Source organism: Comamonas sp. MYb69, from assembly GCF_037479315.1.
In the GTDB taxonomy this organism is placed as follows: Bacteria; Pseudomonadota; Gammaproteobacteria; order Burkholderiales; family Burkholderiaceae_C; genus Comamonas.
The window spans coordinates 115,343-171,146 of sequence record NZ_JBBGZG010000012.1; the positions used below are offsets into that span (position 1 = coordinate 115,343).

The 55,804-nt window shown below is 65.0% G+C and carries 53 protein-coding genes (1 of these 53 only partly in view); 24 read left to right on the forward strand and 29 right to left on the reverse strand.

Annotated features, from left to right (window positions below):
* Window positions 1–37: 37 nt before the first annotated feature.
* Entirely contained in the window at window positions 38–1,141 is a 1,104-nt protein-coding gene (gene aroC, locus WH303_RS17050; protein WP_339519926.1) for a chorismate synthase, read from the reverse strand.
* A 48-nt stretch (window positions 1,142–1,189) separates the two neighbouring features.
* Window positions 1,190–2,587: a CoA transferase gene (locus WH303_RS17055; RefSeq protein WP_445228306.1), complete on the reverse strand. Its 1,398-nt coding sequence runs from the start codon at window positions 2,585–2,587 to the stop codon at window positions 1,190–1,192.
* A 196-nt stretch (window positions 2,588–2,783) separates the two neighbouring features.
* Here WH303_RS17055 and WH303_RS17060 point away from each other — a divergent pair, with 196 nt between their 5' ends.
* Window positions 2,784–4,127, forward strand: a complete 1,344-nt coding sequence (locus WH303_RS17060) for a citrate synthase family protein (RefSeq protein ID WP_339519928.1) — start codon at window positions 2,784–2,786, stop codon at window positions 4,125–4,127.
* A gap of 115 nt (window positions 4,128–4,242) precedes the next feature.
* On the opposite strand, the gene WH303_RS17065 is transcribed toward WH303_RS17060, so the two are convergent.
* Window positions 4,243–4,695, reverse strand: a complete 453-nt coding sequence (locus tag WH303_RS17065) for a CBS domain-containing protein (RefSeq protein WP_021028721.1) — start codon at window positions 4,693–4,695, stop codon at window positions 4,243–4,245.
* Window positions 4,696–4,833: 138 nt separating this feature from the next.
* Here WH303_RS17065 and WH303_RS17070 point away from each other — a divergent pair, with 138 nt between their 5' ends.
* The 4 genes from WH303_RS17070 to WH303_RS17085 all read left to right on the forward strand — a co-directional run bounded on the left by WH303_RS17070 (window position 4,834) and on the right by WH303_RS17085 (window position 8,501).
* Entirely contained in the window at window positions 4,834–6,132 is a 1,299-nt protein-coding gene (locus WH303_RS17070) for an O-acetylhomoserine aminocarboxypropyltransferase (protein WP_339519929.1), read from the forward strand.
* Window positions 6,132–6,554, forward strand: coding sequence for a GNAT family acetyltransferase (locus WH303_RS17075; RefSeq protein ID WP_339520000.1), 423 nt, complete (start codon window positions 6,132–6,134; stop codon window positions 6,552–6,554). Before WH303_RS17070 ends, WH303_RS17075 begins: the two co-directional genes overlap by 1 nt.
* Window positions 6,555–6,581: 27 nt before the next feature.
* Window positions 6,582–7,418, forward strand: coding sequence for an alpha/beta fold hydrolase (locus tag WH303_RS17080; RefSeq protein ID WP_339519930.1), 837 nt, complete (start codon window positions 6,582–6,584; stop codon window positions 7,416–7,418).
* A gap of 219 nt (window positions 7,419–7,637) precedes the next feature.
* Entirely contained in the window at window positions 7,638–8,501 is an 864-nt protein-coding gene (locus WH303_RS17085; protein ID WP_339519931.1) for a PoNe immunity protein domain-containing protein, read from the forward strand.
* 77 nt (window positions 8,502–8,578) lie between these two features.
* Here the strand turns inward: WH303_RS17085 and WH303_RS17090 are convergent, their stop codons facing one another.
* Window positions 8,579–9,973 carry a YihY family inner membrane protein gene (locus WH303_RS17090; protein ID WP_339519932.1) on the reverse strand — a complete coding sequence of 465 codons (1,395 nt, stop codon included), beginning with the start codon at window positions 9,971–9,973 and terminating at the stop codon, window positions 8,579–8,581.
* Window positions 9,974–9,993: 20 nt separating this feature from the next.
* On the opposite strand from WH303_RS17090, the gene WH303_RS17095 reads away from it, so the two are divergent.
* Both WH303_RS17095 and WH303_RS17100 read left to right on the forward strand, forming a co-directional pair.
* A complete protein-coding gene (locus WH303_RS17095; protein WP_339519934.1) occupies window positions 9,994–10,446 on the forward strand; it encodes a DUF2069 domain-containing protein in 453 nt (150 codons plus the stop codon).
* Window positions 10,447–10,478: 32 nt separating this feature from the next.
* Complete coding sequence (locus WH303_RS17100) at window positions 10,479–11,900, forward strand: FAD-binding oxidoreductase (protein ID WP_339519935.1); 1,422 nt, start codon at window positions 10,479–10,481, stop codon at window positions 11,898–11,900.
* A gap of 193 nt (window positions 11,901–12,093) precedes the next feature.
* Here WH303_RS17100 and WH303_RS17105 read toward each other — a convergent pair whose 3' ends face one another.
* Complete coding sequence (locus WH303_RS17105; protein ID WP_339519937.1) at window positions 12,094–12,567, reverse strand: hypothetical protein; 474 nt, start codon at window positions 12,565–12,567, stop codon at window positions 12,094–12,096.
* A gap of 344 nt (window positions 12,568–12,911) precedes the next feature.
* Between WH303_RS17105 and WH303_RS17110 the strand changes: the two genes are divergently transcribed.
* A complete protein-coding gene (locus tag WH303_RS17110; protein ID WP_339519938.1) occupies window positions 12,912–13,892 on the forward strand; it encodes a thymidylate synthase in 981 nt (326 codons plus the stop codon).
* Window positions 13,893–13,936: 44 nt separating this feature from the next.
* Here WH303_RS17110 and WH303_RS17115 read toward each other — a convergent pair whose 3' ends face one another.
* The 11 genes from WH303_RS17115 to WH303_RS17165 form a co-directional block, all read right to left on the reverse strand.
* The gene (locus tag WH303_RS17115) at window positions 13,937–14,353 is read right to left on the reverse strand and encodes a DUF4124 domain-containing protein (protein WP_339519940.1); all 417 of its coding nucleotides are present in this window, start codon (window positions 14,351–14,353) and stop codon (window positions 13,937–13,939) included.
* 60 nt (window positions 14,354–14,413) lie between these two features.
* Complete coding sequence (locus WH303_RS17120; RefSeq protein ID WP_339519942.1) at window positions 14,414–15,394, reverse strand: tripartite tricarboxylate transporter substrate binding protein; 981 nt, start codon at window positions 15,392–15,394, stop codon at window positions 14,414–14,416.
* A 109-nt stretch (window positions 15,395–15,503) separates the two neighbouring features.
* On the reverse strand, window positions 15,504–16,493 hold the full coding sequence (locus tag WH303_RS17125) for a Bug family tripartite tricarboxylate transporter substrate binding protein (RefSeq protein WP_027011328.1): 990 nt from the start codon (window positions 16,491–16,493) through the stop codon (window positions 15,504–15,506).
* A 114-nt stretch (window positions 16,494–16,607) separates the two neighbouring features.
* The gene (locus tag WH303_RS17130) at window positions 16,608–17,600 is read right to left on the reverse strand and encodes a Bug family tripartite tricarboxylate transporter substrate binding protein (RefSeq protein ID WP_339519943.1); all 993 of its coding nucleotides are present in this window, start codon (window positions 17,598–17,600) and stop codon (window positions 16,608–16,610) included.
* A 23-nt stretch (window positions 17,601–17,623) separates the two neighbouring features.
* Window positions 17,624–18,319: a carboxymuconolactone decarboxylase family protein gene (locus WH303_RS17135; protein WP_339519944.1), complete on the reverse strand. Its 696-nt coding sequence runs from the start codon at window positions 18,317–18,319 to the stop codon at window positions 17,624–17,626.
* On the reverse strand, window positions 18,312–19,586 hold the full coding sequence (locus WH303_RS17140; protein ID WP_339519946.1) for an SDR family NAD(P)-dependent oxidoreductase: 1,275 nt from the start codon (window positions 19,584–19,586) through the stop codon (window positions 18,312–18,314). The genes WH303_RS17135 and WH303_RS17140 overlap by 8 nt, the downstream gene beginning before the upstream one ends.
* 5 nt (window positions 19,587–19,591) lie before the next feature.
* Window positions 19,592–20,362 (reverse strand): SDR family NAD(P)-dependent oxidoreductase, encoded by a 771-nt coding sequence (locus WH303_RS17145; RefSeq protein WP_339519947.1) that lies wholly within the window; start codon window positions 20,360–20,362, stop codon window positions 19,592–19,594.
* Window positions 20,359–21,330, reverse strand: a complete 972-nt coding sequence (locus tag WH303_RS17150) for an acyl-CoA dehydrogenase family protein (RefSeq protein WP_339519948.1) — start codon at window positions 21,328–21,330, stop codon at window positions 20,359–20,361. Before WH303_RS17150 ends, WH303_RS17145 begins: the two co-directional genes overlap by 4 nt.
* A gap of 4 nt (window positions 21,331–21,334) precedes the next feature.
* Complete coding sequence (locus WH303_RS17155) at window positions 21,335–22,534, reverse strand: acyl-CoA dehydrogenase family protein (protein ID WP_339519949.1); 1,200 nt, start codon at window positions 22,532–22,534, stop codon at window positions 21,335–21,337.
* A 37-nt stretch (window positions 22,535–22,571) separates the two neighbouring features.
* Complete coding sequence (locus WH303_RS17160) at window positions 22,572–24,707, reverse strand: acetate--CoA ligase family protein (protein WP_339519951.1); 2,136 nt, start codon at window positions 24,705–24,707, stop codon at window positions 22,572–22,574.
* Window positions 24,708–24,709: 2 nt separating this feature from the next.
* Window positions 24,710–25,480: an enoyl-CoA hydratase/isomerase family protein gene (locus WH303_RS17165; protein ID WP_116924227.1), complete on the reverse strand. Its 771-nt coding sequence runs from the start codon at window positions 25,478–25,480 to the stop codon at window positions 24,710–24,712.
* Between the two features lie 304 nt (window positions 25,481–25,784).
* Between WH303_RS17165 and WH303_RS17170 the strand changes: the two genes are divergently transcribed.
* The gene (locus WH303_RS17170; RefSeq protein ID WP_339519954.1) at window positions 25,785–26,666 is read left to right on the forward strand and encodes an SMP-30/gluconolactonase/LRE family protein; all 882 of its coding nucleotides are present in this window, start codon (window positions 25,785–25,787) and stop codon (window positions 26,664–26,666) included.
* Here the strand turns inward: WH303_RS17170 and WH303_RS17175 are convergent, their stop codons facing one another.
* Window positions 26,667–27,590 carry a LysR family transcriptional regulator gene (locus WH303_RS17175; protein ID WP_339519955.1) on the reverse strand — a complete coding sequence of 308 codons (924 nt, stop codon included), beginning with the start codon at window positions 27,588–27,590 and terminating at the stop codon, window positions 26,667–26,669.
* Window positions 27,591–27,694: 104 nt separating this feature from the next.
* On the opposite strand from WH303_RS17175, the gene WH303_RS17180 reads away from it, so the two are divergent.
* The 3 genes from WH303_RS17180 to WH303_RS17190 are packed head-to-tail and all read left to right on the forward strand — an operon-like array spanning window position 27,695 to window position 30,453.
* Window positions 27,695–28,759, forward strand: coding sequence for an LLM class flavin-dependent oxidoreductase (locus WH303_RS17180; protein WP_021028700.1), 1,065 nt, complete (start codon window positions 27,695–27,697; stop codon window positions 28,757–28,759).
* Window positions 28,760–28,772: 13 nt separating this feature from the next.
* Complete coding sequence (locus WH303_RS17185) at window positions 28,773–29,567, forward strand: flavin reductase family protein (protein WP_339519957.1); 795 nt, start codon at window positions 28,773–28,775, stop codon at window positions 29,565–29,567.
* Between the two features lie 25 nt (window positions 29,568–29,592).
* Window positions 29,593–30,453: an SDR family NAD(P)-dependent oxidoreductase gene (locus WH303_RS17190; RefSeq protein WP_339519959.1), complete on the forward strand. Its 861-nt coding sequence runs from the start codon at window positions 29,593–29,595 to the stop codon at window positions 30,451–30,453.
* A gap of 7 nt (window positions 30,454–30,460) precedes the next feature.
* Here WH303_RS17190 and WH303_RS17195 read toward each other — a convergent pair whose 3' ends face one another.
* The 3 genes from WH303_RS17195 to WH303_RS17205 are packed head-to-tail and all read right to left on the reverse strand — an operon-like array spanning window position 30,461 to window position 33,856.
* Window positions 30,461–31,393, reverse strand: a complete 933-nt coding sequence (locus tag WH303_RS17195) for an N-carbamoyl-D-amino-acid hydrolase (RefSeq protein ID WP_339519961.1) — start codon at window positions 31,391–31,393, stop codon at window positions 30,461–30,463.
* On the reverse strand, window positions 31,390–32,826 hold the full coding sequence (locus tag WH303_RS17200) for an N-acyl-D-amino-acid deacylase family protein (RefSeq protein WP_339520002.1): 1,437 nt from the start codon (window positions 32,824–32,826) through the stop codon (window positions 31,390–31,392). The genes WH303_RS17195 and WH303_RS17200 overlap by 4 nt, the downstream gene beginning before the upstream one ends.
* A gap of 46 nt (window positions 32,827–32,872) precedes the next feature.
* On the reverse strand, window positions 32,873–33,856 hold the full coding sequence (locus tag WH303_RS17205; protein ID WP_445228303.1) for a Bug family tripartite tricarboxylate transporter substrate binding protein: 984 nt from the start codon (window positions 33,854–33,856) through the stop codon (window positions 32,873–32,875).
* 122 nt (window positions 33,857–33,978) lie between these two features.
* Between WH303_RS17205 and WH303_RS17210 the strand changes: the two genes are divergently transcribed.
* A complete protein-coding gene (locus WH303_RS17210) occupies window positions 33,979–34,956 on the forward strand; it encodes a LysR family transcriptional regulator (RefSeq protein WP_339519962.1) in 978 nt (325 codons plus the stop codon).
* Window positions 34,957–35,026: 70 nt separating this feature from the next.
* Here WH303_RS17210 and WH303_RS17215 read toward each other — a convergent pair whose 3' ends face one another.
* Window positions 35,027–35,260 (reverse strand): hypothetical protein, encoded by a 234-nt coding sequence (locus tag WH303_RS17215; protein WP_339520006.1) that lies wholly within the window; start codon window positions 35,258–35,260, stop codon window positions 35,027–35,029.
* Between the two features lie 275 nt (window positions 35,261–35,535).
* Here WH303_RS17215 and WH303_RS17220 point away from each other — a divergent pair, with 275 nt between their 5' ends.
* Both WH303_RS17220 and WH303_RS17225 read left to right on the forward strand, forming a co-directional pair.
* Window positions 35,536–36,927, forward strand: a complete 1,392-nt coding sequence (locus WH303_RS17220; RefSeq protein WP_339519964.1) for an aminotransferase-like domain-containing protein — start codon at window positions 35,536–35,538, stop codon at window positions 36,925–36,927.
* Between the two features lie 26 nt (window positions 36,928–36,953).
* Window positions 36,954–37,601, forward strand: coding sequence for a hypothetical protein (locus WH303_RS17225; protein WP_339519966.1), 648 nt, complete (start codon window positions 36,954–36,956; stop codon window positions 37,599–37,601).
* Between the two features lie 107 nt (window positions 37,602–37,708).
* On the opposite strand, the gene WH303_RS17230 is transcribed toward WH303_RS17225, so the two are convergent.
* On the reverse strand, window positions 37,709–38,818 hold the full coding sequence (locus WH303_RS17230) for an oxidoreductase (protein ID WP_021028690.1): 1,110 nt from the start codon (window positions 38,816–38,818) through the stop codon (window positions 37,709–37,711).
* A gap of 100 nt (window positions 38,819–38,918) precedes the next feature.
* On the opposite strand from WH303_RS17230, the gene WH303_RS17235 reads away from it, so the two are divergent.
* Both WH303_RS17235 and WH303_RS17240 read left to right on the forward strand, forming a co-directional pair.
* Window positions 38,919–39,812 carry a LysR family transcriptional regulator gene (locus tag WH303_RS17235; RefSeq protein ID WP_021028689.1) on the forward strand — a complete coding sequence of 298 codons (894 nt, stop codon included), beginning with the start codon at window positions 38,919–38,921 and terminating at the stop codon, window positions 39,810–39,812.
* A gap of 185 nt (window positions 39,813–39,997) precedes the next feature.
* On the forward strand, window positions 39,998–41,536 hold the full coding sequence (locus WH303_RS17240; protein ID WP_445228304.1) for an FAD-dependent monooxygenase: 1,539 nt from the start codon (window positions 39,998–40,000) through the stop codon (window positions 41,534–41,536).
* A 22-nt stretch (window positions 41,537–41,558) separates the two neighbouring features.
* On the opposite strand, the gene WH303_RS17245 is transcribed toward WH303_RS17240, so the two are convergent.
* The 6 genes from WH303_RS17245 to WH303_RS17270 form a co-directional block, all read right to left on the reverse strand.
* Window positions 41,559–41,957, reverse strand: coding sequence for a hypothetical protein (locus WH303_RS17245; RefSeq protein ID WP_021028687.1), 399 nt, complete (start codon window positions 41,955–41,957; stop codon window positions 41,559–41,561).
* 113 nt (window positions 41,958–42,070) lie between these two features.
* Window positions 42,071–42,787: an arsenical resistance protein ArsH gene (gene arsH, locus WH303_RS17250; protein WP_339519972.1), complete on the reverse strand. Its 717-nt coding sequence runs from the start codon at window positions 42,785–42,787 to the stop codon at window positions 42,071–42,073.
* Window positions 42,787–43,860 (reverse strand): ACR3 family arsenite efflux transporter, encoded by a 1,074-nt coding sequence (arsB, locus tag WH303_RS17255; RefSeq protein ID WP_339519974.1) that lies wholly within the window; start codon window positions 43,858–43,860, stop codon window positions 42,787–42,789. The genes arsH and arsB overlap by 1 nt, the downstream gene beginning before the upstream one ends.
* A gap of 2 nt (window positions 43,861–43,862) precedes the next feature.
* Window positions 43,863–44,351 (reverse strand): arsenate reductase ArsC, encoded by a 489-nt coding sequence (locus WH303_RS17260; protein ID WP_339519976.1) that lies wholly within the window; start codon window positions 44,349–44,351, stop codon window positions 43,863–43,865.
* Between the two features lie 2 nt (window positions 44,352–44,353).
* Window positions 44,354–44,692, reverse strand: coding sequence for an ArsR/SmtB family transcription factor (locus WH303_RS17265; RefSeq protein WP_021028683.1), 339 nt, complete (start codon window positions 44,690–44,692; stop codon window positions 44,354–44,356).
* Between the two features lie 149 nt (window positions 44,693–44,841).
* A complete protein-coding gene (locus WH303_RS17270; protein WP_339519977.1) occupies window positions 44,842–45,360 on the reverse strand; it encodes an O-acetyl-ADP-ribose deacetylase in 519 nt (172 codons plus the stop codon).
* A 654-nt stretch (window positions 45,361–46,014) separates the two neighbouring features.
* Between WH303_RS17270 and cobW the strand changes: the two genes are divergently transcribed.
* The 4 genes from cobW (at window position 46,015) to WH303_RS17290 (ending at window position 52,632) form a co-directional block, all read left to right on the forward strand.
* Window positions 46,015–47,091, forward strand: coding sequence for a cobalamin biosynthesis protein CobW (gene cobW, locus WH303_RS17275; RefSeq protein ID WP_339519979.1), 1,077 nt, complete (start codon window positions 46,015–46,017; stop codon window positions 47,089–47,091).
* Window positions 47,091–50,900, forward strand: coding sequence for a cobaltochelatase subunit CobN (gene cobN / locus WH303_RS17280; RefSeq protein ID WP_339519980.1), 3,810 nt, complete (start codon window positions 47,091–47,093; stop codon window positions 50,898–50,900). The genes cobW and cobN overlap by 1 nt, the downstream gene beginning before the upstream one ends.
* Window positions 50,897–51,994 (forward strand): ATP-binding protein, encoded by a 1,098-nt coding sequence (locus tag WH303_RS17285; protein WP_339519981.1) that lies wholly within the window; start codon window positions 50,897–50,899, stop codon window positions 51,992–51,994. The genes cobN and WH303_RS17285 overlap by 4 nt, the downstream gene beginning before the upstream one ends.
* Window positions 51,995–52,125: 131 nt before the next feature.
* Window positions 52,126–52,632 (forward strand): vWA domain-containing protein, encoded by a 507-nt coding sequence (locus WH303_RS17290; RefSeq protein ID WP_339519983.1) that lies wholly within the window; start codon window positions 52,126–52,128, stop codon window positions 52,630–52,632.
* Window positions 52,633–53,207: 575 nt separating this feature from the next.
* Here the strand turns inward: WH303_RS17290 and WH303_RS17295 are convergent.
* Entirely contained in the window at window positions 53,208–53,342 is a 135-nt protein-coding gene (locus tag WH303_RS17295; RefSeq protein WP_339519985.1) for a hypothetical protein, read from the reverse strand.
* Between the two features lie 210 nt (window positions 53,343–53,552).
* On the opposite strand from WH303_RS17295, the gene WH303_RS17300 reads away from it, so the two are divergent.
* From WH303_RS17300 to WH303_RS17310, 3 genes are all read left to right on the forward strand, one after another.
* Window positions 53,553–54,002, forward strand: a complete 450-nt coding sequence (locus WH303_RS17300) for a DUF7919 family protein (RefSeq protein ID WP_182343896.1) — start codon at window positions 53,553–53,555, stop codon at window positions 54,000–54,002.
* A 340-nt stretch (window positions 54,003–54,342) separates the two neighbouring features.
* Window positions 54,343–54,678, forward strand: coding sequence for a hypothetical protein (locus tag WH303_RS17305; RefSeq protein ID WP_339519988.1), 336 nt, complete (start codon window positions 54,343–54,345; stop codon window positions 54,676–54,678).
* A 369-nt stretch (window positions 54,679–55,047) separates the two neighbouring features.
* Window positions 55,048–55,804, forward strand: the 5' end (the start) of a protein-coding gene (locus tag WH303_RS17310) for a TonB-dependent receptor family protein (RefSeq protein ID WP_339519989.1). Its footprint extends 1,391 nt past the window's final position; only the first 757 of its 2,148 coding nucleotides appear in the window; the start codon lies at window positions 55,048–55,050; its stop codon lies off the right edge, out of view.

Sequence of the window (55,804 nt, forward strand, 5' to 3'; positions counted from 1 at the left end):
GGGGGCCGGCCACCGAGCCTGCCCGGGCTGCGCCTTGTCAGTCTTGCGGCGCCTCGGCGGCAATCGGCCCCACCGCCTGCACCACATCGCTGTTCTGGGCGCGGTGGCGCAACGCATGGTCCATCAGCACCATGGCCAGCAAGGCCTCGGCAATCGGTGCGGCGCGGATGCCCACGCAGGGGTCATGCCGGCCCTTGGTGATGACCTCGGTACTCTTGCCCTCGGTATCGATCGACTCGCGGGGGCTGATGATCGAGCTGGTGGGCTTGATAGCGATGCGGATCTCGATGTCCTGGCCGGTGCTGATGCCGCCCAGAATGCCGCCGGCATTGTTGCTGCGAAAGCCCTGGGGGCTGAGCGAGTCGCCATGCGTGGTGCCGCGCTGGGCCACGCTGTCAAAACCGGCACCAATCTCGACGGCCTTGACGGCATTGAGGCCCATCATTGCGTAGGCGATGTCGGCATCGAGTTTGTCGTACAGCGGCTCGCCCAGGCCGACGGGCACGCCGCTGGCCTGCACGCGGATCAGCGCGCCGCAGGAATCGCCCGACTTGCGCAGCGCATCCATATAGTCTTCATAGCGGCTGACATCAGCCACCGGCGCAAAAAACGGGTTGTTGGGCACATGCGCCCAGTCCTCAAAAGGCAGGGCCACCTCGCCCACCTGCAGCATGCAGGCGCGGAACTCGGTACCGAACTTCTCCTTGAGCCACTTTTTGGCCACGGCGCCAGCGGCCACCGTGGGCGCCGTCAGGCGGGCCGAGGAGCGGCCGCCACCACGCGGGTCGCGGATACCGTACTTGTGCCAGTAGGCATAGTCGGCATGGCCGGGGCGAAAGCTCTGCGCAATATTCGAGTAGTCCTTGCTGCGCTGGTCGGTATTGCGGATCAGCAGCGCAATCGGCGTGCCCGTGGTCTTGCCCTCGTAGACGCCCGAGAGGATCTCCACGCTGTCGGGCTCATTGCGCTGGGTGACAAACTTGCTGGTGCCGGGGCGGCGGCGGTCCAGGTCCTGCTGGATATCTGCCTCGCTCAACGCCATGCCCGGTGGGCAGCCGTCAATCACGCAGCCAATCGCCGGGCCATGGGATTCGCCAAAGTTGGTAACAGTAAATAAGGTGCCGAAGGTATTGCCGCTCATAGCCCGCCATTATCACTGATGCTGGTGCCCCACGCTGCCCTGCAGGGCTCACCAGCGGGGCTGGTCGCCACCAGGCGGCTGGCCGGCGTGGAGCCAGCCGCCGGGCAGGCGCTGCAGCACGGCGCTATGGCGTACCGCACGCAGGCGGCCAAAGCCGCTGTCCAGCGTCTCCAGATAGGCGTCAGGCGGCGCGCCGCTGGGTACCTTAGCCGCCGCAGCGGCTACCGGCCGCTGGCCCATGGACTGCAGCCACTGCGCCACCCGCGCCAGTGATACCTGCACATGCCAGCTGCCGCCCTGCATAGCCTGGCGGTAGAGGGCAGCCTGGATGCCAAAGGCCAGCAAAAAGCCTGCGCTGTAATCCAGAATCTGCAGCGGCAAGGCGCGCAGCCCGGCGCTGCCAAAAGCCTGGCCCTCGGCCCAGTTGATGCCGCAGACGGTCTGCACCAGCGAATCAAAGCCGCGCCGGTCGGCCCAGGGGCCGCTGCGGCCATAGGCCGACAGGCTGGCATAGACGATACCCGGCCGCAGCCGGGCGGCAGACTGCGGGTCCAGCCCCAGCGCGTCCAGCGCGCCCGGCCGGTAGCCTTGGAGCAGCACATGGGCCTGGCCCAGCAACGCGGCCATGGCGCCCTGCCCTGCCGGGGTTTTCAAATCCAGCAAGGCCGAGCGCTTGCCCCGGCTCATATCGGCAATGGCCTCGATATTGGGCAGACCCGGCCCATTGAGCATCAGCACATCAGCCCCTTGCGCCGCCAGGCTGCGGGCCGCCACGGGCCCCGCCAGAATGCGGGTCAGGTCCAGCACACGCAGGCCAGCAAGCGGCCGGTGCTGGGCAGGCGCCGGCCCATCGCGGGGGGCGGCAGGCTGGTCGCTGTCCAGCTGGGTGATGGCCACCAAGGGCTGCGCGGCCACCGCCGCACTTTGGGAATGGGCCTGCCAGGCTTGCGGGCTGCGGGCCGCTGCCACCACCAGGCCGAGCGCGGCAGCGCGCTCCTCCACCGCCTGCGCCGTCCAGCCTTGGAGCGCATCCGCCACCTGCTCCCGCGTGGTGGCCGCGCCCGTGGGCAGGCCCAAGAGCCGCAGCATGCCATCGCGGTGGTGCGCAAAATTGGCATGGATGCGCAGCCAGCCCGGCTCGCCCACATCGGCGCCGCAGGCATAGAGGCCTGAGATGGGCGCCCAGAGATTGGGCTGCTCACCGTCCAAGGTGAAATAGCCACTGCACTCGGCCAGCACATGGCCCACATCCACCTGGACTTGGGGCATGGCCTGCTGCTGGCGGTGCTGGTGGATCAATGCGCTGGCCAGGCCGCTGGCCGCCACGGCCGCGGGCGCTGCCACATCCAGGCAAAAACTCGAGGGGTAGGCAGCGCCATCGCCGCTGAGCGCCAACGCGCCCTGCTGCAAAGCCTGCGCTGGCAGGCCCGCTTGCTGCCACAGCATGTGCACGCTGGCCTGTATGGCCGCATGCAGCGGCTGCTGCGCCAGGGGATGGGTGGTGGCGGTGTGGTTGTTGGTGGTTGGCAAGGCGTTCTCCTGGGTGACGGACTGCCGCCATTGCATACCTGCCGCACCCCGGGGTCAATCTTGATTGGGCCGATACACATGCCATTCATCTCTCACTGCAGTAGCATGGCCCATGGTTTCTGCACGCCCCGCCCAACCTATCCCCGTCCCACCTTCCGACGACGACAGCCCCTGGCTCAGCAGCCAGCAGGCTGCCGCCATGCTGGGGGTGCAGCGCGCCAGCCTCTATGCCTATGTGAGCCGGGGCCTGCTGCAAGCGCACCGCCAACCGGGCCTGCGCGGCCATGTCTATGCCCGTATCGATGTGCAGCGCCTCGCGCGCCAGCGGCAAACCGTGCGCAACCCCGCGCAGCTGGCCCGCTCCACGCTGGACTGGGGCACACCCGTGCTGCGCTCGGCCATCACCCAGGTGGCGCAAGGGCAGCTGTACTACCGGGGGCGCGATGCGCTGCAATGGGCCCAGCACGCCAGCCTGGAAGACACCGCCGCGCTGCTGCTGGGCCAGCCCATCGCGGCAGAACCCGACAGCGCCCGCAGGGCCCCCCCCACGGCAGCCCCCAAGGCAGCCGCAGCACAGTCCCTGCCGCAACCCCGCCCACCCGAGCAGGTACTGCGCGCCTGGCACCGCCTGCCCGCCCACGATCCCAACCTGGCCCAACCCGGCTGGCCCCGGCCGCTGCTGCAGCAGATGCTGGGGGTGCTGACGGGGCTACCGTCCAGCGATAAAGCCCAGCCTGCAGCCGAACGGCTCATCCACCAGCAGCTCGCCGCCCTCTGGCAAGTAGATGCAGTGGGCGAAAACACCTTACGCCAGGCCCTGGTGCTCTGCGCCGACCATGAGCTCAATGCCTCCAGCTTTGCAGCCCGGGTGGTGGCATCGACCGGCGCCAGCCTGCATGCCAGCCTGGGCGCAGGTCTCGCCGCGCTGACCGGCCCACTGCACGGGGGGATGACGGCGGTGATAGACCAGCACTGGGACGACTGGCATGCGGCGCGGCGCAGCAGCGAGGCATTGCCCCCATCGCTCGCCCAGTTGCTGGCGGACACCCGCATCCACGGCAGCCCGCATTACTGCGCGGGCTTTGGCCACCCGCTCTACCCGGCTGGCGACCCGCGCAGCCAGCGCTTGCTCAGTCTGCTGCCGGCCGATACGCAGCGCCATGCCCTGCTGGCCGCCGTACACCACCACACGGGCCTGCACCCCAGCCTGGACTATGCGCTGGTCGCCATCCAGCGCGGCCTGGGCCTGCCCGCAGGCGCGGCCTTTGTGCTGTTTGCGCTGGGCCGCACGGCAGGCTGGCTCGCCCATGCGCTGGAGCAGCGCGACAGCGGCCAGCTGATCCGCCCCCGGGCCCAGTATGTGGGCTTGCCGGCCGAGGCAGATGCGCAGGCGGAGGCTCCAGCCACGACCGACACCAGCGCCGGCCGCATCCCCGGGCGCATCATCCGTTTCTGACCCGTAGCAAGCCGCTGCTCCAAAGCACAGGCGCAAAAAAGCGGCCTCGCGGGCCGCTACTTTGGCAGTTCTGGCAGATGGCCGGTTCAGCCTCTCAGCTGGGCCAGCCGCTGCATCAAGAATCGGTCTCGCCTTCCACCGGCCAGTCGCGGATATAGGCCTTGAGCATCTTGTTCTCGAAATTCTGGCTGTCGACGACGGCCTTGGCCACGTCGTAGAAGCTGATCACACCCATCAGCATCTTCTTGTCCATCACCGGCATGTAGCGGGCATGGCGGTCCAGCATCATGCGGCGCACCTCGTCCATGTCGGTCTCCATCGTGCAGGTCAAAGGCGCGTCATCCATCACGCTGCGCACAAGGATATTGCCTGCAGTGCCGCCATTGTTGACGATGGCAACGATCACCTCGCGGAACGTCAACATGCCCACGACATCGCCGTGCTCCATCACCACCAGCGAGCCAATGTCCTTCTCCGCCATGGTCTGGATCGCGTCGCCCAGAGGGTCGTTGACGCTGGCCGTGTAGAGAGTGTTGCCTTTGAGGCGGAGGATATCGCTGACTTTCATGGGTGTCTCCTTGTACCGTTCTCCGATGCTGGCGGGCCCGCCTGCGTGCACACGCATCGGCGACAGGCCTGCCCGCCCAGGTCTGCTAAATATAGCCGACAATGCCCGTCCAGAACGACAACATCGCGGAGATACGCCATGCCCGGTTACACCGACCCCGGCTTTGACACCCTGAGTCTGCACGCTGGCGCCCAGCCGGACCCGGCCACCGGGGCTCGCGCCGTCCCCATCCACCTGACCACCTCCTTCGTCTTCGAGTCGAGCGACCACGCAGCCAGCCTCTTCAATCTGGAGCGGCCCGGCCATGTCTACAGCCGCATCAGCAACCCCACCAATGCGGTGCTGGAGCAGCGTGTCTCGGCACTCGAAGGCGGTGTGGGCGCGATCGCGGTGGCCAGCGGCCAGGCCGCGCTGCACCTGTCGGTTGCGACCTTGATGGGCGCGGGCAGCCATATCGTTGCCAGCACCGCGCTCTATGGCGGCAGCCAGAACCTGCTGCACTACACCCTGGCCCGCTTTGGCATCGAGACCACCTTTGTCCAACCCGGCGATATCGACGGCTGGCGCGCAGCGGTGCGGCCCAACACCAAGCTGTTCTTTGGCGAGACGGTGGGCAACCCCGGCCTCGATGTGCTGGACATCCCCACCGTCTCGGCCATCGCCCATGAGGTCGGCGTGCCCTTGCTGGTCGACTCCACCCTGACCTCGCCCTGGCTCATCAAGCCCTTTGCGCATGGCGCCGACATCGTCTACCACTCGGCCACCAAGTTTCTCTCCGGCCACGGCACCGTCATTGGCGGCATCGTGGTCGATGGCGGCAGCTTTGACTGGGAAAAGTCGGGCCGCTTCCCCGAGCTGACCGAGCCCTATGACGGCTTTCACAACATGGTGTTCAGCGAGGAATCGACCACCGGCGCCTTCTTGCTGCGCGCGCGGCGTGAAGGCCTGCGCGACTTTGGCGCCTGCATGAGCCCGCACAGCGCCTGGCTGATCTTGCAAGGCATCGAGACCTTGCCGCTGCGCATGGAGCGCCATATGCGCAACACCGAAAAAGTGGTGCAGTTCCTCGCCAGCCACCCGATGGTTAGCCGCGTGGGCCACCCGATGCTGGAGAGCCACAGCTCCTACGCGCTGGCGCAAAAGCTGCTGCCGCGCGGCGCGGGCTCGGTGTTCAGCTTTGACATTGCCGGCAACCGCAACCAGGGCAAGAAGTTCATCGAGACGCTCAAGGTCTTCAGCCACCTGGCCAACGTCGGCGACTGCCGCTCGCTGGTCATCCACCCGGCCAGCACCACGCATTTCCGCATGCATGACGACGCCTTGGCGCAAGCGGGCATCAGCCAGGGCACGATCCGCCTGTCCATTGGCCTGGAAGACGCCGACGACCTGATCGATGACTTGAAGCGCGCGCTCAAGGCCGCAGAGAAGGCCGCATGATGGAAATCCGTGTCTTTGCACTGCAAGATTCCGAAGCCGTTGTGCAGCTGTGGCATGACTGCGGCCTCTACCGCCCCTGGAACGATCCGCACAAGGACATTGCGCGCAAGCAGAGCGTCTCGCCCGAGCTGTTCTGGGTCGGGGTCGATGAACAAGGCGCGGTGATGGCCAGCATCATGGTCGGCTACGACGGCCACCGGGGCTGGATCAACTATCTGGCGGTGCACCCCAGCCAGCAGCGCAAAGGTTATGCCGGGCAGCTGATGCAGCGGGCCGAGGCTGAACTGACGGCACTGGGCTGCCCCAAGCTCAACTTGCAGGTGCGCGCCGGCAACGAGGCGGTGATCGCCTTCTACGAAAGCCTGGGTTATGCCAACGACCACACCATGAGCCTGGGCAAACGCCTGATTGCCGACATCTAGCCTCAGCCACACCATCGGAGCACAGACATGCGAATCCAAGTACAAGGTGCCGACCTGTATGCCTACACCGGCGGCAAGGCGCTGGATGCGAACCAGCCCACTGCCATCTTTATCCACGGCGTGCTGTGCGACCACAGCGTCTGGGCGCTGCAAAGCCGCTACCTGGCCAACCACGGCTGGAACGTGCTGGCCATCGACCTGCCCGGCCACTGCAAAAGTGGCGGCCCGGCGCCGCGCACGGTGGAAGAAGCGGCCGAGACCATCGCGCAGCTGCTCGATGCCGCAGGCCTGCAGCAGGCGGCCCTTATCGGCCACAGCTGGGGCAGCCTGATTGCGATGGAAGCGGCCGCACGCCTGGGCGCGCGCATCAGCCACCTGGTGCTGGTCGGCACGGCCGACCCGATGAAGGTTGCCCCCGCGCTGCTGGAGCAAGCGCTCAGCGCAACCGACCAGGCCATTGCCATGGTGCAGACCTTCTCGCGCGCAACCCTGGCCCCACCCTCGGGTGCTGGCAGCTGGGTGTTTGGTGCCGGCATGGCGCTGGCCCGCCGCGTGCAAGCCAGCAACGGCGACACCAACCTGCTGCACACCGGCTTTGTGGCCTGCGACAGCTACCGCAATGGCCAGGCCGCGATGGCCGCCCTGGCCTGCCCGGTGCTGTTTGTGCTGGGCGAGCAAGACCAGATGACCCCGGCCCGCGCCGCGCGTAGCTTGGTCGATGCCGCCAGGGCCGCTGGCAAGCAGGTGCAGGTCCAGATGGTGCCCAGCGGCCACAACCAGATGACCGAGTCACCCGACGCGACCCTGTTTGCGATCCACCATTTCCTCAGCACCCACGCAGCCGCAGCCCCAACGCCGGCTTAAGAGGCGGTTGCAGCGCAGTACGTGGGCCTATCAGCTTTGGTATTGCGATATTGCTTTTGTTTTTATAGCAGAAGATCACGCATGTATCTGGCGTAAGAAGGCGTAAGCCACCGCAAAAAATGCCGCAATGCCGGCATCAAATGCGTTAGCCTATCTGCCAGGCCGATGGAGGCCCAGACAGCTGCAGCTGAAAAGCTGCAGACCCGATACATACGACTTATGCAATACAAGGCCCTTCCCTGTTTGCTGCAACACTGCCAGGCGCAACCCTGGCATCTGCTGCGGCCGCGCGTGGACATGGACCTGGAGCGATGGGCAGAGACCTGGGCAGACCAGTTGTCAAGCCTGCATGAATTCTCCAGCCATGGCTACTATGGTCTGGATGTGCAAGATCTGGACGCCGACAGCCAACGTGCTGCCCGGGCTGGCTGGTGCCGCGCCGCGCTGCAATCGCTGGCACTGTTAGATCTGGCCTACAGCCGGGGCCTGCCGCCTCGCGCGATTGAAACCCTGTTCGAGCATGTGCTGCACTGGTGCAATGAGTATGCGGTCTTTATGCGCAGCGATGCCGCAGCGCCGGCGCAAGCGCGCCAACCGATCAACCCCGCCTCCAACAGCTACCCGGCTGCCGTGCAACTGCTGGCGCTGCCCGTATTGCTGGAGCGCCAGGAGCTGATTCCCGGCATTGTCGAGCGCCTGCTGGGCAACCGCTGCGACTGCCTGCTCGACTACCTGAGCGCCGTCGCCTGCGAAAAGGACGAAGCCTCGGCCCAGGTCTTCTGCCCCAAGCCCTATGCCGATCTGATGGCTTTCTTCGAGCAGTCCGAGCTGGGCACCGAGCCCTTGCAAGCCTACCTGGACGAGAACTACAGCAGCCAGCTGCACCCTGCGCTGGCCGCCATCGGCCGGCTCATTGGCATGGGGGAGCACCACCCGCGCTGGGCCTGGGAAGTCGCCGCGCTGGTGGTGCTGTACGAGCTGGATGACAGCCCGTTGACCGCCTACAGCAGCTACCCCGCCGACATGGTGGCGCTGGCCCGCCAGCGCCTGGCCTTCAATGAGGCCAGCTTCGCCGCGCACTGAGCGGCTTCAGCTATCTCGGCGGATAGCCACTACACAAGTCGCCTGATAGGCTGCACCCCTAACCGATCAAACTGCGCTCAACCCTTGACTGGGTCCGCCTGCACCGCATCAGCCAACGCGGGTTCCAGCACTTGCGCTGCTGCCTCCCCCTCATCCGCAGGCACCTCACCGGGCAGCCAATGGCGGCGCTCGAGCAGCGCAATCAGCGCGATCTGGTCGAGGCCGCTGTGCCACCACAAAGGCTCGGTCGCCTCGTTGCGGTCCAGCATCAGCGCGCTGACCAGCGGTGCAGCCAGGGTCTGCGCCGGCTCGATCAGCAGCACATAGCGCATGTCATGCTGGCTCTCGGGCGCGCCCGCGCTGGTGCGGCGCTCGTCCACATCGACGACGGCGCCCACCCAGTCGAGCTGGCACAGCACATCGAGCGCGCGGTGCAGCTGCACATCTTCCACCTGCAAGCGGGTGGCAAGCTGGTGCAGGTAGAGGCCTTTTTCCGGCTGGTAGCGCATCAGGTTGAGCGCGCGCAGGCATTCGAGCGCCAGCTGAAAATCCCAGCTCTGCGCCAGCGGCAGGCGCGCCACACCGGCCAGCAGGCTGGGCAGGTAGGCAGCGACCACAGCGCCCAACAGCACAATCACCCAGGCCACATAGATCCAGATCAGCAGGATCGGCAAGGTGGCAAAGGTGCCGTAGATGGTGGAATAGGTTGGCACATGCACGAGGTACAGGGTCAGCACCTTCTTGGCCACCTCGATGCCCACGGCGACAAACAGCCCGCCGGCCAGCGCATCGCGCCAGCGCACATGGGTGTTGGGCACATAGCGGTACATGGCGGTCACGCCAGATGCCAGCAGCACAAACTCCAGCGAATCAAAGGCCAGGCGGATGAGGTAGGGCAGCTCGCCCATCGCGCTGCGCGAAGCGGCCACCACCGACGAGGTCAGCACCAGGCTGGAGGCCAGCACCAGCGGTCCCAGCGACATGGCCGCCCAGTAGATCAGCACCCGCTGGCCCAGCGGACGCAGCTGGCGCACGCGCCAGATGTTGTTCAGGGTGCGGTCCATCGTCAATATCAGCGCCAGCGCCGTCACCAGCAAAAAACTCAGGCCCGCCAGGCCCAGGCGGCTTGCTTTGGACGCAAACTGCGTGATATAGCCCAGCACCTGGCTGGCGATGGTGCTGGGGATCAGGCTCTCGATCAGCCAGCGCTGCAGCTGCGCCTCGACCGTCGCGAACATCGGAAAGGCGGTGAGCAAGGCCAGCGCCACCGTGAAGAAAGGCACCAGTGCCAGCATGGTGGTAAAGGTCAGGCTGCTGGCCGTCAGGCCCAGGCGGTCCTCGCCAAAGCGCGTGCGCAAGGTATTGACGGTGTTGCGCCAGGGAAAAGCCGCGAATTGCTGCCACCACAAAGCCCATCCCTGGCGCGGTTGCACCTGCAAAGATGCCGCGTTTTTCTCATCACTGACGTACATACCGATATGATGCCATTTCCATGCCTGCATCCACCCCTGAACCCGCCGCAAATCTGCCTGATTTGGTAACGCCTGCCGCTGCGGGTGCAACTGCGGGTGCCGCTGCGCAGTTTTCGCGCTGGCTGGCCGTGGCGGCCCTGCTGGGCCTGGTGCTACTGTGCCTGGCCTGGGAGCTGTGGCTGGCCCCGTTGCGGCCGGGCGGCTCCTGGCTGGTGCTCAAGGCCTTGCCGCTGTGCATTCCACTGGCCGGCCTGCTCAAGCGCCGCATGTATACCTACCGCTGGCTGAGCCTGCTGGTGTGGCTGTATTTTATTGAGGGCGTGGTGCGCGCCTGGGGCGATGCGCCGCCCAGCCGCTGGTGCGCGCTGGCCGAGATCGCGCTGTGCCTGCTGCTGTTTGCCGCCTGCGTGCTGCATATCCGGGGCCGCCAACGCGCCGCATCCCCGGCCACCCAGCGCGCAGCCGCTTCCTAGAACCGTTTTCTTTTTATTTGCTGAGACTTCCGATGACCGACCTGATTGCGAGCTTGCGCCAGATTGTGGGCGATGCCCATGTGCTTACCGAGGGCGACCTGACGGCCTATGAGCAGGACTGGCGCCGCCGCGTCCACGGCAAGGCGCTGGCGGTGGTGCGCCCCGCCACGACCGAGCAGGTAGCCGCCGTCGTCAAGGCCTGCGCGGCCAATGGCACCTCCATCGTGCCCCAGGGCGGCAACACCGGCCTGGTCGTGGGCTCCACGCCTGATACCTCGGGCCAGCAGGTGGTGCTGAACCTGGGCCGCATGCAGGCCATCCGCGCGATCGACAAGGACAACCTGACCGTCACCGTCGAGGCCGGCTGCATCCTGCAGACCCTGCAGGAGCGCTGCGAAGGCCAGGGCTATCTGTTCCCGCTGTCGCTGGCGGCCGAAGGCAGCTGCACCATTGGCGGCAACCTGGGCACCAATGCCGGCGGCACCCAGGTGGTGCGCTATGGCAATACGCGCGAGTTGTGCCTGGGCCTCGAAGTGGTCAACGCCCAGGGCGAGATCTGGAACGGCCTCAAGGGCCTGCGCAAGGACAACACCGGCTACGACCTGCGCAACCTCTTCATCGGCAGCGAAGGCACCCTGGGCGTGATCACCGCAGCAACGATGAAGATCTACCCCATGCCCGCGAGCCAGCTCACCGCCTGGGCGGCCTTGCCGTCGTTCGATGCTGCCGTGCGCCTGCTGGCGCTGGCGCACCAGTACCTGGGCGCGGGCCTGACCGGCTTTGAGGTGATGAACCGCTTTGCGCTGACCCTCGTCGACAAGCACATGCCCCAGTTGCGCGTGCCCTTTATCGACAACCCTGCCTTCCCCTATGCCGTGGTGCTGGAGAACTCCGACAGCGAATCGGAAGAGCATGCCCGCAGCCGCTTTGAAGCCTTGATGGAAGCCGCATTCGAGCAGGAAATCGTGCTCGATGCCGTGGTCGCCGAGAACCTGGGCCAGGCCCACAACCTCTGGCATATCCGCGAGAGCATTCCCCTCGCCCAGGTCGAGGAAGGCCTCAACATCAAGCACGACATCTCCGTGCCCATCTCGCGCATTCCGGAGTTTGTCGAGCATGCCACCCAGGTGCTGAACGACAAGGTGCCGGGCATGCGCCTGGTCAACTTCGGCCACCTGGGCGACGGCAATCTGCACTTCAATGTGCAGGCGCCCGAGGGCGGGGACGCCAAGCAGTTTCTCGACGAGCGCGAGCACGAGGTCAACCACATCGTCTATGACGCGGTGGCCGCCTTTGGCGGCTCGATCTCGGCCGAGCACGGCATCGGCACGCTCAAGGTCGACACCTTGCCGCAGTACCAGTCGCCGGTGGCCCTGTCGATGATGCGGGCGGTCAAGGCCGCGCTGGATCCGCAGAACATCATGAACCCGCATGCAATGATCACACGCGCTTAGAGCCACTAGCACAACCCTTGATACGTCGTTGCCAAGCCTTGTCGTACTACTGTACTGCCTGCAGCTTGACGCCTCGTCTCAACCGCAAACCTTCGGTTTGCTGGGTCGTGTTAGCAGCTCTTAAAACCCAGCGCCAAAACAAAACAGGGCGGCCCTCCATGAGGTGCCGCCCTGTTTTTTATTCATTGAAGGATCAGGATGCCGGCGTGCCCACCGCGTTGCTGATCATCTGGTTCACATCCTTGGGCCAGGAAAACGCTGCGCCCGGATCCTGCACCACGCGCGGCTGGCCGTCCTGCAGCCACCAGATGCGCATGGTGTTGCTCTTGGCATCCAGCGCCACGGCGGCGGCATTCTGGCCACCATCGTGCTGGCGGTTGCCGGTGATGTAGTAGACGGAGCCCTGTTTGCTGAGCGGCCCGGTCACCTGCAGGTTCTGCATAAAGGCCGCGCGGTGCTCGCCCAGCAAATGCTGCATGCGCGCAGCCATCACGCCTTGCTGCAAGAAAGCGGCATCCTGCGGGTACTGGCCCACCTGCGCCTGCAGCTGGTTCCAGGCCTGTTGGGCGCTGGGGTTGCCGCCAGCGGGCGTGGTCTGGCAGCCGGCCAGTGCCAGCGCCGCAGCAGCGCCCAGGGCCAGGCCCCATTTTTTCGTCATCATCCACATAGTTAGCTGTCCTTGTAGCGTTTGCCGCGCCCTCTCCTGCGCCAGGCAAACTGTCGATGTCCCGCTGCCCACCTGTGCTTGCCACGGCCATGCACCGCCGGCCCCGGTGGGCCCGGGCGCCAAAGCCGACACCCTACACCAATTTATGGCTGCTCAGGGCGGCCGCAGACATCTCCCACACTGGCTTATCCTTACGGCCTACGCGACAAGCGCAGCCGTCGTACAGTAGGCCCTTTGGGCCTCGCCCCCTGCCCCGCCCTCGCAGTGCACCCATCGCACCGGGCCAGGCAATGCCTTAGCACCAGCGAGGCGGCAAGGCCCCGTCTCGATCAGGCCAGAAGAACATGAAGCAATACCTCCAACTCGTCCAGAACATCCTGGACCAAGGCTCCTGGCAGTCCAACCGCACAGGCATCCGCACGCTCAGCATGCCCGGCGCCATGCTCAAGTTTGATCTGCAGCAAGGCTTTCCGGCTGTCACCACGAAGAAGCTGGCCTTCAAATCCGCCATCGGCGAGATGGTGGGCTTTCTGCGTGCCGCACGCAGCGCCGCCGATTTCCGCGCGCTGGGCTGCAAGGTCTGGGACCAGAACGCCAATGAAAACCAGGCCTGGCTGGCCAACCCCTACCGCCTGGAGGCCGACGACCTGGGCCCCGTCTACGGCGTGCAATGGCGCCAATGGCCGGCCTACAAGCTGATCGACCAGGCCCTGCCCCAAGGCGCCGCCCAGGTGGCCGACGCGCTGGCCAAGGGCTACACCCAGATCGGCGAAGTGGCCGAAGACGGCAAGCGCCAGACCGTGCTCTACAAGGCCATCGACCAGCTGCGCCAGTGCCTGGACACCATCATGACGGACCCGGGCAGCCGCCGCATTCTCTTCCACGGCTGGAACTGGGCCCAGCTCGAAGAAATGGCCCTGCCCCCTTGCCATCTGCTCTACCAGTTCCTGGTTGACCAGAGCAAGCGCGAGATCTCGCTGTGCCTGTATATCCGCAGCAATGATGTCGGCCTGGGCACCCCTTTCAACCTCACCGAAGGCGCTGCGCTGCTGCACCTGATGGGGCGCCTGAGTGGCTACACCCCGCGCTGGTTCACCTACTTCATCGGTGATGCCCACATCTACGAGAACCACCTCGACATGCTGCAAGAGCAGCTCAAGCGCGAGCCCTTTGAGTCGCCGAAGCTGGTGCTGTCCGACCGCATCCCCGACTATGCGGTGACCGGCCAATACGAGCCGGAGTGGCTGGAGAAGGTGGAGCCCTCGGACTTCTGGCTGGAAGGCTACCAGCACCATGCACCGCTGACGGCGCCGATGGCTGTGTAAACAACAACGCCCGCAATCGCGGGCGTTTTGCTGAGGGCGGTGCCTTAGCCCCCGCAGCGCTCTTTCAGCGCTTCAAACGACGCCCGCTTTTGCTTGCGGATCGGCAGCGGCAGCGCAATCGACTCGGCCTCGATCTGCATGCTCTTCATGCGCTCCGGGTCGGGGCAATCGGCCGGGCGGGGTTCTGGCTCATCGGCGGGTGCGGTTGCCGGTGGTGCGGACGGCGGCGGGTTATCCGTTGGGCGGCTGGTGGCCGGGCGGTCATGCTCGCGCGGGTTGATGCCCTGGCTGGAGGGCGTCACGGTGATCGCCTCGGCCTTCTGCCCGGCTGCACAGGGCTCATCCTGAAAGCTGGTGCGGCCCTGGGCATCGACGCATTTGTTGATGGCCCAGGCCGGTGCGCTCAGCAAAGACGCTGCCGCGAGCAATCCGGCAGCGAGGGTATGGCGGGCGTAGGGCATGGGCAATCCAGACAGGTGGCAAAAAGCCCATTATGCGGCAGGCCCCCCACCCGCCCCGGCTCAATCCAGATCAATGCGCACGCCGCTCTGGAGGAGCGCCTGCAGCTTGCGGGTTTCGGCCTGCAGAAACTGGCCAAAGACCTCGGGTGTGGACAGCGACACCAGCAAACCGGTCTTGGCAATCTGGGCGCGCACGGCAGGGTCTTCAAGGGCACGGTGCAGGTCGGCATTGATCTGCCGCACCACCGCATCGGGCGTTGCAGCCGGCGCCAGCATGCCAAACCAGCTGCCGCTGACAAAGTCCATGCCCAGTTCCTTGAAAGTCGGAATCTCGGGCGCGCCCGGGTGGCGCTGCTCGGCAGCGATGGCCACGGCTGCCACCTTGCCCGACTTGACCAGCGCGTACGACGACATACCGTCAAACATGCCATCGACCACGCCCGCCATCAGATCGGTCATCGACGGCCCCTGGCCCTTGTAGGGCACATGGGTAAAGCGGATGCCCGCCTTGGTCGAAAACAGCTCGGCCGCCAGGTGCGGGCTCGACCCTGGTCCGGACGAGGCCAGCTTGAAGCTGCCCGGCTCGGCCTTGGCGCGGTCGATCAGGTTTTGCAGCGACTGGCCACGCAAGCGGTTGGTGACCAGCAGCACATTGTGGCTGGAGCCCAGCAGGCCCACGGGCCGGAACGCATCGGGCCCATAGGGCAACTGCCGGCGCAGCACCGGGTTGGAGGTGTAGGCATAGCTGGTGAACAGCAGCGTGTAGCCATCGGCTGGCGTACGGGCCACGGCGCTCGTGCCGATGATGGTGCCTGCGCCATCGCGGTTCTCCACCACCACCGGCTGGCCCCAGAGCAGCGCCAGCTTGGCCGCCAGCGAGCGGGCCAGCGTATCGGTCAGCCCGCCGGCAGAATAAGGCACCACGATGGTTACGCGCTTGTTGGGGAAAGCGGCCTGCGCCTCAGCAGCCGGGGCAGTGGCCACGCAGCAAGCCAAGCCCAGCCCCAGGGCTGTCACGCGCCAAGAAATCCTGATCGACATAAGACCTCCTTAGGGATCCTCTGCAAGAGTTGGCTGTGCCAATACGGCACAGAGGGTCCCTGGGCAGGGCTACAGAGCCTTCAGCCCCGCTGCCTGCCCGGGGCTTCGCTCAATCAACCTTGAGCTTGGCCACCTTGGCCAGCTGCTGCCACAGCGCCATATCGCTCTTGACAACCTGGCTGAACTCCGCGGCCGACTTGTGCGCAGGGATCAGCATGTTCTGCTCGGCAAACTTGGCCTTCATCTCGGGGCTGCCCAGCGCCTGGCCCAGATCGGCATTGAGGCGGTCGATGATCTTGGGGTCCGTCTTGGCGGGGGCGAACACGCCGTACCAGCCGTCGGCATCGAAGGTGTAGCCCTGCTCGGTCAGGGTCGGCACCTCCTGCAGCGCCGGGCCGCGCGCCGATCCGGTGGCGCCCAGTGCACGCAGCTTGCCGCTGCGCACATGGGGAATCGGCGAGGCGATATCCATAAAGCCCACGCCAATCGTGTTGGCCAGCAGATCGCCCAGCTCCACGGCGGTGCCCTTGTAAGGCACATGGGGCATGTCCAGGCCGTAATGGGCCTTGATGCCTTCCATCACCAAGTGGCCGGTCGAGCCACTGCCCCAGGAACCATAGGCCAGGCGGCCCGGGTGGGCCTTGGCGTACTGCACCATGTCGGCCAGGTTCTTGAAGCCGGTCGCAGGGTTGGCCACCAGCAGCACGCCCGCTGCACCCACCTGCGCCACCGGTGCCAGGTCGCGCATGGCGTCATAGGGCATCTTGGGCTGGATGATGGGGTTGATCGCAATCGACGACGACGGCGAGAACAGCAAGGTATAGCCATCGGCCTGGGCCTTGGCCACATGGTCATTGCCGATAATGCCGTTGGCGCCGGCCTTGTTCTCGACGTAGAGGCTCTCCTTCAGCGAGCTCTGCAGCGGCGGCAGCAGCATGCGCGCAAAGATGTCGCCGCCCGAGCCCGCCGGCCCCGGCACAATCATCCGGATCGCCTTGTTGGGCCAGGCCGTATTGGCCCAGGCCGTGCCGGTGCCCGCTGCGGCCAGCAGGCCCAGCAGCATCTGCCGGCGGTTGAAGCTTGCGCATAAATCGGTCATTTTTGTCTCCTGTGGATTGCCGGTGGCCGGCCTTGCGGCGGCCACCTGGTTCTTGGGTTTGCTGTGAGCAGCGGCCCAGGCTTGTGGCGCCCGGTGCAGCCGCCAGCGCACTCGTTACGACATCTTCAGATCGGCCAGTTTGGCCAGCCCACCCCAGATCTTCATATCGGACTGGATGGAGCGGGCAAACTCTGCCGCCGGTTTGACGGCAGGCAGGGCCATGTTCTGGTCTTCAAACTTTTTGCGGATATCGGCGCTTTGCGCCACCTGCACCAGGGCCTGGTTCAGCCGCTCCACCATCTCGGGGTTGGAAGTGCCAGCGGGCAAAAACATGCCATACCAGCCGTCCGCATCAAACTTGAAGCCCTGATCGGTAAAGGTGGGCACCTGCGGCGTGGCCGGTGCGCGCTGCGTGCCCGTCACCCCCACGGCCAGCAGCTTGCCATTGCGGATATGCGGCACGGGCGACGCGATGTCCATAAAGCCCATCGGAATGTTGTTGCCGATGATGTCCGACAGCTCGGTGGACAGCGCCTTGTAGGGCACATGGTGGATGTCGATGCCGTAATGGGCCTTGAGGCCCTCCAGCGCCAGATGGCCTGACGAGCCATTGCCCCAGGAGCCGCAGGACAGCTTGCCCGGATTGGCCTTGGCATAGCGCACCAGGTCGGCCAAGGAGGCAATGCCGGTCTCCGGATTGGCGACCAGAAAAATGCCCGACAGCCCAATCTGGCCCACCGGCAGCAGATCGCGCTGCGTGTCATAGGGCAGCTTGGGCTGGATAAAGGGGTTGATCACGATGGCCGACGACGGCGCAAACAACACCGTATGCGCATCATTGCTTTTGACGGCAAAGTCATTGGCGATGATGCCGTTGGCACCCACCTTGTTTTCGACATAGAAGGGTTGGCCCAGCGCTGCCTGCAGGCCAGGCGCCAGCAGGCGGGCAAACACATCGCCGCCCGATCCGGGCGAGCTGGTCACCACCAGGCGCACCGGCTTGCTGGGCCAGGGCGCGGCCGCCCGTGCGAGGGGAAGGGTGGCTGGCAGTGCGGCGGCCACGGCCGCCATCAGCAAGGTGCGGCGTTCAATGCGCAGCGGGTTCATGTTTGTCTCCTTGTAGTTCGATGTCATGCGGTGTCCAGCTCAGCCAGCACCGTGATGCCCAGCGCTGTGCCATGCACCGCCAGGTGCGCGCCCATCTGGATGACCTGCAGCACCGCTTCGCGCGCGACGCCCAGGCCCTTGGCCTGCTGCAGCGCGGCGCGCAAGGCCTCGGGCTGGCTGGCGGTAAAGCAGGCATGCAGCGCAATCGTGATCAGGCAGCGCTCGCCCGCACTCAGGCCCTGGCCGCTTTCTGCGGTGCTGGCCAGCGCCTGCAGATGGCCAAAGTAGGCCGGGTCGATGGCCTGCAGCCGCGCCCACAGGTCTGGCTGCTGGCCTTCCGTGGGTTCTGCCTTGGGTGGCAGACCATACACCTGGGCTACCTCGTCCAACGCCGCCGCTGTCGCGCCTGCGCCTTGCAGGCAAACCAAGGTCAGCACATCGAGCAAGTCGTCATCGCTGGCGCCGCAGGCCAGCGCTTTTTGCATATGCAGCTTCAAGCCGCTGGCAAACAAATGGCTGGCCGATGCGTCGAGCGCCACATAGACGAGCTCCACCATGCGCTCGCTCAAGGCCCCATTGCGCGCCGGGTAGCCGGCATAGTGGGCATAGGCCTGCAAAAACGCCGGGCGGCGGGCCAGCAGTTGCGCATTCCAAGGCCGCCAGTAGCCACGCTCCTGGCGGTACAGCGCCTCGACGGCATCGGTGTCCAGTTCAGCCATACTGGCTCTCCTTGGTGCCTGAGATATCGAGGCACTGCCCGGTGACAAACTGCGCCTGCGCCCCGGTCAGAAAACGGACCAGCGGCAGCAGTTGCGCCACTGCCGCCCCCGTGGTCTGTTCTGGCGACAGCAGCAGCGCATTGATACGCAGGCCCTGCGTGGCCCATTCGCAGGCCAGGGTTGCCACCAGCATGCGCGCTGCAGCCAGCGCCGTCTGGTGCTGCCAGGCAGGCACATCATCGGGAGCGCTAGCCGGCAGCAAGAGCAGCAGGCTGGCATCGCGCACATGGGCGGCTGCAAACTGCTGGCCGGCGTTCAGCACGGCTTCCAGCAGATCGCCGCCAGCCAGCACCTGCGTGCTGATCAGACCTTGGCATGGAGCGGCTGTTGTCGCCACCTGCGCGCCGTCCTCCGCCTGCAGCGCTTGCAACCAGGCGCCATCACAAGCGGCATCGCTGCCCGCTTGCAGCTGCAGATGCAGCGGCGTCTGCAGCGGTGCGGGCGCGGCGGTGCTCAGCGCGCAGCGGCTGCTGCCGCCGTAAATACCCGATCCGCCATCGACCGATAGGACCTGGCCCGACAGCACGCGGGCCTGGGGCTGCGCCAAAAACACCAGCGCAGCGGCCATTTCTTCGGGCTCGGCCAGGCGGCCCAGGGGGATCTTGGCAACGGCATCGGCCAGTGCCAGGCGGCCGGCATCCATCAGGCCCTGCACCAGCTCGGTACGCACAAAGCCGGGGCACAAGGTGCTCACACTCAGCTGGGGGTAGCGCTGTGCCAGGCTTTGCGACCAGGCGATCAGCCCGGCCTTGCTGGGGCTGTAGAGCCCGCGCCAGGGAATGGCCTTGTGCCCCGCGCCGGAGGATACATTGACAATGCGCGCATCCGGCTTCAAGCGCAGCAGGCAGGTCTCGAACAAGGCCTGCGGCGCCTGCAGGTTCAGCCGCAGCAGGCGCTGCCACTGCGCGCGCGCCTGCTCGGCCAGCGGGCGGCCGCTGCTGTCCGAGATACCGGCGTTGTTGACCAGGGCATCGAGCGCTGGCAACTCTGCCAGCTGGCGGCCGAGCTGGGCCAGCGCCTGCGCATCGGTCAGGTCCAACGCAAAGGCCTGCGCGCTGACCGCCCCTTGCGCGAGGCACTGCTGGGGCAGCTCGGCAATCGCGGGGCTGATGTCGGCCAGCAGGCAGTCCCAGCCCTGCTGCGCAAACTGCAGCGCGGCAGCACGGCCAATGCCGGAGGCCGCACCGGTGATCAAGACAGCGGGCATAGGCTTTAGATGTTGGTGAAGGTGATGCCGCCATCCACCACCAGCGCCTGCGCGGTGGTGAACTGCGCAGCATCGCTGGCGAGGAAGCAGATGGTGCCGGCAATGTCGTCCACCGTGCCCAGACGCCCCATTGGCGTCTTGGCCACGCGGCCGGCATCGCGCTCGGCATTGCGGTTGCGTTGCGTGCCCTCGGTCGGCACGGCCGAGGGACAGACCGCATTGACGCGGATATGGCGCTCGCCCAGCTCCGCCGCCGCAGCGCGGGTAATGCCCAGCACGCCCGCCTTGATGCCCGAATACACCATCGAACTACCGGCCGAGCGCAGCGCCGCCACCGAGGCCACATTGATGATGGCGCCACCGCGCTCCGCATCCATGCGGGCAGCGGCGGCCTGGATGCCCCAGAGCACGGCCTTGAAGCCGATGTCCAGCATGCGGTCCACCGTCTCGGGCATGATCTCGCTGACCGATTGGTAGCGCACCCAGGCGGCGTTGTTGACCAGGATGTCCAGCCGCTGGTGGCGGGCATAGGCCTCGTCCACGGCGGCGGTCATCTCTTCGCGCGTGGCCACGTTCTTCACCACGCCAAAGGCCTGGCCGCCCTGGGCGGTGATGGCAGCCACGGTTTCTTCAACCAGCGCCTCCTTCAGGTCATTGACCGCCACCACGGCGCCGCGCGCAGCCAGCTGCAGCGCGGTGGCGCGGCCAATACCAGCAGCAGCGCCGGTGACCAGGGCCACGCGGCCTTCCATATCTCTTGCTATTGCGCCTGTCATTGCGTCACCTCACAACGGTCGATAAAGTCAGCGCCGACGGCGCGCATCACAGCCCCCGCCCCCATGCAGGCGTCAAGTTTCTTGAGCTCGCGCAGGCTGCGGTGCAGCCCCAGCTCCCAGGTAAAGCCCATGCCGCCATGCAGGTGGATGGCCTTTTCCAGCACCCAGGCGCCCTGGTTCAAGGCAGCGGCCAAGGCGCTATCTGCTTGGCGCGGATTGCCCCACTCATCGGTGCGCAGCGCGCGCCAGGCCTGGGCGCTCGATGCCTCCAGCAGCAGGCGCATGCGCGCCAGGTGGTGGCGCACTGCCTGCTTGGCCGACAGCGGCCGGCCAAACTGCACGCGCGCCTGCAGGTAATCAGTGGTGCGTTCCAGCGCGCCGGCACACATCCCGTTCACATACTCGGCCCAGAGCAGCTTGGTATCGGCGCAAAAGGCCTGCGACTGCTGCGCGTCCAGGCTCAAGAGCGGCGTGGCACCGGCGGTCGATACCCACAGCTGGGGCACCTCGGGGTCCAGCATTTCTTCGGCCTGGCAGCGCAAGGCCGCCTTGTCGTAGAGCGCAAAACCAGCATCGGTCTGCACCAGCACATAGTCGGCCTGCAGGCCATTGCGCGCCACCCCGCTCCAGTCGCCAGCGGCCTGCGCGGCCATCACCACGCACAGCGATTTCTCACCGCGCAGCAGCTGGCCACCGGCCTCCGTGCCTTGCAGTGCCTTGCTCGCGGCAATCTGCTCAGGCAAGGGGTAAGACAGTTGCATCTGCCCTGCTACCCGCACCACCGGCATCGCAAAGGCCAGCGGCAGGCCCAGGCCGCCCTGCGCTTCATCGGCGCAGATGCCAAACAGGCCGGCATCGGCCATGGCCACAGCCGCCTCGGCCGGGCCTTGCCCTTGCAGCGCCGCGATGACCGCCTGCGCCGCCTGCCCAAACTCCTCGGGCTGCAGCTCTTCAGTTTGCATCGTCATCCCTTTAGTCCTTGGTCAGCTGTTGAATGCGCTGGGCAATGACATCCAGCTGCACTTCGGTGGTCCCGGCATAGATGCTCTCGGCGCGCGAGAACAGATAGGCCTGCGTGAAATGGGCCTTGGCGCGCCGTGCCAGCGCGCTGTGGCCAGGGTGGATATCGGCCACCATCGCCAGCGCCAGCGAGGCAAAGGCCTGGTGGCATTCCGACCAGTACAGTTTGGTGAGCGAGCCGCGCGCACCAATCGGCTCACCGGCCTGCAACTGCTCCACGCTGCGCTCGACCAGGCCCTTGAGGCCATCGATCTGGCTGACCACCTGGCCGATGGCCTGGCGCAGGCCCGGCTCTTGCAGGCGGCCACGCAGCGCGGGCTCGGACTGGTAGGCACGCACCAGCTGGCGCAGCTCGCATTCAAAACGCCAGGCCCGGTACATGCGGTTGGTGGCGCGCTCGATCGACAGCACGCGGATAGCCGCACTCCAGCCTTCGTCGGCAGCGCCCAGGCGGGCCGAATCGGGCACGCGCACCTGGTCAAAAAACACCTCGGCGAACGACTGCTTGTTGTCGATGGAGCGGATTGGCACCACGCGGATGCCGGGCGTGTCCATCGGCACCGCAAACATCAGCAGGCCCCGGTGCTTGTCGGCCACGGTGCCGGTGCGGGTCAGCAGCAGGCAGTAATGGGCCTTGGCCGCGCCGCTGGTCCAGATCTTCTGGCCCTGGATGAGCCAGTCATCGCCATCGGGCGTGGCGTTGGTGCGCAGCCGCGCCAGGTCCGACCCGGCCTCGGGCTCGGAAAAGCCCTGGCACCAGTACTCGCGCATCTCCAGAATCGCGGGCAGAAAGGCCTGTTTTTGCGCCTCGGTGCCCACGGCCATGATGATGGGGCCGGCCAGCTCCTTACCAATTGAGCTGACGCTCTCGGGCATGGCCAGTGCGCCCACTTCCTTGTTCACCGCCAGGTGCTCGCGCAGGCTCAGGCCATGGCCGCCATAGGCGGTCGGCCAGGTCATGCCGGCCAGGCCCGCCTGGTACATGCGCGCTTCCCAGTCGCGGCACTCGTCCAGGCTGGGCGTGCGGTAGTCCACGCTGTCGGCGCGCACAGGGGCCGGCAAATGACTGTGCAGCCAGTCACGCGCATATTGCCGGTAGGCACCCGGGCCCGATGCGGCATCGGGGCGGGCGAAATTCTCTTCCTGTTTCATCGCATAGTTCCGATCAAAGTCTGCATGGCGCTGCACATCAGGCCTGCGGCGGGGCCGCCACCATCAGTGCATCGACCGCAATCACGCCCTCGCCGGCAGGCTGGACCAGCACCGGGTTCAGGTCGATCTCGGCGATCTCGCCGGCATAGGCCAGCGCCAGCTCCGACAGGCGCGCCACCGTGGCGGCCATGGCCTGCACATCGGCAGCGGGCTGGCCGCGCACCCCTTGCAGCAGCGGGTAGAGCTTGAGCGAGGCGATCATCTGCAGCGCCTCGGCCTGCGTCACCGGTGCCACCTGCACCGCCACGTCTTTCAGCACCTCGGCATAGATGCCGCCCATGCCCACCATCACCACCGGGCCAAAGGCCGCGTCGTGTGAAACGCCGGTGATCATCTCCACACCCCCGCCCACCATCGGCGCGACCAGCACGCCATCGATCTGCGCCTGCGCTGCGCGCTCTGCGACCCGGGCCAGCAGCTGTGCATAGGCCGTGCGGGCCTGCGCGGCGCTGCGGATGTTGAGCTCGACGCCACCGACCTCGGTCTTGTGGGCAATGTCGGGCGAGACAATCTTGAACACCACCGGGAAGCCGATCTGCTCGGCCGCAGCCACCGCTGCATCGGCGGACTGCACCACCTGCTCCTGCGTCACCGGCACACCGGCCCGCGCCAAAAAGGCCTTGGCATGGAACTCGTTGCGGAAGACCTGGGCATCCAGCGCCTCCCAGTGCTGCGCGGCAGCGGGCGCGGTTGGGGGCTGGCCCAGTGTCTGGCCCAGGCGCACCAGTCCGGCCAGCCCACGGGCTGCCGCATCAATGGTCGGGAAGATCGCAATGCCCGCATTGGCAATGCGCTCGGTCACATCGGCAGGGCCCTGGCCAATCAGCACGATCAGGCGATCGGGGTAGTCACGCCGGATCTGGGCCAAGGCCTCCTGGTACACACCGCTCAAACGCGGGTTGTGCAAGGACAGCGACAGCAGCAGCACCAGGGTGCTGCGCGATGCGTCTTCCAGCAAGGCCGTGAGCAGCTTGTACAAGATATCGGGCCGGCTGGACATCTGCGCCGTCGCATCGACCGGGTTGCGGGTGCCGGCCACCGGCACCGCTTCCTGGATACGGGCACGCGTCGCATCCGACAGCTCGGGCAGATCCAGGCCGGCCTGCACCATCGCATCGGCCATCATCACGCCAAAGCCGCCCGATGCTGCCACCAGGGTCACACCCCGGTTGCGCGGCATCAGCGCCTGCGGCAGCACCGACAGCGCAGCCGTCAGCTCCACCATGTCTTCGATGGACTGCACCGTCAGCGCCCCCGCCCGGGTCAGCGCCGCTTCGATCACGGCGTTCGACCCGGTCAGCGCACCGGTGTGCGAGGCCGCAGCCGCCTGGCCCTGCTCGGTCGCGCCAATCTTGAGCACCACCACCACCTTGCCAGCAGCGCGGGCCGCTTCCAATGCCTGCAGCAGCTTGCTGCCATCGCGGCAGGTTTCCATGCAGCACAGGATGATGCGGGTCTGGCTGTCGCCGGCCAGCGCGGCAATGCCGTCGGCAATGTCCACATCGGCCTCATTGCCGGTCGCCATAAAGCGGCTGATGCCCAAGCCCCGGCGCACCACCGATTGCATCGTGAAACTGCCCAGGTTGCCCGACTGCGAGACGATGCCCACATGGCCGGCGGCCGGCAGCTTGTCTTCGAGCGCCACCGAGAACGAGCCAATCACCCGCTCCTCGATGCCCACCGCGCCCAGGCAGTTGGGGCCCAGCACGCGGATCTGGCGCTCCCGCGCAATCTGGCTCAGCTGCCGCTGTAGCGCAGCGCCTTCCTCCCCTGCTTCTACGAATCCGGACGACAGCACAATCGCCGCCTGCACGCCCTTGTCAGCGCAGTCGCGCAGCGCTGCGGGCGCCATCGCTGCCGGCACCGCGATGATGGCCAGCTCAGGCACCTGCGGCACATCGCGCACGCTGGTGTAAGCGGGCAGCGACTGGATGCTGCCGCCCTTGGGGTTGATGGGGTACACCGCGCCGGCAAACCCATGCTTTTGGAGCAGATGCACGGGCCGCCCACCAATCTTGGTGGGGTCGTCGGAGGCACCGATGATGGCAATCGCGCGTGCATTGAAAAACGGATCAAGACCTGCACCGGGCTGCAGGCGGGTGGTTTGCAGCATGCTCAGCGTCCTTTGAAAACAGGGGCGCGCTTTTCCAGGAAGGCCATGCGCGCTTCCTTGGCGTCTTCGGTCTTGGCCAGCGCCATCGTGAACTCCTGCTCAAAGCGGTAGGCATCACGCTGGGGCATCAGGTCCACCATGTTGGCGGCGCGCTTGGCGTAGATCACGGCCAGCGGTGCCTTGGATGCAATCTCGCGCGCCATCTCCATCGCCTTGGGCAGCAGGGCCTCAGGCGCCAGCACTTCTTCGACCACATTGCGCTGCAGCATCTCCTGGGCCGTCAGGCGCTGGCCGGTAAAGAACATGCGGCGCATGGTCGAGCGCCCCAGCAAGGTCTTGAGCATCGAGGCCCCGCCTGCCAGGCCCACATTGATCTCGGGCATGCCAAAGCTCGCGTTCGACGAGGCATAGAGAATGTCGCAGGCCGCAGCCAGGCCCATGCCTGCCCCCAGCGCCGTGCCGTTCACCGCAGCAATCACCGGCTTGGCGCATTCCTTGATCGCATTGCCGGTTTCGCGGGTGACGCGGTTGTGCTCCAGAAAATCCCCGGCCACCTCGGCATTGGGCCGGTCCTTCAGATCGGCGCCGGCGCAGAACACCGAGCCGGAACCCGTCAGCACCGCGCAGCGCACATCGTCGCGTTCGGAGATCGCATCAAAAATCGCCACCAGCTCGCGCCGCATCGCACGGTTAAGGGCATTGACGGGTGGGCGGTTCAAGGTCACCAGGGCCACGCCATCGGCGACTTCCAGCAAAACGGAGGGCTCAGACATGGCGGCCTCCCCGGACATTCGTTACAGCGGCGGTAACCGTTGGCTGGAAGGCGGCGCAGGGCGCAGCCTGCGCAATAGGCGCTATCACTTGCATGTTGTCTCCTTGGATCTTGGCCGCTCATGGCGAGCGCCTGTTTCGAATCTGTGTTTGATTCTAGGAAGGAACCCTGCAAATGATTTCCCCCCGATTGGTTGAATCTGTTCTGCGTTCCCCGGGGTAGTGGCGCCCTGGGGCAACCCTATGATGGACAGCAACCTACGTGCAGCGCGGCTCCACCCCAGGAGCCCCAACCTCAAGCCCCCCATGCATATCGAGCCCCTGATCCCGCAACGCCTGGCCCTGGGTGAATGCCCCCACTGGGATGCCGCCACCGGCCAGCTCTGGGCCATGGACTGCCGGCGCGGCCATTTGCTGCGCATCGACCCGGAAAGCGGCCACACCGAGCAGCACCTGCTGCCAGCACCCACCGGCTCGTTCGCGCTGAATGCCGATGGCAGGATCGTCATCGCGCTGAAGGAGGCGCTGGGCCTGTACGACCCGGCCAGCCGCCAGCTGCAAACCCTCGCCGAGCTGGATGAGCACCTGCCCCATCTGCGCCTGAACGATGGCTGCGCGCTGCCAGATGGCCGCTTTCTGGTCGGCAGCATGCACCTGCATCTGGAAGCAGGCGAAGCACCCAGGGGCGGCATCTATGTATTGGAGCGGGATGGCCAGTTGGCGCGCATAGGCCCAGCCCTCAAAACCGCCAATGGCCCGCTGATCCACCCCCAAAGCGGCCGCCTCTTTATCGCCGACAGCGCCGCGCAAAGCATCTATTCCTTTGATATCAGCAGCAGCCAGGCGCAGGACCAGCAACTGTTCGTGAGCACCCAGCCCCAGCAATCTGCGCCCGACGGCTGCTGCTGGGACAGTGAGGGTGGCTTGTGGACGGCCTTGGTACGTACCGGCCAGCTCGCCCGCTACGATGCCCAAGGGGCGCTGAGCCAGTTGATCAGCCTGCCCGTAGGCCACCCCAGCGCGCTCTGCTTTGGCGGGTCGGATCTGGCGGACCTGTATGTCACCAGCATCTCGGACAGCGGCCGCCTGCGCGCCAGCGGCCCGCTGGACGGTGCCATTCTGCGCATCACCGGGCTGGGGTACCGGGGGTTGGCCAAGCCCCAGGCGCGCATCCTTATTCCCGACTAGTCACTTGGGCAGCGCAAAGCGCTGCGCCTCCCCCGCCACCTGGCTGGCGACAAAATCCAGAAACAGCTTGACCTTGGCCGGGATAATCGCCGAATCGACAATCGTCGCAAACATGCCTTCTTCGAACGTGGTATTGCTCACCACATAATCTGGCAACAGCCGCACAAGGTTACCCGCCGCCAAATCGGGATAGACCGTGTAATCATCGAGCAGTGCAATACCCTCACCCAATTTTGCCAGTTCCAGTAAAGCAATGCCATTATTGGTCAAATGACGCGGAGAAAATCGAATATCTTCCACCCCTGCACCATTCTTGAAATACCAGATATGGTCTTTGCCTGGCAAATAATAGGCCAGGCATTGGACCTGCAATAAATCAGCGGGTTGATGGATCGTAGGCATTTTCTCGGCATAAGCCGGTGATGCTACCAAATAGCGCTGGCTGTGAAACAGCATGCGCCGCTTGACCCCCGCCTCGACCGGCGGCGATATTCTGAAATCAATATCGATATTGTTCTTGACCAGGTCCACCTTGGTCTCGGACAGCAGCAGCTCCACCAGGATCTCCGGGTGGGCCTGGCGAAAGCGGGCGATGAGGCCCGGCAGCACGCGCTGGCCGAACATCGTGCGGGCATGCACGCGCAGGCGCCCCTGCGGGGCAGAGCTGATGGCGGTGATGCTGGTGTGGGCCTGGTTGATGGTCCAGAGAATGCCTTCCAACTGGGCCGCATACTCCTGGCCCGATTCGGTCAGCGACACCTGGCGCGTGGAGCGCAGCAAGAGCTTGACCTGCAGCCCGTCTTCAAACTCGGTGATCATTCTCGACACGGCGGTGGCCGAGATGCCAAACAGCCGCGCCGTCTCTGAAAAACTGCGGGTCTGCGACACCGACAGGAACAGCTCCATCGCTCTCAGACGGTCCATGATTCCTCCAGATTGCGCAGTACTGAATCTCGAATTTCACGCATACAGATCTCCTGACCCCACCCCTAGAATGATTCCATATTGCCCATCATCAAGGAGACATCATGGAATTTGGCGTATTCATTCTGGCGCAGCAGCGCGGCTACCACCAGCGCTCTCAGGACGTTATCAACAACTCCATCGAACAGACCGTGGTGGCAGAGCAAGCGGGTTTCAATACCGCCTGGTATGCCGAACACCATTTCAACAATTATTCGCTGTCGCCATCGCCATTAATGACCGTGGCCCATGCCGCAGCCAAAACCAAAACCATTCGCCTGGGCACGGCGGTGTGCATTTTGCCACTCTACCACCCCGCCCGCTTCCTGGCCGAGGTCGGCTTTGTGGACACCGTGTCCAATGGGCGACTCGAGCTGGGCGTGGGCTCGGGCTACCAGCAATTTGAATTTGAACGCTTTGGCGTCGAGATCGCCAATTCCGGCGCGATCTTCAATGAGTTTCTCGACATTATTCCCAAGGCCCTGACCCAGAAAATATTCGAATACCAGGGCGAATTCCTGAATATCCCCCCCAGCTCCATCGCGGTGCGCTGCGTGCAAGACCCGATGCCCCCGCTCTGGGTCACCTCGGGCAACCCCGTCACCCTGGGCCGGGGCGTGCGCGAAGGCCACAACCTGTTTGTCACCGCCTTGCTCAACGGCAACGAGGCGATTGCCGGCCTGCGCACCAAGCTGGAGAACATTGCCTCGGCCGAAGGCAAGGACCTGGACAGTGATGTGAAGTTCGGCTTTCTGCGCTGCGGCTATGCCTCGGACAATGCCTCTGAAATCAACGCCTACCTGGACTGCGCCCGCTTTCAGCGCCGCATCTCCGAGAGCCTCAAGTTCCGCCGCGCCCAGTCGGAAGACGGCTACATGGTCAAGGAAGTGCCGACCGAGACCGACCCGACCTTCGAGCAGCTGCGCAAGAACCTGCCCGTCGGCTCGGTCAACGAAGTGATCGACAAGCTGCTCGAAGAGATCAGCATCCTCAAGCCCAAGCACATTGCGCTGCAAACCCAGCTGGGCGATTTCGACCAAAAGACCATGCTCAAGCAGATCGAGCTGTGGGGCGACAAGATCATTCCCGCCGTGAAAAAAGAAGTGGGCCAGGCCGTAGCGCTGGCTTGAAGGAGACAGGGCCATGCGCGTTCACCTCAGCAACTGCGGCTCCATCAGCCTGATGGATGCCCACAATTTTCGGGCACTCGATGTGCTGATCGAACCCCAGCCCGAGCCCCAGCTCGCGCAGGCCCTGACCCGCATTGGCACGCGTGACGGCGACAGCCATGTCTGGCTCTTCCCCCAGGTGTTGCGCTTTCTGGCCTGCCAGGCCGCAGACAGCGAATGGGACACGGGCTTTGCCGCCATGCTGGCCTATGCGCAGCAGCACGGCTGGGTCAATACCCTAGGCCAGGTGCGCGCCCACATCACCTTGGCTGCGGAAGACCAGGTCGTTTCGGTGGCCGACTTCAAGGCCGCGATGCGCGCCCTGCCCGCTGGCATCAGCGCCGTGACCACTGGCCAGGGCAAGGATGTCGCCGGCATGATCGTCTCCAGCCTCACCTCCATCTCGGCCGAGCCGCCGATGGTCGGCTTCTTTGCGCACAGCGCCTCGTCGATGGGCGATACCTTGCTGCAAACGGGCAAGTTTGTCGCCAATGTGCTGGGTGAGGAACACAGCCAGATCATTGCCAGCTTTCTGAGCCAACCCCAAGGCGAGGCCCGCTTCAAGGAAGGCCGCTGGCACAGCAGCGAGCACCAGCTGCCCGTGCTGAGCGATGCGCTGGCGAGCATGGAGTGCGACATTGTCTGCACCCACACCCTGGGCACGCACAAGCTGGTGGTCGGCAAGATCCGCAAGTCCTCCTGCAACAGCGCGAGCCCCGTGGTCAACTTCAACGCCAGCACCCACAAGCTGGTGCCCTTGGCCGCCTGATCGCAGACCAGAAAGGGCTTCAAGCATGGACTGGTTGCAATTGGACCAACGCATCTGCGTCGTCACCGGCGGCGCCAAAGGACTGGGCGCCGGCATTGTGCAAGCGCTGCTGGCCAGCGGCTGCCGTGTGGCCGTACTCGATCACGACAGCGATGCGCTGGCGCAGCTCGCCACCACCCATCCCGATGGCCAGCGCCTGCTGCCCCTGCACGCCGATGTCTCATCGCCCGCGGCGGTAGAGGCTGCGTTTCAAACACTGCAACAGCACTGGGGCGCGGGCCCCAGCGTGCTGGTCAACAATGCCGCCATCACCAGCGCCGCGCCGCTGGCCGAGCTGGACCCTGGCATCTGGGAGCGCCAGCTGCAGATCAACCTGGGCGGCTACCTGCGCATGGGCCAGGCCTTCTACCACCATTCCGACGCCAGCCTGCCGCGCGCCATTGTCAACATCGCCTCGATCTCCGCCCAGAACGCCCAGCCCCTGAGCGGCGGTTACAGCATGAGCAAGGCCGGCATCCGCATGCTGACTGCGCAAATGTGCCTGGAATGGGGCCCCGCCGGCATCCGCTGCAACACCGTCAGCCCCGGCCTGTTTGTGACCCCGCTGAGCGAGCGCTTCTACCGCAACCCGGACGACCGCGCCCGCCGCGAACAGGTCGTCCCGCTGCGCCGCATCGGCCAGATCGAAGAACTCGCCCAGGCGGTGGTCTTCCTCGCCAGCCCCCGGGCCAGCTATGTCCATGGCGCTGATCTGGTGGTCGATGGCGGCTTCAGCCATTCGCTGATGACGCATATTCCCCGGGCTTATGGGCAGGGGGAGCTGGGTGCGGGGAAAGCGCAGCCTGGCTTGGTGCAAGCCACCAATCCAGGCGTCCGCAACATGTGAGACCCGTTCAGGGCAGTGGATCGCCCGCGCCCACCCGGTCCACAATCAAGCGGTAGTGCTCAGGCCTGCGGTGCTTGGCGAAATTGAAGACATGCTGGCGGAAATGCTCACCCAGCGACAGATCGGCGCTGACGCAAATGACTTCATCGTCCTCGGTCAGCGTGCGCGCCACTATCTCTCCGGTGGGCGCAACAATGACGGAGCTGCCAATCATGTGGTGGCCATCTTCGGAGCCGCATTTGGCCGCCGCCGCCACCCAGATTCCATTTTGGTAGGCATTGGCCTGCAATGAGATCAGGTGGGTGGTCGTGCGCAGATGCACCGGCTCATTCCAATGGATATTGAGCGACGGCGTGTTGTAGCCCAGCATGACCACCTCGGCACTTTGCAAGGCCATCACGCGGTAGGTTTCCGGCCAGCGGCGGTCGTTGCACAGGCACATGCCGTATTTGACAGCGCCTGAATCGAACACCCTGAACCCCAGGTTGCCGACATGGAAATACTTTTTCTCCAGATGCTGGAATGGGGCTTCGGGCTTATGTTCCACATGGCCGGGCAGGTGGATCTTGCGGTACTTGCCCGCAATTTCTCCCTGGGAGTTGACCAGTACGGCGGTGTTGTAGGGTCGCCCGTCTTCGGCCAGTTCGGCATAGCCCAGGTAGAAGCCCACACCCAGCTCACGCGCGGCATCAAACAACGGCTGCAGATCGGCATTGGGCATCTGTGCTTCAAAGAATCGCGCTTGTGCTTCTGATTCTTCCATCCAATAACGCGGGAAGAATGTCGTGAGTGCCAACTCCGGAAAAACGACCATCTCAGCGCCCCGGGCCTTGGCCTCACGCAGCATGGCCACCAAGCGCCGGACCACCGAGCCCCGGCTATCCGATAAATGAACAGGCCCCATCTGGGCCACGGCCAAACCAAGTTTTCGTGTTGTCATTTCCCGCACTCCTTTTGCGTTGTCTGCTGAGGCTCTGCCCGGCGCAGCACTTGCCCTGGCCGCGTGCCGGTAGGCTGGTGGCCATCCCACACCTGCTGCCCATTGACCCAGACTTGTTCGATTCCCTCGCTGGCCTGCACTGGCTCCTCAAACGTGGCCTTGTCCGAAACCCGTTGAGGGTCAAACACCACCAGGTCGGCAAAGCAGCCGGGCTCCAAACGCCCACGCTGCTCCAGCCCATACTGCTGCGCAGCCAGCCCCGTCATCCGGTGGATGCCCTCTTCCAGCGACAGCAAGCCGCATTCACGCACCATGCGCCGCAGCACGCGTGTGAAGGTGCCCCACTGGCGTGGATGGGGGTGTGGATCAAAAGGCAGGCCATCGGACCCCACCAGCGTCAAAGGAAACGCAAAAATGCGGTCCACATCGTGCTGATCCATCAAGAAGTAGATGGCGCCGGCCGGTGACAGGCGCGCCAACAGCGCTTCATCGTCCAGGCCCCATTGCTGCTGCAGGTCGGCAAAATCCCGTCCTTTGGCTTCTGGGCAAGCGCTGGACCAGGTGATCATGGTGCGGCTTGCCAGGCGAACCCGGTCGAGCCGCAGCATGGTGGACGTGGCGGGATAAGGGTGGCAGTCCACACAAACGGGCTGCTTGCTGCTGGCCTCCCGGATCAGCGCCAGCGTCTCTTCCGAGCGACCATGGTTGCGCTCGCCAGCGAGCTTGTGGTGGGAGAAAACCACCCGGCAGTCTGCGTCGCGCCCCACGGCCAATGCCTCTTGCATCGCCGGGACAATGTCATCGGCCTCATCCCGCAGATGGGTGGCATACACGGCCTGGCGGCCGCGCAGTGGCCTGCAGACTTCGAGCAGTTCTCGGGTCGAGGCATGGCGTGCAGGCGGGTAGAAGGTGCCGGTCGAGATGCCGAAGGCCCCTTCGTCCAGCGCCTCGGTCAGCAAATCCCGCATCTGCGCGCACTCGTCATCGGTGGCTTCGCGCTGGTGGTCCGCCATCACCTTGACGCGCAAGGTGGTATGGCCCACCAGCGGGATGACATTGACCGCCGCTGGCTGCGCCTGCAAAGCTTGCAGCCACTCGCCAAATCGCCCAAAGCGAAACAACTCGGGCGGCCCCAGCAGGTCCAGGGGCTGCGGCAGGTTTTGCTGCACCAGCGGCGCCAGACTGATGCCGCAGTTGCCGGTAACCACCGTGGTTATGCCCTGGGAGACTTTGGGCACCATATCGCGGTGCACCAGCAGGTAGCCATCGTCATGGGTGTGCGAATCGATAAAGCCCGGTGCAAGGGCCAGACCCTGCAGGTCGATGACGGTATCACCGGCCTGCGCCTGCACCACGCCCACCTGGGCAATCCGCTCGCCCTCCACCGCCACATCGCCGCTGTAAGCCCGCCTGCCAGAGCCGTCGATCAGCATCGCATTCTTAAATATCAGCACTTTCGTCTTCTCTTTCCGGGGCTGATCAGTTGAGCTTTGCGATCTTGCTGGACTGGATGATCTCGGTCCATTTTTTAGTCTCACGGGCAATCAATTGCTTGAAATCCTCCGGCGTGCCGCCCACCGGCTGGGCGCCCAGGCCTTGAAGACTTTCGCGCACGTTAGGCATCTTCAACACCTTGTCCAGATCGGCCGCCAGTGCCTTGGCCTGCTCAGGCGTCATCTTGCGATTGCCCACCACACCGCCCCAGGAGACGATCTCGTAGCCCTTGACGCCCGCCTCGTCCATGGTCGGCACATCGGGCAGCTGCTCGATCCGCTTGCCCAGCTGGGTCACGGCCAGCGCACGCACCTTGCCCGACTTGATAAGCGGCACCGCTTCGGAGCTGTTGATGAACATATAGTCCAAGCGCCCGCCCATCAGGTCCTGCAACGCGGCAGGCCCGCCCTGGTAGGGAACGAAAACGGTATCGAGCTTTTCCAGATGGTTGAGCAGCTCCCCACTCATATGGCCGGTGGTGCCGACGCCCGAAGCCCCATAGGACAGCTTGCCGGGGTTCTTGCGCGCTTGGGCCAGCAAGTCCTGCACGGATTGGACGCTGGATGCCACCGGAACGATCAGAACGTTGTAGAGGTTGAACAGGTGCGACACCGGAACCAGGTCCTTGTCCACGTCGTAAGGCAGGGTAGAGAACAGCGCGCGATTGACCGCCAGGGTGTTGATATTTCCATAGCCCACGGTGAGCTCATTGCCCCTGATCACCTGCACCACACCGATATTGCCTGCTGCTCCGGGCTTGTTTTCTACAATCACCGGACGGTGGGCGTTCAGCGACCATTGGTTGGTAATGATGCGGCTGAGTACGTCCGGAGATCCGCCGGCCGCAGAGGGCACGACAAAGCTGATCGGCTGGCTGGCGTTGCCCTGGGCAGCCGCCGGGCCCGGCTGGGCGGCCAGCATAACAAGGGGCAACAGGAGGGCAAAACGGTTCAGAAGACGGCGATTCATGGCTTGGCTCTTTCATGGGTCTGAATATTGCTTGCAGCGTAAAGGACAAGCCGAACTCACCCAAATTGAAAAATGTCGGTGCATTCACAAACAAAGTTATATCGACCAGGGGTTAACACCACATGCCAAGCCACTCGCCTGAAACCAGCAGCCACGCCATTCACCCCCGCGCACTGAACATGCGGCAGCTGGAGGTGTTCCATGCCATCATGACCACCGGCACCATCAGCGGCGCGGCCTTGGCCTTGCATGTATCGCAGCCGGCGCTGAGCCGGGCACTGGCGCACTGCGAAGCCCGCCTGGGCTATTTGTTGTTTGAGCGGCTGGGCAGAAGGCTGCAGCCCACGCCCGAAGCCCAGCGCCTGCACGAAGAGGCGCGCGACGTGTACCGAGGCCTCGACCGGCTCAACACCCTGGCCCAGCGCATCGGCCATGCGGGCGTGGACACCTTGCACCTGGCCTGCAGTGCCACGTTTGCCAACACCTTGATTCCGCAGGCACTGCAGCAACTGATGCGCTACAGCCCGCAATTGCGCGTCGACTTTCGCACGGCGACCTATGACGAGTTGCCAGAGTACCTGCTGTCGGGTCAAGCCGATGTGGGCGTTTCTTTGGTGGAATCGAACCACCCGGGCTTGAAATCACGCTTGCTGGGCCGCCAGCGCCTGCTGTGCGTACTGCCCCCGCAGCATCCGCTGGCGGACCAGGCCGTGGTGGATCCGCTTGCGCTGTGCGACACCGCATGGATCGGCTACCCGCCGGACACCCCGCTGGGACGCCTATGCGCCTCGGCGCTGGCGATGGATGCCAGCTCGGCGAGCATTCAGGTGCGCTCGCCGGCCATTGCCCTCAGTTGCGTTCAGACGGGCTTGGGCGCTGCCATTGTGGATGCCTCATGCATCCGGCATATCCCCCGCGATGACATCGTCGTCAGGCCATTGGCAACAGAGGTGTATTCCAGCATCTGGACGATAACGTCTGCGCGGCAGCCATGCCCGGCAACGGGCCAGCAATTCATCGATGCACTGCATGCGGTACTGAAACAGCTCAGTGCTGCCGAGCCCCAGCCGCCAGCCAGCAAAACTAGCGGCGCCGCCTAAGAACCTGTTCAAAGCATGCGGTGCCCGGCCCCGACCCAGCGATCAGCGGGGATGGACGGATGGCGGCCCATCAAGAGAACGTCAAATCCAAGCCCATGGTCCTGACCAAGGTAAAGGTCAGCAGCCCCAGCAGCAGTAGCGCCGCCAAAAAAATCGCCGCCACCTTGCCGCCTGCGCGCAGCACGGCGCGGGGGTCGCCACCCTTTTTGCCCTGGTCGTAATGCCATTTGATGGCAAAGAACATGCAGGTGCTGAACATGCCCAGCTTGAAGATCACGAAGACTACGGGGATCCAATCGATCATTTTGCAAATTTCCAGCCAATGACTTGGCACTGTCCGAGCCCCAGCGATGCCTAAGGCCGCAACGCCAGCGATTGCCATACCAGCATGGGCCGCTCTGCGTTCTGGTGCATAGTACGCAAAAGCAATTTCCATACATGCGGACAAATTGTCCCAGGGGCCGTCTGCAAAACCCTTGCCCAATGGGATGGAGCGGATCGCCCAAGTTGGCGTCCAGACCAAGGCAGTGCGTTTTGCAGAGGCCCCCTCGGCCCATCCATACATCCTCAGATACAAGCATGCAAGAAGACGACGCCCTCCCCTGGTTGCCGCGACTGAGCGCGCGGGGCGGGCCGCGCTTTTTGCAGATTGCCGATGCCTTGCAAGCGGCCCTGGCCGATGGGCTGCTGAAACCCGGGGATCGCCTGCCGCCGCAGCGCCATCTGGCGGCCTTGCTGGACGTAGACCTGACGACCGTCACCCGCGCCTACGACGAGGCCAGGCGCCGCAACCTGCTAGAAGGGCGCGGCGCGCGGGGCACCTATGTTGCGGCACCCAAGGTGGAGCTGACGGCGGTGCTCGACCTGGGTATGAACACCCCGCCGCCGCCGGCGGGGCTGGATTTTGACGATCTGTTGAAGCAAGGCCTGTCGCAGGTATTGATGGGGGCGGATTCTGCGCTGCTGATGACCTACCACCTGGGCGGCGGCAGCGATGTGGACCGACAGGCCGGCGCCCAATGGCTCAAGCCGATGTTGGGGCCGGTGGATGCCGAGCAGTTGGTTGTCTGCCCGGGCGCGCAGGCGGCGATTGCCGCCTCCATCCTGGCGCTGACTGAGCCGGGCGATGTGATCCTGGCCGAGCCGATGGGCTACCCCGGCCTGCGCGCAGCGGCGACGCAATTGGGCCGGCAGATCATCGCCGTGCCCGCTGACCAGCATGGCATGCGGCCCGAGAGCCTGGAGCAGGCCTGCCGCCAGCATCAGCCGGCGCTGCTCTACCTCAACCCCACCCTGCAGAACCCGACCGCCATCACGATGCCGTCTGCCCGGCGCCAGGCGCTGCTTGCCATCACGCAGCGCTGCAAGGTCCGCATCGTGGAAGACGACCCCTACTGGCTGCTGGCCGAAGCACCGCCGCCACCGTTGGCCAGCCTGGCGCCCGAGCAGGTGCTGTATATCTCCACCCTGTCCAAATGCCTGACGCCGGGCCTGCGCGTGGCCTTTGTGCTGGTGCGCGATCCTGCCTTGCGCGAGCGCTTCCAGACTGCCTTGCGCTCCTTTGCGCTGATGGTCTCGCCACTGTCGGCCGCGCTGGCCACGCAGTGGATTTTGGGCGGCTCGGCCTATGGGCTGATGGAGGGCGTGCGCATGGAGGCCCGCTTGCGCCACCGCATGGCGCGCGATCTGCTGGCCGGCCGCTACAGCGGCGAGGGCGATGGCCTGCATGTCTGGCTGGAACTTCCCGGGTATTGGAGTCCCGCCCAACTCGCACAAGCCGCCCAGCGCGAGGGCATCGCCGTCACCCCGGCGGAGGCCTTTGCCAGCGGCGCGGCAGACACTGCCCAGGTCAATGCCATCCGCATCTCGCTGGGCAGCATCAAGGACCGGGAGCGCTTGCAGGCGGGGCTGCAGCGCTTGTCGGCGCTGCTGGCGCGGCGGCCGGATGCGTTCACGGCTGCCGTGGTTTGACGACCGCTTTACCCAAGGACCCAGCCATGCCCGCACCAGAAGAAGACCGCGATCTGCTTGAGCACTACGTCGAGGCCTCCGCACCTTTTCTTGCACGCCACCCACAGCTGCTTGCTCCCAGTGAGATGCTGGACCAAACCGCGCAATTCGCCTACCACCCCCTGGTCCAACAGTTGGGCTGCTATGTGCTCGATGATGCAGACACCAGCGACCACTACCTTCTGGCCACCCGCTCGCCGCTCGCGGGCTGTGTGCTTTTCCTCAGCCACGATGGCGATACGCGCGCCGTTTTCGATTCGGCAACCAGCTTTTTGGTGGCGCTGCAGCAGGCGCAAGCCAGTGACCAGGAAGTCTCCGATCTGCATCCCGCGCTATCCCCTCTTGCCCAGGACCAGGATGCCTTGGGTGCATGCATACACAGGCTGCTGGATGACCAGGAATGGAACGAAGTCGTGGTCGCACTGATTCCTTCGCTCAACCTGGAAGACAAGGACCTGTTGCACAGACTGGTGGCCGATGACGACTTCTTTCTCGGCGAGGCCGTCGCTATGGCCATCGAAAAGCGCCCTGACCAAGCACTGCTAACCATGGCCCAGCTGGCCGCAGCGCATGCACATCCACAGGTTGCTCGGGCGGGAAAGCTTGCCGTTCAACGGATCCATCAGCTGGTCTAGGCTGCAGATACCACCCCGCCCGCCGCCTTATAAAAAATGGCAGTGTGAAGGGCTGAGGCACTCCAAATAGTCGCCGATACCTACCGCCAAAAGAAGGGCCTGTGCCTTCAGGCGGCGGCCAATTCCGACGCCTTGATATCCGCGATCGGCCCCAGAATGCTGCGGTCAAACGCCTTCATTGGCAGGCCTTGCTCAAGCTTGCGGGGCCAATCCGGGTTGCTGAGCGCGCCGCGCCCCAAAGCGATCAGGTCGGCGCCGTGAGCCAGCAGCTGCAGCGCGCGGTCGGCATCATGCAAACCGCCATTGGCGATGATGGTCAAGCCCGGCGCAAACCGGCGGGCCAGCTGAACCAAGCTCGGGCCTTCCGCGCCAAACGCGGGCTGCCAGGCTTCAAACTCGGTGACATGGATGTAGTCCACGCCCGCATCCGCCAACGTGCCAAAGATGGTCTCAGCGCCTTGCTCGCCTTCGGCCCATTTATGGCCGAAGTCGTTCACCTTGCCCTGGGACACGCGAATGCCCACCGGCACATCGGCACCGACTGCCGCGCGCACCGCCTGGATCGTGGCAACAGCAGCCTCCAGGCGCTGAGGCAATGCGCCACCCCAGCGGTCCGTGCGCAGATTGGTATGCGCTGTCAGGAACTGGTCCAGCAGATAGCCGTTGGCCCCGTGGATCTCGACGCCATCAAAGCCTGCGAGGCCCACGGCACGGGCCGCCGCACTGCCAAAGTGGGCCACCACATCGGCCATCTCTTCTTGCGTTATGGCGCGCGGGATGGGGTACGCCCCTTCGCCCCGGTAAAACGGCATCTGCAGGCCGCGAGGCGGTACCGCAGACGGTGCAATCGTCTGCCCCGGCCGGTAGCGGTTGAACTGCGACAGCGCCCCGGCATGCTGCAGCTGCGCGATGGACCGCGTGCCGGAGGCCTGTAGTTGGGCGGTCAGCGGGCGCCAAGCCTGGGCCTGGTCATCGCTGGCCATGCCGGGCTGGTTTTCGTAGGTTTGCGACCAGGCCTCGTCGATAAAGCTGCCTTCGGTAATCACCAGCCCAAAACCACCTTGCGCAAAGCGCTGGTAGTAGCGCTGCATGGTGGCAGTCGGCAGCCCGTCGGGCGTTGCGGTCACGCGCGTCATCGGCGCCACCGCCAGGCGGTTGCGCAGGCTCAGCTGCTTCAGATCAAATGGCGTTTGCAGGGGCGAAGTATCCAGATTCACAAGATGTCTCATTCGTTGAAAATAACAATAACTAATCTAATGGCCTTCCCTGCCAAGCGGTAGTGGCACAAAATGGGATGCCTCAATATCAAAAATCGTTATGGATACCGATTCTGTGGCCGTCTTTGTAGCGGCCAGCACCGTGGGTAGCCTGGCAGGCGCATCGCGCCAGCTCGGCCTGACACCGATGGCCGCGTCGCGCCACCTGGCGGCGCTAGAGCGTTCGCTGGGCACGCGGCTGATGCACCGCAGCACCCGCGCCGTCACCCTTACCGCTGAAGGCGAGGAGTTTCTGCCCCTGGCCCGCACCATCCTCGATGCCGTCGGCGAAGCAGCCAGCACCCTGGCGCCTGCCGCACAAGGGGCCCATGGCCTGCTGCGTGTCACAACGCCCGGCGCATTTGGTCGGCGCATCCTGCTACCCGTGGCCGAGCAGCTCATGCAGGCCAACCCTGCACTGCGCGTTGATCTGCAGTTCGATGACAAGGTGACCGATATCACCGCCGCAGGCATGGACCTGGCCATCCGCATCGCGCCGCCCAGCGCATCAGACCTGGTTGCGCAAGAGCTGGCCCCCAACCCCAGGGTGCTCTGTGCCAGCCCCGCCTACCTGGCGCAGGCCCCCGCGCTGCACAGCTTGAAGGATCTCGACCACCATGCCTGCATCAAGCTCAGCAGCATGCCCAGTTGGCCGTTTCTGGTCGATAGCCAGGAGCGGCAGCTTAGGGTCAACGGGCGCTTTGGCTGCAACTCGGTGGAAGGCGTGCGCGCCGCCTGCCTGCGCGGCATGGGGCTGGCGATGATGACCCACTGGGATGTGGTGGACGAAACCGCAGACGGCCGCTTGGTCGCCATCACGCTCTCAGACGCCGTGCTCCCCAGCCTGTCGGTATGGGCGCTCTACCCCAGCCGCAAATACGTGCCGCAGCGGGTGCGCGTCTTGATGGCCGCGCTGAAATCGGCACTGGCACCTTCTTTAGACACAGCGCTATAATCCGCCCGTCGAAAAAGGCAGACTTGGTTTGGTAAGCCCAGGTCCTTCCCCACGGAAGCGCTGACTCTGCCCGCGCATGGGTCCCCACGACGAACTTGCACCGCATCTGCATGCGGCCATCGGTTCGTCCCAGGGGTTCTCAAGACAAAGAATCACTCCGGCCGAACGGTCAAACGAGAGAGGACATGTCCATGCCTACGATCCCCCCTTACGACGTCATCGTTGTTGGTGCAGGCCCCGTCGGCCTGCTGCTCAGCTGCGAGCTGCGGCTCGCCCAGTGCTCTGTGCTGGTGCTCGAGCAAGCCGGCGACCCGCACTCCCCGCTCAAGCAAGCGCCCTTTGGCATTCGTGGCCTCACTATCCCCTCGCTGGAGGCGCTGCAGCGCCGGGGCTTGCTGGAGGCCGTCACCGCGTCCCTGCATGGTGGCGCGCCCGCCGCATCGCGCCCCCACTGGCTGCAGCATGCGCGCCGGCCCGGTGGGCACTTTGCGGGCCTGCAGTTCTTCCAGGACCAGATTGACACCACACGCTGGCCCTACCGGCTGCCCAGCCCCGTCAGCGAAAGCATGCCCACGACCATGGAGCGCCTTGAATCGGTGCTGGCACGGCGGGCGGCAGAACTGGGTGTGCATGTGCGCCGAGGGGTTCGCGTGTCCGGCCTGGTGCAGTCAGCCGACAGCGTGCAAGTGCAAGCCGGTGATGCACAGCTGCAAAGCCGCTGGCTGGTGGGCTGCGATGGTGGCCGCAGCCAGATCCGCAAAGCCGCCGGTTTTGACTTCGCCGGCACCGAGCCCGAATTCACGGGCTATTCGGTAGAGGCCACGCTGGAGAACAGCGCTGCCCTCAGCCCCGGCCGCCATTACACGGCCACGGGCATGTACACCTTCCAGCCGCCCGGCACGATCGCGATGGTGGATTTTGACGGCGGCGCGTTCCACGGCAGTGCGCCCATCACTGCAGGCCATGTGCAAACGGTGCTGCGCCGGGTCAGCGGCAGCGATGCCGCGATCACATCGCTACAACTCGCATCCACCTGGACCGACCGCGCCCGCCAGACCAGCAGCTACCGCAAGGGCCGCGTGCTGCTGGCGGGAGACGCCGCCCATATCCACTCGCCCTTGGGCGGCCAGGGCCTGAACCTCGGTCTTGGGGATGCAATGAACCTGGGCTGGAAGCTGGCCGCCACCATCCAAGGCGACGCGCCAGAGGGCCTGCTGGACAGCTATACCGCCGAGCGCCACCCGGTCGGCGCCCAGGTGCTGGACTGGTCCCGCGCCCAGGTCGCCCTGATGCGGCCCAGCCCCGCCACACGCGCCCTCGCCGATATCCTGCGCGACCTGGTCGCCACGCGCGACGGCGCCACCTACTTTGCCGATCGCGTCTGGGGCGCGACGCTGCGCTATGACCTCGGCGACCCCCACCCCTTGGTCGGCCGCAGCGCGCCCGACTTTGCGCTGGCCGATGGCTCGACCCTCGCTGGCCATCTGCAGACCGGCCATGGCTTGCTGCTGGACTTTGGCAGCGCCGCGCCGTTGCGCGACTTGTCAGCAGGGTGGAAGGGGCGCCTTCGCTATATCGCCAGCAGCGCGGCTGATGAACTTGGCTTGCAATCGCTGCTGGTCCGCCCGGATGGCATCGTCGCCTGGGTGGGTGAAGGTGTTGTGGAGCAGGACCAGGCGGCTGAGGCAATTCAACGCTGGTTTGGCCAGCCGCTGCAGCGCTGATGCGCGGGCGGGGGGCCGGACCTTAATCCGGCTCCGGCCAAAACATCTTTCGGACCTGGTCGTTGAAGTAAGGCAGCATCAAGGTCAAACCGCCCGAGGCATTGGCCAGAAAATCCAGCACTTGGGCCCAGGAGGACTCGACGGAGAGCCAGTTGTTGCCGACGATAAACAGCAGCCCGCAGGCGGTGGTGACCAGGTTGAGCGCAGGCGCCCAGGGACGAAAGCGCATGCAGCCATAAAAACCGGCGGTCCAACCCAAGATGATGAAGCACAGCAGCACGACCATCTCCCCCTCCAGCGCGATAGGAAACCGCAGCGGATGCTGCGAGGACAGCAGCTCGGTCCTGAAATCCATGCGGATGGACAGCACTAACAGGAGGACGGTGGCGATAACGAGCAGGCGGTAGCGATTTTTGGTCATGGGTCTGGGGCAAGTTGCGCCATGCTAGCAAATCGCCAACCGCTAGAGGCCTTCCTCTATGAGTCTTCTCAGCCCTCAGGACTGTGTCACCCCTTTTGTATCCCGCGCAGCGCTCACAGGCTCGCCAAGGTCTGGGCATGCATCTTTGCGCGCTCCTCCTTGCGCTCGCTGTAGCGGTCCACCAGATACGGCGCAAGGTCCCGGGTCAGCAGGGTGAACTTCAGCAGCTCCTCCATCACATCCACCACGCGGTCATAAAAAGGCGATGGCTTCATGCGCCCCTCGTCGTCAAACTCCTGGTAGGCCTTGGCGACCGAGCTTTGGTTGGGAATGGTCAACAGGCGCATCCAGCGGCCCAGAATGCGCAGCTGGTTCACGGCATTGAAGGACTGCGAGCCGCCGCTCACCTGCATGACCGCCAGCGTCTTTCCCTGCGTGGGCCGCACGGCGCCGTCGGACAGCGGTATCCAGTCCACCTGGGTCTTCATGATGCCGGTCATCGCGCCGTGGCGCTCCGGTGAAGTCCAGACCATGCCTTCGCACCACCGCACCAGCGCGCGCAGCTCCGCCACCTTGGGGTGGTCCTCCGGCACGGTATCGGGCTGCGGCAAGCCGTCGGGATCGTAGATGCGGACCTCGGCCCCCATGCCTTCCAGCAGCCGCGCTGCCTCCTGGGTCAGGAGCCGGCTGTAGGAGCGCTCACGCAGCGAGCCATACAGCATCAGGATGCGCGGAGCATGGGCAGACAGCTGGCGAGGCTGCAGCTGCTGCGGGCCAGGGGCCTGGAAGCTGCGGGCGTCGATATGGCGGGAGAGGGCATCAGCAGACATCAGTGTCCTTGGGTGGGCAGAGCTGGCAGGGCATCCTCATACCAGCGCTTGGATCGATTGACAACGGCCACGACGGCCAGCATCACCGGCACCTCGATCAGCACGCCGACCACGGTGGCCAGCGCTGCGCCCGAGTTGAGGCCAAACAGGCTGATCGCGGTGGCGACGGCCAGTTCAAAGAAGTTGCTGGCACCAATCAGCGCCGAGGGCCCGGCCACGCAATGGGCCACCCCCAGCTTCTGGTTGAGCCAGTACGCCAGCCCGGCATTGAGCACCACTTGCACCAGGATAGGCACGGCCAAGAGCGCAATCACCAAGGGCTGCGCCAGGATCGACTGGCCCTGGAACGCAAACAGCAGCACCAGCGTGGCCAGCAAGGCCAGGATGGACACCGGCCCCATCAGCTCGGCGGCCCGGCCCAGTGCCTGGCTGCCGCGCCTGAGCAGGTATTTGCGCAGCATCTGGGCCAGCGCCACCGGCACCAGGATGTAGAGCACGACCGAGACCAGCAAGGTGTCCCAGGGCACCGTGATCGAGGAGATGCCCAGCAGCAAGGCGACGATCGGCGCAAAGGCCACCAGCATGATGGCGTCATTCAAGGCCACCTGCGACAGCGTGAAGTACGGATCCCCTTTGCACAGCTGGCTCCAGACAAAGACCATCGCCGTGCAAGGCGCTGCGGCGAGCAAAATCAAACCGGCGACATAGCTGTCTATCTGCGCAGGATCGAGCCACTGCGCAAACACATGGCGCAAAAACAGCCAGGCCAGCAAGGCCATCGAAAACGGCTTGAGGCCCCAGTTGATGAACAAGGTCACCCCTATGCCCCGTGCATGGCGGCGCAGCTGCGACAGCGCAGAAAAGTCAATCTTGAGCAGCATGGGAATGACCATCACCCAGATGAGCACACCCACCGGCAGGTTCACCTTGGCCACCTCCATCGCAGCCACGGCCTCGGTCAGGCCCGGCACGGTATAACCCAGGCCCACGCCAGCGCAGATGCACAGCAGCACCCAGAGCGTGAGGTAGCGCTCAAACCCACCGATCACCGGCTTGGTCTCAGGCACGGGCATGTTCAAGACTCCGCAATCCGCTGCACGGCCGCTTGCAGCGCCTGGTTGCCCAGCTTGTCAAACGGCAGTTGCAGCAGCTGCAGCATGCGGTAGGCCAGCGCCTGGCGGGTCAGCTCAAAGCGCTGGGCTTGCTCCTCGCTGGCGGCCTCGGAGGGGTCCGGGTAGCTCCAATGGGCACGCACTGGCGCGCCCGGCCACAAGGGGCAAGGCTGGGCAGCGGCGCTGTCGCAAACGGTGATGACCACGCGCATCTCTGGCATACCAGGCTGCGCAAACAGGTCCATGCTCTTGCTCGCCAGCGCCGATACATCCACACCCGCAGCACGCAACGCCGCCAGCGCCTGCGGATGGACACGGCCACTGGGTGCAGCGCCGGCGCTGAAGGCTTTGGCATCGATGCCCAGTGTCTGCGCCCAGTGGTTGAACATGGCCTCGGCCAGCACGCTGCGGGCCGAGTTGTGGGTGCACAGCACCAATACATGGGTGGTCATCGTCAGCAGCCTTTGTCGCTGGCAGGGCAGCACTGGGGAGCGGTCACCTCGCAGCGGGCGCCCGCGCAGCAGTTCTCGGTCAAATAGCGCAGAACGCCATCCATGCGCGCAAAGTCCGCGCGGTAGACCAGGTTGCGGCTCACGCGCTCCTGCGTGACCAGGCCCGCATGGACCAGCTCCTTGAGGTGGAAGGACAGCGCCGTGGCCGCAACGCCCAGCGCCTCCGCCAACACCGAGGGCGTAAGCCCGTCAGCCCCGGCCACCACCAGCGCACGAAACACCCGCAAGCGGACCTGGTGGGCCAGTGCGGCCAGCGATTTGATGACATGGTCTTCATTCATATTTCAATGATACTTGAAATGTTGAAATAAAGCACCGAAAACTTTAGCGTTTGCTAGCAATGCGCCCGAAAAGCCCATCGAGCCCTGGCAGCCGGTAGCGAGGTTGGGTCACGGGGGTATCGAGCAGATAGAGCCGGCTGGCCCATGAATCAGGCCGTGGGTGCGTTCAAGACCGCTTCATATGCAAGCAGATCCGCTGGGGAAAAGCAGCAGAAGACCACCTCTTCAATCGACGTGTGTGCAGACAAGCTCTCTCGAACCGTGCGCACTGCCAGCTGCACAGCCAACGCCATGGGATAGCCAAAGATGCCCGTGCTGATGCTGGGAAAAGCGATGGATGTCACCGATTTCTCCTCGGCCAGCGCCATACAGCGCCGGTAGCAAGCAGCCAGCAGCTCCGGCTCGCCGTGGTCCCCGCCCCGCCACACGGGCCCTACCGTATGGATGATGTAGTCCGCATGCAGCCGGTAGGCCTGGGTCAGCTTGGCATCCCCCGTTTTGCAACCACCCAGCAGCCGGCATTCGTGCACCAGGTCCGGGCCAGCTGCACGGTGGATGGCACCGTCCACCCCGCCACCGCCCAGCAGCGATGAGTTGGCGGCGTTCACAATCGCCCCCATATGGAGCTTGGTGATATCGGATTGGACGGCGTGCAGGCGTGTGGACATGGGCGTACATCTCAATGGTGAAAAAACAAGGCCCCTGCAAAGGGCGGGCAGCGGTGCCAATGCATCATCGCAGACTGCGCTGGCAGCCTTGCAACAGGACAAGCCTCTTTTATAGCCATCAACAAGGGCTTGTTGAAGACTCGCGCCAAGCAGTGCCCCAGATCTGCGAGAAGCCATGCCGCCCGCCATGCCAGCGCCCCCAGCCACGCCCTCGGACGCAGTAGAATGGCCCGCACTTGTTCGCAAAGAAGCCGGTGACAATCCGGCACGGTCGCGCCACTGTATCGCTGCCGCAGGCCCCGGGCTCGCCCCGCGCCTTGCGCTGCCAAGTCAGACCTTTGTGCCAAGCCACCCCCGAACCAGCTGCAACCGGCATCAAGCCCGCTGGTTTGCCTAGGACGCGCTTTTCCTGGAGTTCCCATGCAGACACCTGCCCCCAGCCGCCGCTTGGCGCTGCCCTTGCACCCGGCGCTATGGCGCACAGGCCTGGCCTGGCCGTTGGCGGGATGCGGCCGCTAGGCGGCCAGCACTCGTCCGGCCCCGGCCCCCGCCCCGCCTCCCCCTTTTTGTTTCAGACTGCCGCGCGCGCTGCGCCCACCGGCCCCGCCCCAGGCTTGCCCGGCAGCCCTCCCCTTTTATTTGGAGACATCCCCCATGCGCACCAGCCAGAAGATTCCAGCCACCATCGTCACCGGCTTTCTGGGCAGCGGCAAGACCACCTTGCTGCGCCATATCCTGTCCAACGCCAACGGCCGCCGCATTGCGGTGATCGTCAACGAGTTCGGCGAGCTGGGCATTGATGGCGAGATTCTGCGTGGCTGCGGCATTGGCTGCGAAGACGAGAACGGCGAGCAGGCCGGCCAACTGTATGAACTGGCCAATGGCTGCATGTGCTGCACCGTGCAGGAAGAGTTCTACCCCGTGATGCGCAAGCTGATCGAGCGCCGTGGCGATATCGACCATATCCTCATCGAGACCAGCGGCCTGGCCCTGCCCAAGCCCCTGGTGCAGGCCTTCAACTGGCCCGAGATCAAGAACGCCTGCACGGTCGATGCGGTGATCACCGTGGTCGATGTGCCCGCCGCAGCCGCCGGCCAGTTTGCCGCCAACCCCGCTGCGGTCGATCTGCAGCGCAAGCAGGACCCCAACCTCGACCACGAGTCGCCGCTGCATGAGCTGTTTGAAGACCAGCTCATCTCCGCCGACCTGGTGGTGCTGAGCAAGCTTGACCAGGCCAGCGCCGCCGACCGCGCCGCTGTCGAGGCCCTGGTGCGCGAAGACATTCCGCCTGCCGTCAAGATCGTGGCTGCCGACCATGGCCGCATCGACCTGGATGTGGTGCTGGGCCTGTCCAGCGCGTCCGAGGAAAGCATCGAGTCGCGCAAGGGCCACCACGAGCACGAAGCCGGCCATGTGCATGACGAGCACGACCATGACGATTTCGACTCCGTCGTCGTGCAGCTGGGCGAAGTGGAGCGCGAAGCACTGCTGGCCCAGCTGGCCGATGTGGTCGCGCAGCAGACCGTCTACCGCATCAAGGGCTTTGTAGCCCTGCCCGGCAAGCCCATGCGCCTGGTGGTGCATGGCGTGGGCAAGCGCTTTGACAGCTACTTTGACCGCCCATGGCGCGCCGATGAAAAGCGCGCAAGCCACCTGGTCTTTATCGGCCATGACCTGGACGAGGCAGCCATCCGCGCCCAGCTCGCTGCCAGCCCGGTCGGAGCGCTCTGATGCATTTGCTCGCGGTCCAGCCCGGTGGCTTTGTCGACGACGAGGCCTTTGTCTCCAGCCTGGGGCAAACCCCGGCCGACATCGTGATCCTGAGCGCCGCAGACACCACCTTGGCCCTGCTGGCGCAAGCCTATGCGCAGCTGCGGGCCGGCATGGATGGCGAGCAACTGCCCAGCGTGCGGCTGGCCAATCTGATGTACCTGCGCCAGCCCGCATCGGTCGATCTGTATGCCGATGAGGTGCTGCAGCATGCCAAGCTCATCATCATCGACCACCTCGGCGGCGAGAGCTACTGGCCCTATGGCACCGAGCGGGTGATGTCGCTGTGCCGCGCCCACAAGATTGCGCTGGCCATGTTCTCGGGCGACAGCAGCGAGGACCTGAACCTGCTGCAAAAGAGCACCGTGCCGCAGCAGGACTGCCGCACCCTGTGGCGCTACCTGCGCGAAGGCGGCCTGGCCAATGCGCGCGAGCTGTTCCGCTTTGTCTGGCACGGCCTGCTGGGCGGCCCGCATGCGGCGCTACCCCCGCGCCCCCTGCCGGCGGTGGCCGTCTACCACCCCGCGAGCGACGAGGCCACGGTCGCCACCTGGCAGCAGCCGGGCCCGCTGCAGTGGCAGCCCGGCGCGCCGGTGGTGATGCTGCTGTTCTACAAGGCGCATCTGCAGTCGGGCAACACCCAGGTGTTTGCCGACCTGTGCCAGGCGCTGCTTGCCAAGGGCATGAACCCGCTGCCGCTGGCCTTGCAATCGCTGAAGGACGCCGGGTGCCTGGCGGCCTTGCAGGCGCTGTGCGCCAGCGAAGAGGTCGCGCTGATCCTCAACACCACCGCCTTCTCGCAGGCCTCGCTGGATACGCCCGGCGACCATGCCCTGGCAGGCGATATCCCCGTGTTGCAGCTGATCCTGTCGGGCAGCAATGAGCAGACCTGGCTGGACAGCACCCATGGCCTGCAGCCGCGCGATATTGCGATGCATGTGGCCATGCCCGAGGTCGATGGCCGCATCATCACGCGGGCGATCAGCTTCAAGGGCCTGTCGCACCGCAGCGATCTGACCCAATCGGATGTGGTGCAGTACCAGGCCCACCCCGAGCGCATGGGCTTTGTCGTGGCGCTGGCCCAGCGCTGGTGCCAGCTGCGCCGCAAGCCCAATGCCGACAAGCGCCTGGCCCTGGTGCTGGCCAACTACCCCAGCAGCGAAGGCCGCATCGGCAATGGCGTGGGGCTGGATACGCCTGCTTCCGTCATCGAGATCCTGCGCGCACTGGTGGCCGATGGCTATGCCGTCGATGCGATGCCCGCCGACAGCCAGGCGCTGATGGAGCTGCTGCAGCAAGGCATCACCAATGCGCCCGACTCCTGGGCCACGCGCGCCGCCTGGCAAAGCCTGAGCCTGGCCGACTACCTGCAGTACTTTGGCATCCTTCCAGCCGCCAACCAGCAGGCCATCACCGAGCGCTGGGGCACGCCCGCACAAGACCCGATGCTGCGCGAAGGCCGCTTTATGGTGTCCGGTCTGCGCCTGGGCCAGATCTTTGTCGGCGTGCAGCCGGCGCGCGGCTACCAGCTTGATGCGCTGGCCGCCTACCATGACCCGGACCTGGTGCCGCCGCACTACTACCTGGCCTTCTACCACTGGCTGCGCAGCCAATGGCAGGCCGATGCGATGGTGCATGTGGGCAAGCACGGCAACCTCGAATGGCTGCCCGGCAAGAGCGTGGCACTGTCGGCCAGCTGCTGGCCCGATCTGGTGCTGGGCCCCCTGCCCCACCTCTACCCGTTTATCGTCAATGACCCCGGCGAAGGCACGCAGGCCAAGCGCCGCGCCCAGGCCGTGATCATTGACCACCTGATGCCCCCGCTCACCCGCGCCGAGAGCTATGGGCCCACGCGCGATCTGGAGCGCATGGTGGACGAGTACTACGAGGCCGCCACCCTGGACCACAAGCGCGCGCAAATCCTGCGCAAGCAGATCCTCGCCCACATCGTGCAGCACGACCTGCACCAGGACCTGGGCCTGCAGGCGCCCGCCAGCGACGAGGAAGAGCAGCAGCTGCTCAACCGCACCGATGCCTACCTGTGCGAGTTGAAGGAAAGCCAGATCCGCGACGGCCTGCATATCTTCGGCGTCTCGCCCGCCGGCCGGCTGGAGACCGACACCTTGCTCGCCTTGGCGCGCCACCCGGTCGGTGCTGGCAAGGGCGCCAACCAAAGCCTGGTGCGCGCCATCGCCCGCGATCTGGGCCTGGACTTTGACCCACTCGATGCCGACTGGGCCGCTGCCTGGACCGGCCCGCGCCCCAGCCTGCTGCAGGATCTGACTGACCAAGCCTGGCGTCACCACGGCGATACCCGCGAGCGCCTGGAGCTGCTGGCATTGCAAATACTGGCACCCGGCGCAGCGCTGCCGCCAGCGCTGGCAGACCTTAGCCAAGGTCACACCCATGCCGTGCTGGCGCGTGTGCAGCAGGATCTGCGCCCCCGCCTGGCCGCTTGCGGCCCGCAAGAGCTGCTGCAACTGCTGCGCGGCCTGGCGGGGCGCTTTGTGCCGGCGGGCCCGAGCGGCGCGCCCACACGCGGCCGGCCCGATGTGCTGCCCACGGGGCGCAATTTCTTCTCGGTCGATACGCGCGCCATCCCCACGCAAACCAGCTGGGGCATGGGCTTTAAATCCGCGCAGTTGCTGGTCGAGCGCTACACGCAAGAGCATGGCGAATACCCCGTCACCATTGGCCTGTCCGTGTGGGGCACGGCCACCATGCGCACCGGTGGCGACGATATCTCGCAGGCCTTTGCGCTGATGGGCGTGCGCCCCACCTGGGCCGATGGCAGCTGGCGGGTCAGCGATTTTGAGGTGCTGCCGCTGCATGTGCTGGGGCGGCCCCGGGTCGATGTGACCTTGCGCGTCTCGGGCTTTTTCCGGGATGCGTTCAGCAATGTGATTCGCCTGTTTGATGCCGCCGTACAAAAGGTTGCGGCGCTCGACGACGAAGACGCCGCGCAAAACCCGATCCGCGCCCGCGTGCTGGCCGAGGCCGCGCAGCTGCAGCAGCAGGGGCTGGACGCCAAGGAGGCGCGCCACCAGGCAGGCCTGCGCGTGTTTGGCGCCAAGCCCGGCAGCTACGGCGCTGGCCTGCAGGGCCTGATCGACAGCGGCCAGTGGCAAAGCGACGAAGACCTGGCAACGGCCTACCGCAACTGGGGCGCCTATGCCTACGGCCAGCACGACGATGGCAGCCAGGTGCCCGAGACCTTTGTGCGGCGCCTCGCCGAGATGCAGCTGGTGCTGCACAACCAGGACAACCGCGAGCACGATGTGCTCGACTCCGGCGACTACTACCAGTTCCAGGGCGGCATGGCCGCTGCCGTGCGCCACTACAGCGGCCAGCAACCGGCCCTGTACTTTGGCGACCACAGCAACCCCGAGTCGCCGCGCATGCGCAGTCTGCAAGAAGAGATCAGCCGCGTGGTGCGCTCGCGTGCCACCAACCCCAAGTGGATCGAGGGCGTGCAGCGCCATGGCTACAAGGGCGCGTTCGAGATTGCCGCCACCGTGGACTACCTCTTTGCCTTTGATGCCACCGCCCGCGTGGTGCGCGACGACCAGTACGCCCGCGTGACTGATGCCTTTGTCGCCGATGACACCACGCGCGCCTTTATGCAGCAGCACAATCCGCAGGCCTTCCACGGCATGTGCGAGCGCCTGCTCGAGGCCATACAGCGCGGGCTGTGGCAAGCGCCCGGCGACTACCCCCAATTGTTGGAGACCCATTTGCTCGAGACCGAACACCTGCTGGAGATGCGATGAGCACCGCCACCGATCTGCATTTTCCCTTCAGCGCCATTGAGGGCCAGGCCGCGCTGCAGCAGGCCTTGCTGCTGCTGGCGGTCGATCCGCAACTGGGCGGCGTACTGGTGGAAGGCCCGCGCGGCACTGCCAAATCCACCAGTGCCCGCGCGCTGGCTGCGCTGCTGCCCAGCGGCCATTTTGTCAATCTGCCGCTGGGCACCACTGAAGAACAACTGCAAGGCGCGCTGGATCTGGAAGCTGCGCTGCAATCGTCGGCCGTGCAGTTCCGCCCCGGCCTGCTGGCCCAGGCGCACCAGGGCATTCTGTATGTGGACGAGGTCAACCTGCTGCCCGATGGCCTGGTGGACTTGCTGCTCGATGTCAGCGCCAGCGGCACCAACCGCATCGAGCGCGATGGCGTATCGCACCAGCATGCCGCGCGCATTGCGCTGATCGGCACGATGAACCCCGAAGAAGGCCAGCTGCGCCCGCAGTTGCTCGACCGCTTTGGCCTGTTTGTGCGCCTGCCCAATGTGCCCGATGTGGAGACGCGCAAACGCATCGTGCGTGCCCGCATGGCCTTTGACGCAGACCCGGCCCAGTTCTGCGCCCAGCAAGCGGAGGCACAAGCCCGGCTGCGCGCGCAGATTGCGGCGGCACGGCAGCAGTTGGCCAGCGTCGTCTGGCCCGATGCAGTGTTTGATGCCGTTGCACAGCTGTGCCAGCAATCCGGTGCCGAAGGCGTGCGTGCCGACCTGGTGATGCTGCGTGCCGCCCGCGCCCAGGCAGCACTGGCGGGCCATGCCGAGGTGAGCCTGGCCGATGTGCAGGCCGTGGCGGAGTTGGCACTGGCCCACCGCCGCAATGCCGATGCGGCGCAGCCGCCATCGCCGAGTGGCCAGGCCAACGATCCCAACGGTCAACAAGACCAACAGCAGCAACCGCAGCGGCAACCGCCAAACCAGGCACAAACCAGCAAGGCTAACGCCCACAGCAACAACGCCAATGCCAACCACAGCCAGCCCGATGGCTGGGGCGGCATGGCCGCGCCGCGCCACACCGGTATCGAGCCCGTCAAGGCCCTGCGGCCCTTTATCGCAAAAAAAGCCTGACGCGCCTCAGCCTGGCCGGCAAGGCCAAGCTGGGGCGCGCGCAGAGCACGCAGCGCGCCGGCCGCCTGCTGGCAACGGCCAGCCAGCGCATTGACTGGCCCCGCAGCCTGGCCGCCAAAGGCCAAGCCAAGTTGGCGCGCCCGCACCTGCGCTTTCGCAAGCAGCCCGCCGGCGCGCAGCTGATGCACTGCGTGCTGCTCGATACCTCTGCCTCCATGCTGCGCGGCCAGCAGCTCGCCCGCGCCAAGGGCTACCTCCAGGCCTTGGCTGACCAGGCCTACCGCCAGCGCGACAAGCTCTGCGTGCTGGGCTTTAGCGGCGACAGCGCCTATGTGATCCAGGCAGGGGCCAAGGCCCAGGCCTGGAACGAGGGCTGGATCCGGCCCATTGGCGGCGGCGGCGGCAGCCCGCTGGCCAGCGCCATCGCCTTGCTCGAGCGCCTGCTGCAGCGCACCCGCCGCCAGGGCCCCGTGCATGCCTATGTCTGGCTGCTGACCGATGGCCGCTTTGCCCAGGTGCCCGAGCGCCCCAGTTGCGCCGAGCAGATCACCGTCGTGGGCTTTGACCGGGGTGGCCTGTCATTGCAGCTGAGCCAGCGCCTGGCGGCGCGCTGGCAAGCGGATTGGATACCGGCCTGAGCCAGTGCCTTGCGCCTCCATAGCGGCTCGTTGAGCTTACAAATCCTCTTGGGATGCTCTGCAAAACCCTCGCCAAGCGGGATGGGCGCGGATCGGGATGAGCCGCAAGGCGTCTTTTGCAGTCAATAGCCGTAGCTATTGACAAGGAAGACAACGCAGCGGATCGCCCGAGACCGCGTTCAGACCACGGCAGGGAGTTTTGCAGAGGGTCCCTTGCTGCATACAAATGGAGAACCGACGCTCACCCTGCTGTCGGTTCTTCGTGCGTGTCGGTCCTCCGTGAGTTTTGAATTTTTCTCAATGAAGTTTGAACTCGGAGCGCTCTGAGCGCACCCAGAGGGCGTGACGGGGCGACTTTCAGCCTGTCGCGGCCCCTGTGATTGCAGCGAGGCTGCTGTTGCGCTTGGTCAATTTGAAGCTAGGATGGCTGCTGTCGGTCAATAACAGTCCGTCTCGGCAGATGAAAGCAGACGCTCCACGTCTCAGCTGAGCGGGCGAAATGCCAGGCCACCATGCCCAAGGCTTGATAGCAGCCCCCTTACGCATTAGGTGGGATGCATTGTTGCAGGCCTACATCAAAAGAGATTTATAAAGCTAAGAATCGCCGACCAGGCCAGCTCAAGCAAAGCCCACGCGGAAAACAATCCGTTCATCACAAGAAAAAGCGCGCCAACGACAATCGCTAAAGCGATGAGTTGCACAACTTTCATGCGATGAAGTCTCCCGAAAAAGCCAATTTTTCATTATGCATAGCTGTCTCCTACCGATAAGGCTTATCGTGTAGCGTGGGTTATACACTGTCCCCTCTGGGTCGGCCTGCGACGGTCGCGGATCGGCCAGAAGCGGAAGTTCAACTGAGATTTTCTAGCTTCGGATATGCTCGCTTGCAAATTGGCCAAACCGACTGTTGGAGTTTTTGCATGAGCAGAATTGATGATTTGGAACCATGCACATATTTGCCGTTGCCGTCTGAGAAATTGGTCGCTGTCGGGTGGCTTGATTTGAGTTCGGACATCGAGCATGGACATGTGAGTCGCGAGTTTCTTGAACGCTTGAAATCGCTGTGCAAAGAACCTTGGCAACCCGTCGTGGCTGCTGGTAGGCATGCTTGCAGCCTATGCCAGTACGACGCTCCCGAATTTTCTGACAACGTCTTCGTTCCATACCAAGGCAAGATTTACGTGGCTCCTGTGGCTATTGTTCATTACATCTCAACGCACTGGTATGTTCCGCCGGAAGTATTCATTTCTGCAGTCAATGCATGTCCAACGATGAATTCCATGGAATACAAAAGAGCTCTATTGGCAAATGGAGGGCGCAACCTTACGTCAAGGCGTCTTAGTGCGTGGGTAGATCAGCAGTTCAATTGAATGGCTGCTACGGGTCGCAAGCCGCCATCGGAACGAGCTCGGCAAGCTGGCCAGGTGGGTAGATCTTTACGCAAGCTGCCATCGACCAGTCCGTTCGCAGAGCACGCTTGGATTGGCCTGTAGGACCTTTGCAAGAGTGTGAGAATGACTGGATCAACTCTTATCACTGATTCTGCAAATGTCCTTGATCTACAAGGACAAGAATTTGCAAGATCAATGAGCTCCTAGAGCTGGATGGCGCCGACAACCGCCGAGTTGCCATTGACGCTGCAATACATCCCGCATTCGGTGCGCTGAACATCCCTCTCGCACCTCGTCTCCATCTAGCCAGGCCCATTGCATGCGACCCAACACCCACTTCCAGATCGAGGTTGAGCGCTGCGGCGTTGAGCCGATTCAGCTGGTCGCGCACGCCGCCTGCGAAGCCTCAGCCTTTGCCACCACGGAGGCCCATCTCAGACCTGGGAATGTGATCACCATCGCGTGCCTGGGTGAAGGCGTAGATTACGGAAACCTCATCATGGAGGTCTCCGCAGACGGCGATATCCACCTGGTTGCGCATGAGCATCGAGGCTTCCAAGTAAACGGGGTGTCGCTGGAGCACGCCTTGGCGGCATTGCGATTCTGGTTGCCGCTGCAGGAGCGAGATTCCCGTCTCGCATGGGAAGATCAGTAAAACCAATCCATGCTTCCGCCGGATCGCCTCTGGCGGCTGCTGAACTTAGCAGTGGGGCAAATAGCCGCAATGCGCTGCTAGCGACCATCAACGATGACGCCTGTTGCCACCCTGCCCCGCACCCTGCTACGAGTAGGGAGATGCTCCGCTTAGTTGCCCCAAAGCAACATACCGACATAGGCCACAAGTAGGTATTCACACTGGATCGCCGCTTTTTGGGCTGCAAGCGGCGCTGAATGTGTAGGACAAGCCCCGCTTTTAAATACAATTCGTTCTCATTCCTAACACCAATCCCCTGGCAAACCTCGCTGCGGCGCCCCTGACTGGCGCCGTTGTGCTGTGCCCGCCTCGTTTTTTGCTGCCTTTACCATGTCCGCATTCACCAGCACCTCGCGCAAGCCATCGGGCCCCCGTCCAGCCCTGAGCCAGATCACTGCAGCCGTCCTGATCAGCCTGGCCCCGGCCGCCAGCGCGCTGGCCCAAACGGCAGATGCTGCGGCTGCAGCGCCTGCCGATGACGAGCCGGTCGCAGAGAGCACCCTGGAGACCATCCAGGTCTCCGGCGATCTGCTGGGCAGCGGTCTGCAGAACCAGCTCAAGACCTTTGCGGGGGCACGCACCATCGTCGACAAGGACGTGATCGAGAACAGCGGTGCGTCGAGCATTGGCGATGTGATGCGCCGCATCCCCGGCGTGCAAAGCAGCGACAACTCCGGCACGGCAGGCAGCGCGGTGTCGCTCAATATCGGGGTGCGCGGTTTGACCGGCCGCTACTCGCCGCGCTCGACCGTGCTGCTCGATGGCGTGCCGCTGGCCGTGGCGCCCTACGGCCAGCCCCAGCTGTCGTTTGCGCCGGTGAGCCTGGCCAATATCGAATCCATCGATGTAGTGCGCAGCGGCGGCGCGGTGCGCTATGGCCCGCAAAACGTGGGCGGCATCATCAACTTCAACACCCGCGCCATCCCCACCAGCAAGGACATCACCGGCGATGTGACCATGCGCTACAACGGCTTTGGCAAGGGCGGCGAGAACAACACGCTCTACAGCACCTTCCTGGGCTCGCAACTGGACAACGGCCTGGGCTGGGCGCTGCTGTACTCGGGCATGACGGGCTCCGAATGGCGCA

Excerpts from the sequence above, each read along its gene's own strand:
- WH303_RS17225 (WP_339519966.1), top strand. The coding sequence starts at position 36,954 with ATGCCCGCACCAGAAGAAGACCGCGATCTGCTTGAGCACTACGTCGAG.
- WH303_RS17185 (WP_339519957.1), top strand. The coding sequence starts at position 28,773 with ATGCGCGTTCACCTCAGCAACTGCGGCTCCATCAGCCTGATGGATGCC.
- WH303_RS17285 (WP_339519981.1), top strand. The coding sequence starts at position 50,897 with ATGAGCACCGCCACCGATCTGCATTTTCCCTTCAGCGCCATTGAGGGC.
- WH303_RS17070 (WP_339519929.1), top strand. The coding sequence starts at position 4,834 with ATGCCCGGTTACACCGACCCCGGCTTTGACACCCTGAGTCTGCACGCT.
- WH303_RS17135 (WP_339519944.1), bottom strand. The coding sequence starts at position 18,319 with ATGGCTGAACTGGACACCGATGCCGTCGAGGCGCTGTACCGCCAGGAG.
- WH303_RS17080 (WP_339519930.1), top strand. The coding sequence starts at position 6,582 with ATGCGAATCCAAGTACAAGGTGCCGACCTGTATGCCTACACCGGCGGC.
- WH303_RS17195 (WP_339519961.1), bottom strand. The coding sequence starts at position 31,393 with ATGACAACACGAAAACTTGGTTTGGCCGTGGCCCAGATGGGGCCTGTT.
- WH303_RS17305 (WP_339519988.1), top strand. The coding sequence starts at position 54,343 with ATGCGACCCAACACCCACTTCCAGATCGAGGTTGAGCGCTGCGGCGTT.
- WH303_RS17220 (WP_339519964.1), top strand. The coding sequence starts at position 35,536 with ATGCAAGAAGACGACGCCCTCCCCTGGTTGCCGCGACTGAGCGCGCGG.
- WH303_RS17190 (WP_339519959.1), top strand. The coding sequence starts at position 29,593 with ATGGACTGGTTGCAATTGGACCAACGCATCTGCGTCGTCACCGGCGGC.
- WH303_RS17270 (WP_339519977.1), bottom strand. The coding sequence starts at position 45,360 with ATGTCCACACGCCTGCACGCCGTCCAATCCGATATCACCAAGCTCCAT.
- WH303_RS17115 (WP_339519940.1), bottom strand. The coding sequence starts at position 14,353 with ATGCCCTACGCCCGCCATACCCTCGCTGCCGGATTGCTCGCGGCAGCG.
- WH303_RS17245 (WP_021028687.1), bottom strand. The coding sequence starts at position 41,957 with ATGACCAAAAATCGCTACCGCCTGCTCGTTATCGCCACCGTCCTCCTG.
- WH303_RS17060 (WP_339519928.1), top strand. The coding sequence starts at position 2,784 with ATGGTTTCTGCACGCCCCGCCCAACCTATCCCCGTCCCACCTTCCGAC.
- cobN (WP_339519980.1), top strand. The coding sequence starts at position 47,091 with ATGCATTTGCTCGCGGTCCAGCCCGGTGGCTTTGTCGACGACGAGGCC.
- WH303_RS17055 (WP_445228306.1), bottom strand. The coding sequence starts at position 2,587 with ATGCTGTGGCAGCAAGCGGGCCTGCCAGCGCAGGCTTTGCAGCAGGGC.
- WH303_RS17200 (WP_339520002.1), bottom strand. The coding sequence starts at position 32,826 with ATGCTGATCGACGGCTCTGGCAGGCGGGCTTACAGCGGCGATGTGGCG.
- WH303_RS17095 (WP_339519934.1), top strand. The coding sequence starts at position 9,994 with ATGCCTGCATCCACCCCTGAACCCGCCGCAAATCTGCCTGATTTGGTA.
- WH303_RS17125 (WP_027011328.1), bottom strand. The coding sequence starts at position 16,493 with ATGACCGATTTATGCGCAAGCTTCAACCGCCGGCAGATGCTGCTGGGC.
- WH303_RS17240 (WP_445228304.1), top strand. The coding sequence starts at position 39,998 with ATGTCCATGCCTACGATCCCCCCTTACGACGTCATCGTTGTTGGTGCA.
- WH303_RS17075 (WP_339520000.1), top strand. The coding sequence starts at position 6,132 with ATGGAAATCCGTGTCTTTGCACTGCAAGATTCCGAAGCCGTTGTGCAG.
- aroC (WP_339519926.1), bottom strand. The coding sequence starts at position 1,141 with ATGAGCGGCAATACCTTCGGCACCTTATTTACTGTTACCAACTTTGGC.
- WH303_RS17065 (WP_021028721.1), bottom strand. The coding sequence starts at position 4,695 with ATGAAAGTCAGCGATATCCTCCGCCTCAAAGGCAACACTCTCTACACG.
- WH303_RS17205 (WP_445228303.1), bottom strand. The coding sequence starts at position 33,856 with ATGAATCGCCGTCTTCTGAACCGTTTTGCCCTCCTGTTGCCCCTTGTT.
- WH303_RS17130 (WP_339519943.1), bottom strand. The coding sequence starts at position 17,600 with ATGAACCCGCTGCGCATTGAACGCCGCACCTTGCTGATGGCGGCCGTG.
- WH303_RS17160 (WP_339519951.1), bottom strand. The coding sequence starts at position 24,707 with ATGCTGCAAACCACCCGCCTGCAGCCCGGTGCAGGTCTTGATCCGTTT.
- WH303_RS17260 (WP_339519976.1), bottom strand. The coding sequence starts at position 44,351 with ATGACCACCCATGTATTGGTGCTGTGCACCCACAACTCGGCCCGCAGC.
- WH303_RS17235 (WP_021028689.1), top strand. The coding sequence starts at position 38,919 with ATGGATACCGATTCTGTGGCCGTCTTTGTAGCGGCCAGCACCGTGGGT.
- WH303_RS17170 (WP_339519954.1), top strand. The coding sequence starts at position 25,785 with ATGCATATCGAGCCCCTGATCCCGCAACGCCTGGCCCTGGGTGAATGC.
- arsH (WP_339519972.1), bottom strand. The coding sequence starts at position 42,787 with ATGTCTGCTGATGCCCTCTCCCGCCATATCGACGCCCGCAGCTTCCAG.
- WH303_RS17175 (WP_339519955.1), bottom strand. The coding sequence starts at position 27,590 with ATGGACCGTCTGAGAGCGATGGAGCTGTTCCTGTCGGTGTCGCAGACC.
- WH303_RS17165 (WP_116924227.1), bottom strand. The coding sequence starts at position 25,480 with ATGTCTGAGCCCTCCGTTTTGCTGGAAGTCGCCGATGGCGTGGCCCTG.
- WH303_RS17180 (WP_021028700.1), top strand. The coding sequence starts at position 27,695 with ATGGAATTTGGCGTATTCATTCTGGCGCAGCAGCGCGGCTACCACCAG.
- WH303_RS17120 (WP_339519942.1), bottom strand. The coding sequence starts at position 15,394 with ATGTCGATCAGGATTTCTTGGCGCGTGACAGCCCTGGGGCTGGGCTTG.
- cobW (WP_339519979.1), top strand. The coding sequence starts at position 46,015 with ATGCGCACCAGCCAGAAGATTCCAGCCACCATCGTCACCGGCTTTCTG.
- WH303_RS17110 (WP_339519938.1), top strand. The coding sequence starts at position 12,912 with ATGAAGCAATACCTCCAACTCGTCCAGAACATCCTGGACCAAGGCTCC.
- WH303_RS17140 (WP_339519946.1), bottom strand. The coding sequence starts at position 19,586 with ATGCCCGCTGTCTTGATCACCGGTGCGGCCTCCGGCATTGGCCGTGCT.
- WH303_RS17265 (WP_021028683.1), bottom strand. The coding sequence starts at position 44,692 with ATGAATGAAGACCATGTCATCAAATCGCTGGCCGCACTGGCCCACCAG.
- WH303_RS17090 (WP_339519932.1), bottom strand. The coding sequence starts at position 9,973 with ATGTACGTCAGTGATGAGAAAAACGCGGCATCTTTGCAGGTGCAACCG.
- WH303_RS17295 (WP_339519985.1), bottom strand. The coding sequence starts at position 53,342 with ATGAAAGTTGTGCAACTCATCGCTTTAGCGATTGTCGTTGGCGCGCTT.
- WH303_RS17105 (WP_339519937.1), bottom strand. The coding sequence starts at position 12,567 with ATGTGGATGATGACGAAAAAATGGGGCCTGGCCCTGGGCGCTGCTGCG.
- WH303_RS17215 (WP_339520006.1), bottom strand. The coding sequence starts at position 35,260 with ATGATCGATTGGATCCCCGTAGTCTTCGTGATCTTCAAGCTGGGCATG.
- WH303_RS17085 (WP_339519931.1), top strand. The coding sequence starts at position 7,638 with ATGCAATACAAGGCCCTTCCCTGTTTGCTGCAACACTGCCAGGCGCAA.
- WH303_RS17210 (WP_339519962.1), top strand. The coding sequence starts at position 33,979 with ATGCCAAGCCACTCGCCTGAAACCAGCAGCCACGCCATTCACCCCCGC.
- WH303_RS17145 (WP_339519947.1), bottom strand. The coding sequence starts at position 20,362 with ATGACAGGCGCAATAGCAAGAGATATGGAAGGCCGCGTGGCCCTGGTC.
- arsB (WP_339519974.1), bottom strand. The coding sequence starts at position 43,860 with ATGCCCGTGCCTGAGACCAAGCCGGTGATCGGTGGGTTTGAGCGCTAC.
- WH303_RS17150 (WP_339519948.1), bottom strand. The coding sequence starts at position 21,330 with ATGACGATGCAAACTGAAGAGCTGCAGCCCGAGGAGTTTGGGCAGGCG.
- WH303_RS17100 (WP_339519935.1), top strand. The coding sequence starts at position 10,479 with ATGACCGACCTGATTGCGAGCTTGCGCCAGATTGTGGGCGATGCCCAT.
- WH303_RS17300 (WP_182343896.1), top strand. The coding sequence starts at position 53,553 with ATGAGCAGAATTGATGATTTGGAACCATGCACATATTTGCCGTTGCCG.
- WH303_RS17155 (WP_339519949.1), bottom strand. The coding sequence starts at position 22,534 with ATGAAACAGGAAGAGAATTTCGCCCGCCCCGATGCCGCATCGGGCCCG.